This is a genomic window from Shewanella sp. Iso12, assembly GCF_012030025.1.
GTDB lineage: Bacteria > Pseudomonadota > Gammaproteobacteria > Enterobacterales > Shewanellaceae > Shewanella > Shewanella algae.
In genome coordinates this window covers 1-45,873 of the sequence record NZ_JAAUHW010000020.1, presented here as the reverse complement: position 1 = coordinate 45,873, position 45,873 = coordinate 1, and the positions used below count along the sequence as shown (strand labels likewise).

56 protein-coding genes and 4 tRNA genes are annotated in these 45,873 nt (G+C 50.1%); 52 read left to right on the top strand and 8 right to left on the bottom strand.

Annotation, left to right across the window (positions count from 1 at the left end; genetic code table 11):
• The first annotated feature begins 276 nt into the window (after positions 1 to 276).
• Entirely contained in the window at positions 277 to 1,302 is a 1,026-nt protein-coding gene (gene murB / locus HCX89_RS21930) for a UDP-N-acetylmuramate dehydrogenase (protein WP_167717460.1), read from the top strand.
• 2 nt (positions 1,303 to 1,304) lie between these two features.
• Entirely contained in the window at positions 1,305 to 2,264 is a 960-nt protein-coding gene (gene birA, locus HCX89_RS21925; RefSeq protein ID WP_167717458.1) for a bifunctional biotin--[acetyl-CoA-carboxylase] ligase/biotin operon repressor BirA, read from the top strand.
• On the opposite strand, the gene coaA is transcribed toward birA, so the two are convergent.
• Positions 2,265 to 3,212 (bottom strand): type I pantothenate kinase, encoded by a 948-nt coding sequence (coaA, locus tag HCX89_RS21920; RefSeq protein ID WP_025012139.1) that lies wholly within the window; start codon positions 3,210 to 3,212, stop codon positions 2,265 to 2,267.
• 233 nt (positions 3,213 to 3,445) lie between these two features.
• Between coaA and HCX89_RS21915 the strand changes: the two genes are divergently transcribed.
• From HCX89_RS21915 to rplQ, 45 genes are all read left to right on the top strand, one after another.
• A tRNA-Thr gene (locus tag HCX89_RS21915) sits at positions 3,446 to 3,521 on the top strand.
• Positions 3,522 to 3,529: 8 nt separating this feature from the next.
• A tRNA-Tyr gene (locus HCX89_RS21910) sits at positions 3,530 to 3,614 on the top strand.
• A gap of 35 nt (positions 3,615 to 3,649) precedes the next feature.
• Positions 3,650 to 3,723: transfer RNA gene (locus HCX89_RS21905), tRNA-Gly, on the top strand.
• A gap of 9 nt (positions 3,724 to 3,732) precedes the next feature.
• Positions 3,733 to 3,808: transfer RNA gene (locus tag HCX89_RS21900), tRNA-Thr, on the top strand.
• A 116-nt stretch (positions 3,809 to 3,924) separates the two neighbouring features.
• Positions 3,925 to 5,109 carry an elongation factor Tu gene (gene tuf / locus HCX89_RS21895; protein WP_071239068.1) on the top strand — a complete coding sequence of 395 codons (1,185 nt, stop codon included), beginning with the start codon at positions 3,925 to 3,927 and terminating at the stop codon, positions 5,107 to 5,109.
• Between the two features lie 263 nt (positions 5,110 to 5,372).
• Positions 5,373 to 5,753 (top strand): preprotein translocase subunit SecE, encoded by a 381-nt coding sequence (gene secE, locus HCX89_RS21890; RefSeq protein ID WP_025012048.1) that lies wholly within the window; start codon positions 5,373 to 5,375, stop codon positions 5,751 to 5,753.
• An 8-nt stretch (positions 5,754 to 5,761) separates the two neighbouring features.
• Positions 5,762 to 6,313 carry a transcription termination/antitermination protein NusG gene (nusG, locus tag HCX89_RS21885; RefSeq protein ID WP_025012047.1) on the top strand — a complete coding sequence of 184 codons (552 nt, stop codon included), beginning with the start codon at positions 5,762 to 5,764 and terminating at the stop codon, positions 6,311 to 6,313.
• Positions 6,314 to 6,436: 123 nt separating this feature from the next.
• Positions 6,437 to 6,865, top strand: a complete 429-nt coding sequence (gene rplK, locus HCX89_RS21880; protein ID WP_025012046.1) for a 50S ribosomal protein L11 — start codon at positions 6,437 to 6,439, stop codon at positions 6,863 to 6,865.
• A gap of 4 nt (positions 6,866 to 6,869) precedes the next feature.
• Positions 6,870 to 7,571, top strand: a complete 702-nt coding sequence (rplA, locus tag HCX89_RS21875) for a 50S ribosomal protein L1 (RefSeq protein ID WP_025012045.1) — start codon at positions 6,870 to 6,872, stop codon at positions 7,569 to 7,571.
• A gap of 262 nt (positions 7,572 to 7,833) precedes the next feature.
• Entirely contained in the window at positions 7,834 to 8,334 is a 501-nt protein-coding gene (rplJ, locus tag HCX89_RS21870) for a 50S ribosomal protein L10 (RefSeq protein WP_025012044.1), read from the top strand.
• 54 nt (positions 8,335 to 8,388) lie between these two features.
• Positions 8,389 to 8,757: a 50S ribosomal protein L7/L12 gene (rplL, locus tag HCX89_RS21865; protein WP_025890054.1), complete on the top strand. Its 369-nt coding sequence runs from the start codon at positions 8,389 to 8,391 to the stop codon at positions 8,755 to 8,757.
• A 233-nt stretch (positions 8,758 to 8,990) separates the two neighbouring features.
• Complete coding sequence (gene rpoB, locus HCX89_RS21860; RefSeq protein ID WP_025012043.1) at positions 8,991 to 13,022, top strand: DNA-directed RNA polymerase subunit beta; 4,032 nt, start codon at positions 8,991 to 8,993, stop codon at positions 13,020 to 13,022.
• Between the two features lie 84 nt (positions 13,023 to 13,106).
• Positions 13,107 to 17,318 carry a DNA-directed RNA polymerase subunit beta' gene (rpoC, locus tag HCX89_RS21855; protein WP_044733357.1) on the top strand — a complete coding sequence of 1,404 codons (4,212 nt, stop codon included), beginning with the start codon at positions 13,107 to 13,109 and terminating at the stop codon, positions 17,316 to 17,318.
• Between the two features lie 178 nt (positions 17,319 to 17,496).
• Entirely contained in the window at positions 17,497 to 17,871 is a 375-nt protein-coding gene (gene rpsL, locus HCX89_RS21850) for a 30S ribosomal protein S12 (protein WP_025012042.1), read from the top strand.
• A gap of 76 nt (positions 17,872 to 17,947) precedes the next feature.
• Complete coding sequence (gene rpsG, locus HCX89_RS21845) at positions 17,948 to 18,418, top strand: 30S ribosomal protein S7 (protein ID WP_025012041.1); 471 nt, start codon at positions 17,948 to 17,950, stop codon at positions 18,416 to 18,418.
• Positions 18,419 to 18,490: 72 nt separating this feature from the next.
• A complete protein-coding gene (gene fusA / locus HCX89_RS21840; protein ID WP_025890055.1) occupies positions 18,491 to 20,587 on the top strand; it encodes an elongation factor G in 2,097 nt (698 codons plus the stop codon).
• A gap of 80 nt (positions 20,588 to 20,667) precedes the next feature.
• The gene (gene tuf / locus HCX89_RS21835) at positions 20,668 to 21,852 is read left to right on the top strand and encodes an elongation factor Tu (RefSeq protein ID WP_071239068.1); all 1,185 of its coding nucleotides are present in this window, start codon (positions 20,668 to 20,670) and stop codon (positions 21,850 to 21,852) included.
• Between the two features lie 360 nt (positions 21,853 to 22,212).
• Positions 22,213 to 22,524: a 30S ribosomal protein S10 gene (rpsJ, locus tag HCX89_RS21830; RefSeq protein WP_011635639.1), complete on the top strand. Its 312-nt coding sequence runs from the start codon at positions 22,213 to 22,215 to the stop codon at positions 22,522 to 22,524.
• A 27-nt stretch (positions 22,525 to 22,551) separates the two neighbouring features.
• Positions 22,552 to 23,190 carry a 50S ribosomal protein L3 gene (gene rplC / locus HCX89_RS21825; protein ID WP_167717456.1) on the top strand — a complete coding sequence of 213 codons (639 nt, stop codon included), beginning with the start codon at positions 22,552 to 22,554 and terminating at the stop codon, positions 23,188 to 23,190.
• A 17-nt stretch (positions 23,191 to 23,207) separates the two neighbouring features.
• Positions 23,208 to 23,813: a 50S ribosomal protein L4 gene (gene rplD / locus HCX89_RS21820; RefSeq protein ID WP_025011959.1), complete on the top strand. Its 606-nt coding sequence runs from the start codon at positions 23,208 to 23,210 to the stop codon at positions 23,811 to 23,813.
• Positions 23,810 to 24,112, top strand: a complete 303-nt coding sequence (gene rplW / locus HCX89_RS21815) for a 50S ribosomal protein L23 (RefSeq protein ID WP_025011960.1) — start codon at positions 23,810 to 23,812, stop codon at positions 24,110 to 24,112. The genes rplD and rplW overlap by 4 nt, the downstream gene beginning before the upstream one ends.
• Before the next feature lie 11 nt (positions 24,113 to 24,123).
• Complete coding sequence (gene rplB, locus HCX89_RS21810; protein WP_025011961.1) at positions 24,124 to 24,948, top strand: 50S ribosomal protein L2; 825 nt, start codon at positions 24,124 to 24,126, stop codon at positions 24,946 to 24,948.
• A 14-nt stretch (positions 24,949 to 24,962) separates the two neighbouring features.
• Positions 24,963 to 25,241 carry a 30S ribosomal protein S19 gene (rpsS, locus tag HCX89_RS21805; RefSeq protein WP_025011962.1) on the top strand — a complete coding sequence of 93 codons (279 nt, stop codon included), beginning with the start codon at positions 24,963 to 24,965 and terminating at the stop codon, positions 25,239 to 25,241.
• Positions 25,242 to 25,256: 15 nt separating this feature from the next.
• Positions 25,257 to 25,589, top strand: a complete 333-nt coding sequence (gene rplV, locus HCX89_RS21800) for a 50S ribosomal protein L22 (RefSeq protein ID WP_025011963.1) — start codon at positions 25,257 to 25,259, stop codon at positions 25,587 to 25,589.
• A gap of 9 nt (positions 25,590 to 25,598) precedes the next feature.
• Positions 25,599 to 26,288 carry a 30S ribosomal protein S3 gene (gene rpsC / locus HCX89_RS21795; protein WP_025011964.1) on the top strand — a complete coding sequence of 230 codons (690 nt, stop codon included), beginning with the start codon at positions 25,599 to 25,601 and terminating at the stop codon, positions 26,286 to 26,288.
• Positions 26,289 to 26,299: 11 nt separating this feature from the next.
• Positions 26,300 to 26,710, top strand: a complete 411-nt coding sequence (rplP, locus tag HCX89_RS21790; RefSeq protein ID WP_025011965.1) for a 50S ribosomal protein L16 — start codon at positions 26,300 to 26,302, stop codon at positions 26,708 to 26,710.
• Complete coding sequence (gene rpmC / locus HCX89_RS21785) at positions 26,710 to 26,901, top strand: 50S ribosomal protein L29 (protein WP_011758342.1); 192 nt, start codon at positions 26,710 to 26,712, stop codon at positions 26,899 to 26,901. The genes rplP and rpmC overlap by 1 nt, the downstream gene beginning before the upstream one ends.
• Positions 26,901 to 27,149, top strand: coding sequence for a 30S ribosomal protein S17 (gene rpsQ / locus HCX89_RS21780; protein ID WP_025011966.1), 249 nt, complete (start codon positions 26,901 to 26,903; stop codon positions 27,147 to 27,149). Before rpmC ends, rpsQ begins: the two co-directional genes overlap by 1 nt.
• A 180-nt stretch (positions 27,150 to 27,329) precedes the next feature.
• Complete coding sequence (rplN, locus tag HCX89_RS21775; RefSeq protein ID WP_011494644.1) at positions 27,330 to 27,698, top strand: 50S ribosomal protein L14; 369 nt, start codon at positions 27,330 to 27,332, stop codon at positions 27,696 to 27,698.
• Positions 27,699 to 27,709: 11 nt separating this feature from the next.
• Entirely contained in the window at positions 27,710 to 28,024 is a 315-nt protein-coding gene (rplX, locus tag HCX89_RS21770) for a 50S ribosomal protein L24 (RefSeq protein WP_025011967.1), read from the top strand.
• 12 nt (positions 28,025 to 28,036) lie between these two features.
• Positions 28,037 to 28,576, top strand: a complete 540-nt coding sequence (gene rplE / locus HCX89_RS21765; RefSeq protein WP_025011968.1) for a 50S ribosomal protein L5 — start codon at positions 28,037 to 28,039, stop codon at positions 28,574 to 28,576.
• An 11-nt stretch (positions 28,577 to 28,587) separates the two neighbouring features.
• The gene (rpsN, locus tag HCX89_RS21760; protein ID WP_025011969.1) at positions 28,588 to 28,893 is read left to right on the top strand and encodes a 30S ribosomal protein S14; all 306 of its coding nucleotides are present in this window, start codon (positions 28,588 to 28,590) and stop codon (positions 28,891 to 28,893) included.
• Positions 28,894 to 28,917: 24 nt separating this feature from the next.
• A complete protein-coding gene (rpsH, locus tag HCX89_RS21755; protein WP_025011970.1) occupies positions 28,918 to 29,313 on the top strand; it encodes a 30S ribosomal protein S8 in 396 nt (131 codons plus the stop codon).
• 10 nt (positions 29,314 to 29,323) lie between these two features.
• The gene (gene rplF / locus HCX89_RS21750; RefSeq protein WP_025011971.1) at positions 29,324 to 29,857 is read left to right on the top strand and encodes a 50S ribosomal protein L6; all 534 of its coding nucleotides are present in this window, start codon (positions 29,324 to 29,326) and stop codon (positions 29,855 to 29,857) included.
• A 10-nt stretch (positions 29,858 to 29,867) separates the two neighbouring features.
• On the top strand, positions 29,868 to 30,218 hold the full coding sequence (rplR, locus tag HCX89_RS21745; RefSeq protein ID WP_025889969.1) for a 50S ribosomal protein L18: 351 nt from the start codon (positions 29,868 to 29,870) through the stop codon (positions 30,216 to 30,218).
• An 11-nt stretch (positions 30,219 to 30,229) separates the two neighbouring features.
• The gene (gene rpsE / locus HCX89_RS21740; RefSeq protein WP_025011973.1) at positions 30,230 to 30,733 is read left to right on the top strand and encodes a 30S ribosomal protein S5; all 504 of its coding nucleotides are present in this window, start codon (positions 30,230 to 30,232) and stop codon (positions 30,731 to 30,733) included.
• Positions 30,734 to 30,739: 6 nt separating this feature from the next.
• The gene (gene rpmD / locus HCX89_RS21735; RefSeq protein WP_025011974.1) at positions 30,740 to 30,922 is read left to right on the top strand and encodes a 50S ribosomal protein L30; all 183 of its coding nucleotides are present in this window, start codon (positions 30,740 to 30,742) and stop codon (positions 30,920 to 30,922) included.
• Positions 30,923 to 30,925: 3 nt separating this feature from the next.
• Positions 30,926 to 31,399 (top strand): 50S ribosomal protein L15, encoded by a 474-nt coding sequence (gene rplO / locus HCX89_RS21730; RefSeq protein ID WP_045284095.1) that lies wholly within the window; start codon positions 30,926 to 30,928, stop codon positions 31,397 to 31,399.
• A gap of 7 nt (positions 31,400 to 31,406) precedes the next feature.
• On the top strand, positions 31,407 to 32,747 hold the full coding sequence (secY, locus tag HCX89_RS21725) for a preprotein translocase subunit SecY (RefSeq protein ID WP_025011976.1): 1,341 nt from the start codon (positions 31,407 to 31,409) through the stop codon (positions 32,745 to 32,747).
• A 22-nt stretch (positions 32,748 to 32,769) separates the two neighbouring features.
• A complete protein-coding gene (gene rpmJ, locus HCX89_RS21720) occupies positions 32,770 to 32,883 on the top strand; it encodes a 50S ribosomal protein L36 (RefSeq protein WP_006083579.1) in 114 nt (37 codons plus the stop codon).
• A 114-nt stretch (positions 32,884 to 32,997) separates the two neighbouring features.
• Positions 32,998 to 33,354, top strand: a complete 357-nt coding sequence (gene rpsM / locus HCX89_RS21715) for a 30S ribosomal protein S13 (protein ID WP_025011977.1) — start codon at positions 32,998 to 33,000, stop codon at positions 33,352 to 33,354.
• A 14-nt stretch (positions 33,355 to 33,368) separates the two neighbouring features.
• Positions 33,369 to 33,761 carry a 30S ribosomal protein S11 gene (gene rpsK, locus HCX89_RS21710; RefSeq protein ID WP_025011978.1) on the top strand — a complete coding sequence of 131 codons (393 nt, stop codon included), beginning with the start codon at positions 33,369 to 33,371 and terminating at the stop codon, positions 33,759 to 33,761.
• A 34-nt stretch (positions 33,762 to 33,795) separates the two neighbouring features.
• Positions 33,796 to 34,416 carry a 30S ribosomal protein S4 gene (gene rpsD, locus HCX89_RS21705; protein WP_025011979.1) on the top strand — a complete coding sequence of 207 codons (621 nt, stop codon included), beginning with the start codon at positions 33,796 to 33,798 and terminating at the stop codon, positions 34,414 to 34,416.
• 24 nt (positions 34,417 to 34,440) lie between these two features.
• Entirely contained in the window at positions 34,441 to 35,430 is a 990-nt protein-coding gene (gene rpoA / locus HCX89_RS21700; protein WP_025011980.1) for a DNA-directed RNA polymerase subunit alpha, read from the top strand.
• 41 nt (positions 35,431 to 35,471) lie between these two features.
• On the top strand, positions 35,472 to 35,870 hold the full coding sequence (rplQ, locus tag HCX89_RS21695) for a 50S ribosomal protein L17 (RefSeq protein ID WP_028781249.1): 399 nt from the start codon (positions 35,472 to 35,474) through the stop codon (positions 35,868 to 35,870).
• Between the two features lie 64 nt (positions 35,871 to 35,934).
• On the opposite strand, the gene HCX89_RS21690 is transcribed toward rplQ, so the two are convergent.
• The 6 genes from HCX89_RS21690 to ccmA all read right to left on the bottom strand — a co-directional run bounded on the left by HCX89_RS21690 (position 35,935) and on the right by ccmA (position 39,792).
• Complete coding sequence (locus HCX89_RS21690) at positions 35,935 to 36,909, bottom strand: ABC transporter substrate-binding protein (protein ID WP_045284096.1); 975 nt, start codon at positions 36,907 to 36,909, stop codon at positions 35,935 to 35,937.
• A 103-nt stretch (positions 36,910 to 37,012) separates the two neighbouring features.
• Positions 37,013 to 37,501: a cytochrome c maturation protein CcmE gene (ccmE, locus tag HCX89_RS21685; RefSeq protein WP_025889966.1), complete on the bottom strand. Its 489-nt coding sequence runs from the start codon at positions 37,499 to 37,501 to the stop codon at positions 37,013 to 37,015.
• Entirely contained in the window at positions 37,498 to 37,698 is a 201-nt protein-coding gene (gene ccmD / locus HCX89_RS21680; RefSeq protein ID WP_025011982.1) for a heme exporter protein CcmD, read from the bottom strand. The genes ccmE and ccmD overlap by 4 nt, the downstream gene beginning before the upstream one ends.
• Positions 37,698 to 38,444 carry a heme ABC transporter permease gene (locus HCX89_RS21675; protein WP_025011983.1) on the bottom strand — a complete coding sequence of 249 codons (747 nt, stop codon included), beginning with the start codon at positions 38,442 to 38,444 and terminating at the stop codon, positions 37,698 to 37,700. The genes ccmD and HCX89_RS21675 overlap by 1 nt, the downstream gene beginning before the upstream one ends.
• Before the next feature lies 1 nt (position 38,445).
• Complete coding sequence (gene ccmB / locus HCX89_RS21670) at positions 38,446 to 39,132, bottom strand: heme exporter protein CcmB (RefSeq protein WP_025011984.1); 687 nt, start codon at positions 39,130 to 39,132, stop codon at positions 38,446 to 38,448.
• 12 nt (positions 39,133 to 39,144) lie between these two features.
• Positions 39,145 to 39,792, bottom strand: a complete 648-nt coding sequence (ccmA, locus tag HCX89_RS21665) for a cytochrome c biogenesis heme-transporting ATPase CcmA (RefSeq protein ID WP_028781247.1) — start codon at positions 39,790 to 39,792, stop codon at positions 39,145 to 39,147.
• A gap of 323 nt (positions 39,793 to 40,115) precedes the next feature.
• Here ccmA and HCX89_RS21660 point away from each other — a divergent pair, with 323 nt between their 5' ends.
• Positions 40,116 to 40,409 carry a cytochrome c5 family protein gene (locus HCX89_RS21660; RefSeq protein WP_025011985.1) on the top strand — a complete coding sequence of 98 codons (294 nt, stop codon included), beginning with the start codon at positions 40,116 to 40,118 and terminating at the stop codon, positions 40,407 to 40,409.
• Positions 40,410 to 40,469: 60 nt separating this feature from the next.
• On the opposite strand, the gene ccmI is transcribed toward HCX89_RS21660, so the two are convergent.
• The gene (gene ccmI / locus HCX89_RS21655) at positions 40,470 to 41,723 is read right to left on the bottom strand and encodes a c-type cytochrome biogenesis protein CcmI (RefSeq protein WP_025011986.1); all 1,254 of its coding nucleotides are present in this window, start codon (positions 41,721 to 41,723) and stop codon (positions 40,470 to 40,472) included.
• 454 nt (positions 41,724 to 42,177) lie between these two features.
• Here ccmI and HCX89_RS21650 point away from each other — a divergent pair, with 454 nt between their 5' ends.
• From HCX89_RS21650 to HCX89_RS21635, 4 genes are read left to right on the top strand one after another with little or no spacing between them, the layout of a single operon-like run.
• Positions 42,178 to 44,154 carry a heme lyase CcmF/NrfE family subunit gene (locus tag HCX89_RS21650; protein ID WP_025011987.1) on the top strand — a complete coding sequence of 659 codons (1,977 nt, stop codon included), beginning with the start codon at positions 42,178 to 42,180 and terminating at the stop codon, positions 44,152 to 44,154.
• A 16-nt stretch (positions 44,155 to 44,170) separates the two neighbouring features.
• Positions 44,171 to 44,725, top strand: a complete 555-nt coding sequence (locus tag HCX89_RS21645) for a DsbE family thiol:disulfide interchange protein (protein ID WP_025011988.1) — start codon at positions 44,171 to 44,173, stop codon at positions 44,723 to 44,725.
• Positions 44,722 to 45,201 (top strand): heme lyase NrfEFG subunit NrfF, encoded by a 480-nt coding sequence (gene nrfF, locus HCX89_RS21640; protein WP_025011989.1) that lies wholly within the window; start codon positions 44,722 to 44,724, stop codon positions 45,199 to 45,201. The genes HCX89_RS21645 and nrfF overlap by 4 nt, the downstream gene beginning before the upstream one ends.
• Complete coding sequence (locus HCX89_RS21635) at positions 45,201 to 45,785, top strand: TlpA disulfide reductase family protein (RefSeq protein WP_025889964.1); 585 nt, start codon at positions 45,201 to 45,203, stop codon at positions 45,783 to 45,785. Before nrfF ends, HCX89_RS21635 begins: the two co-directional genes overlap by 1 nt.
• Positions 45,786 to 45,873 lie beyond the last annotated feature (88 nt).

The window sequence follows — 45,873 nt, the reverse complement described above, 5'->3', positions numbered from 1 at the left end:
CCAGACGAACGCGGAGAGCTTGCTCGAAGCTGGCCATCGCCAGACGCCCAATTAAGTAGAGAAGCCACCTGCATAAGGTGGCTTTTTTGCGTTTAGGGCCTGTAAGATTTGCCTTAATCCAGCTTTGAGTCGGTAGCAGCCGAGTAGCTTGCCGCTGGATACATATAAACCCATACACGCCTTTAACTAACCGTTATTCGCTTATGGGTGTTTTACGGCTGAAATAGCAGGCTAATCCCGTTACAATGCTGCTTTTATTTGCAGTGAAAGCTTTAGATGCCAACTCTAGTCCACTCCCTTAAATTTTTGAACACTTTTGGAATCGACTGTTGCTGTCGGGAACTCATCAGAGTGAGTTCTACCGCGGAGCTTGTCCAGGCTTGCATGCAGCATAAGGACGATGAGATTCCTATGTTGATCCTCGGTGGTGGCAGTAATCTATTGCTGCTTGAGGATTATCAAGGGACTGTGATTCAAATCGCTACCAAGGGAATCGATGTCTGTGAGGATCAAGAGCATTTTTATCTAAAGGTTGCCGCCGGTGAAAACTGGCACGATTTGGTTTGTGAAACGCTTAAGCAGGGGATACCGGGGCTTGAGAATATGGCTCTGATCCCGGGGACAGTTGGTGCTGCGCCTATTCAAAACATAGGCGCCTATGGAATTGAGCTGTGCCAGTTGTGTGACTGGGTCAAGTATCTAGACCTGCAGACCGGCGCGCTAACTCGTCTCGAGGCCGCTGATTGTGATTTTGGCTATCGTGAGTCAATTTTCAAAAATCAGCTCAAGGGGAAGGCTGTGATCACCTCTGTCGGCTTGAAATTGCCTAAAGCCTGGCAGCCCAAACTGAGTTATGGGCCGTTGCAGTCGCTCGCTGAAGAGACTGAGGTGACCGCGACCATGATTTTTGAGCGGGTATGTCAGGTTCGTCAGGAAAAACTGCCGGATCCTGTAGTGCTTGGCAATGCTGGCAGCTTTTTCAAGAATCCTGTAGTTGCTCCTGCCGACTATCTTAAGTTGGCCGAACGCTTTCCTGATTTGGTGGGTTATGCTCAGCAGGATGGTACTGTTAAGTTGGCCGCAGGCTGGCTTATCGATAAGGCAGGTTTGAAAGGTTTCCAGATGGGAGCGGCAGCTGTCCATGATAAGCAAGCCCTGGTATTGGTGAATAAAGGTGGTGCCAGGGGTAAGGATGTGGCTAATTTGGCGCGGGAAATTATCCGGCAAGTGCAAGCGCGCTTCGGTGTCGAATTGCAGCCCGAACCGCGAATTTTTGCGGCAACAGGAGAGAGGAGTCTCTGACGATGACCGAACAGTGGAAGCGCAAGCGGGAAATATTACAGCTGTTGCAGCAGGGTGAGTTTGTCTCCGGCGAAAAGCTGGCCGAACAGCTCGGTGTCAGCCGTACGGCTGTCAGCAAACATATCAGTGCCTTGACTGCCTTTGGGATCGATATCTTCAGCGTGAAAGGTAAAGGCTATAAGTTGGCGAGAAGCCTGCATCTTATCGATAAGCCGCGTTTGCTTTCCGCTATAGATAACCGTTGTTTCTACTTTGATGAACTCGGTGGTACCAATACATTCCTGCTCAACCATGTCGATGAATTGAGTAATGGCGATCTCTGTATTGCCGAGTACCAATCTGCCGGACGAGGGCGTAGAGGACGTCAGTGGTTGTCGCCCTACGGTAGTCACCTCTATTTTTCTATGTACTGGCAGTTCTCTCAAGGTCTTTCCCAGGCGATGGGCTTGAGTCTGGTGGTTGCCTGTTCACTGGTTAGTGTGTTGGAGTCTTTCGGTATTGCCGGTTTGGGGGTGAAGTGGCCCAACGATATCTATCTCGATGGCCGTAAACTTGCTGGTGTACTGATTGAAATGACCGGGACTGCCGACAGCGAATGCGATCTGGTGATCGGGATAGGCTTGAATATGGCTATGCCTGCTGAACTGGGTGAACAACTGGATCAACCCTGGAGCGATCTCAGTGGCCTTGAATCTATGCCGAACAAGACTGAGTTGGCTATCAATCTTCACAAACAGCTATTGAAAGATCTCAAGCTGTTTGAAACCCAAGGGTTGGCGGCATTCAGCACCAGGTGGCAGAGTGCGGATATCTTTGCCGGTCAACAGGTCAAACTGCTGCTGGGTGAGCAGCAGATTAGCGGCCACTACCTGGGAGTGGATGAGCAAGGTGGCGTTATCCTACAGACAGAAACGGGTCCACAGCATTTTGTCGGCGGGGAAATCAGCTTACGCGGCGCTTGATTATTTTCGCAGCAGCACTTTATCCATCAGGTGGTCCTGACCCTTTTTCAGAATAAGATGTGCCCGCTCGCGGGTGGGCTCAATATTCAGATTCAGGTTCGGGCCATTGATAGTGTCCCAGATATTGGCGGCTATATGTTCGGCTTCGGCATCGCTCAGCTTGGCATAGTGGTGGAAGTAGGAGCGCTCATTGGCAAAAGCCGTATGCCGGAACTGCAGGAACCTATCTATATACCAATGTTTCAGCAGTGATTCGTCCGCATCTACATAGATAGAGAAGTCCACGAAATCAGAAACAAATGGCCGCTTGATACTCACGGGAGAATCCAGCTCTGTCTGCAGTACATTCAAGCCTTCAAGGATCAAAATGTCCGGCTGTCTGACCTGCTGCACTTCGGGGAGACGGTCGTAACTGATGTGGGAATATAGCGGAGCCTCGACCAATTCGGCGCCTGACTTGATGGCAGCGATAAACTCCACCAATAGTTTCATATCATAGCTTTCCGGAAAGCCTTTACGCTGCAACAACCCTTTTTGTTTCAGCTCGGCCAGCGGGTAGAGAAAACCATCCGTAGTAATCAGATCGACCTTAGGGTGTTCGGGCCAATGGCTCAAAAGTGCCTGCAGGATACGGGCTGTGGTACTTTTCCCAACGGCGACACTGCCGGCAATACTGATAATGTAAGGACTCTTGGCCGGGGTTTGCCCCAAAAACTCATTTAACACCAAACCTCTTTGCTGCTTGGCGCCAACGATCAAGTTAAGCAGACGACTGAGGGGCAAATAGATGTCGGTAACTTCAGTGAGGGAAACCTTTTCATTAATCCCCCGCAGCTTTTTCAATTCGGTTTCGCTCAAGGTCAAAGGCACCGACTCGCGAAGTTCGGCCCATTGCTGGCGGTGAAACGGCATATATAATGCCTGTTGAATTGAGTTGGCTGTTGTCATCTGATTTCCTCTGCTCAGGCAAGGCACAGTACACCATGAATTATTCATGAACAATAAAAAATCCCTATGCCAAGCCGAATTGTTTATCCCGTGTACAGAGGGTTAAGAAGGAGTTGAATACCTACGTAGTGTCAGAGTAAAAAAGCACCATTCAGGGCTTTTTTTCGAAAAAAAGCCAATTTCCTATTGCACTCGCCCCAACATTTACCTAATATCCGCTACCGAAATGAAGTGCCGGCATAGCTCAGTTGGTAGAGCAACTGACTTGTAATCAGTAGGTCCCGAGTTCGACTCTTGGTGCCGGCACCAATTTTATCGGAGGGGTTCCCGAGTGGCCAAAGGGATCAGACTGTAAATCTGACGGCTCCGCCTTCGAAGGTTCGAATCCTTCTCCCTCCACCATTTTCAAGGTAAGTAGGTAGCCTTAAGTAGGTTGCGCGGGCATCGTATAATGGTATTACTCCAGCCTTCCAAGCTGATAACGCGGGTTCGATTCCCGCTGCCCGCTCCAAATTTGCATGCTGATATGGCTCAGGTGGTAGAGCGCATCCTTGGTAAGGATGAGGTCGGCAGTTCGAATCTGCCTATCAGCACCAGCCTATCTTAAATTTTACCTCTGCCTTTTATAATCTGTTCGATGTCATTCATTTGCATCGGACTTTTTCACTATATATGGTTTCACCACCAGAAAATCTTAGATTGAGGCAATACCATGTCTAAAGCTAAATTTGAACGTAGTAAACCCCACGTTAACGTGGGTACCATTGGCCACGTGGACCATGGTAAAACCACTCTGACTGCTGCTATCTCAACTGTACTGTCTAAGACTTACGGTGGTGAGGCGCGTGACTTCGCAGCGATCGATAACGCTCCAGAAGAGCGTGAGCGCGGTATTACCATCAATACCTCTCACATCGAGTATGACACTCCAACTCGTCACTACGCCCACGTAGACTGCCCAGGTCACGCTGACTATGTTAAAAACATGATCACCGGTGCTGCCCAGATGGACGGCGCAATCCTGGTAGTAGCTTCTACTGACGGCCCAATGCCACAGACTCGTGAGCACATCCTGCTGTCTCGTCAGGTAGGTGTACCTTTCATCATCGTATTCATGAACAAGTGTGACATGGTAGACGATGAAGAGCTGCTGGAACTGGTAGAGATGGAAGTTCGTGAACTGCTGTCTGAGTACGATTTCCCAGGTGATGACCTGCCAGTAATTCAGGGTTCTGCTCTGAAAGCTCTGGAAGGCGATGCTCAGTGGGAAGCCAAGATCATCGAACTGGCTGAAGCACTGGATACCTACATCCCTGAGCCAGAGCGTGATATCGATAAGCCATTCCTGCTGCCTATCGAAGACGTATTCTCAATCTCTGGTCGCGGTACTGTAGTAACAGGTCGTGTAGAGCGCGGTATCATCAAAGTTGGTGACGAAGTAGAAATCGTGGGTATCCACGACACTACCAAGACTACCTGTACTGGTGTAGAAATGTTCCGTAAGCTGCTGGACGAAGGTCGTGCCGGTGAGAACTGCGGTATCCTGCTGCGTGGTACCAAGCGTGATGAAGTAGAGCGTGGTCAAGTACTGGCTAAGCCTGGTTCAATCACTCCACACACCAAGTTCGAATCAGAAGTTTACGTCCTGTCTAAAGAAGAAGGTGGTCGTCACACCCCATTCTTCAAAGGCTACCGTCCACAGTTCTACTTCCGTACAACTGACGTGACCGGTACTATCGAACTGCCAGAAGGCGTAGAGATGGTAATGCCAGGTGACAACATCAAGATGACAGTAACTCTGATCTGCCCAATCGCGATGGACGAAGGTCTGCGCTTCGCCATCCGTGAAGGTGGCCGTACAGTTGGTGCTGGTGTTGTAGCCAAGATCATCGCTTAATTGCGAGACAGGTTACTTTGAAAAAGGAAGCTTCGGCTTCCTTTTTTGCTTGCTGGCGTAAAGTGTCAGGCTTTCTCTTGGTTTCGCCCTGTGTATCCTTGATAACAAAGCTGATTAAGAATACAATCTATGGCCGATTTTTGTGCCCTGAGCCGGAGAATTCTCGTCAGGGGCGAGTTCGAAAGCGGGCTGGCGCTGATTTAAGCCTTAAACTTACTCAGCTGTCCCTTGGCTCAGGTCGTAATGAGTAACGGAATTAACCGATGACAACAAATACTGAAAACCAGGGCAACTCTCTGGATATCGTAAAGTGGGTAATAGCTATACTACTGGTGGTAGTGGCTATCGTTGGCAACCAGATGTACAACAACAGTGAAATCATCACTCTGCCAATCCGCGCTGCGGGTGTGGTTGTTGTATTTGCTATTGCTGGTTTTATTGCTCTGCAAACTGTTAAGGGTAAGCAAGCATTGGCCTTTGCCCGTGAGTCTCAAATTGAAGTACGCAAAGTCGTATGGCCGACTCGTCAAGAGGCGTTGAATACCACCTTTATCGTACTGGCTGCGACAGGTATCCTGGCCTTGATTCTCTGGGGACTGGATGCGGTATTGCTGCGCATTGTCAACTTTATTACTGGCGTATAGGCACTAGAATGACTGAAGCTAAAGAAGCTAAGAAAAGATGGTATGTGGTTCAGGCTTTTTCCGGTTATGAAGGCCGTGTATGTAAGTCTCTGCTTGAACACATCAAAATGCACGGTATGGAAGAGTTCTTCGGCGAAGTCCTGGTTCCGACCGAAGAAGTTGTGGAAATGCGTGCCGGCCAACGCCGCAAGAGCGAGCGCAAGTTCTTCCCCGGCTATGTGCTGGTACAGATGGAAATGAACGATCAAAGCTGGCACTTGGTGAAAAGCATCCCACGTGTGATGGGCTTTATCGGCGGCACTTCAGATCGTCCTGCTCCTATTTCCGATAAAGAAGCCGAGGCTATCCTGCGTCGTCTGCAGGAGACTACAGATTCTCCGACTCATCGCGTTATGTTCGAACCCGGCGAAGTGGTTCGAGTTACCGATGGTCCGTTTGCCGACTTCAATGGTACTGTTGAAGAAGTGGATTATGACAAGAACCGCGTCAAGGTGTCTGTGATGATCTTCGGTCGTTCGACTCCGGTTGAGTTGGACTTTAATCAGGTCGAGAAATCCTGATTAAATAAAATACAAAATCCGTTTGGCAACGGGTGCGGATTTCTATATAATCCGCACCCGTTGTTTTCGGGGAGCTCAAGGCATGTCGCCTGAGCGTTTGAACCCAAACTGAGGAAATGTCAGATGGCAAAGAAAATTGAAGCTTACATCAAGCTGCAAGTAGCAGCCGGTGCTGCAAACCCGTCTCCACCAGTTGGTCCAGCTCTGGGTCAAAAAGGTGTGAACATCATGGAATTCTGTAAAGCATTCAACGCTCGTACTGAAAAGTTCGAAAAAGGTATGCCAATTCCAGTAGTGATCACTGTTTACAACGATCGCTCATTCACTTTCGAAACCAAGACTCCACCTGCAGCCTTCTTGCTGAAGAAAGCCGCTGGTCTGAAGTCAGGTTCTGCTCGTCCTAACACTCAGAAAGTGGGTACTATCAAGCGTAGCCAGGTTCAGGAAATTGCTGAAACCAAGGCAACCGATATGACTGGTGCTGACATTGAAGCGATGACTCGCTCAATCGAAGGTACTGCGCGTTCCATGGGTTTGGTAGTAGAGGACTAATATAATGGCAAAGCTGACTAAGCGCATGCGCACCATCCGCGAGAAAGTGGACGTAACCAAAGCATACGACATCAACGAAGCTGTAGCTCTGCTGAAAGAACTGGCTACTGCCAAGTTCGTTGAGAGCGTAGACGTTGCCGTTAACCTGGGTGTTGATCCTCGTAAATCTGACCAAAACGTTCGTGGTGCCACTGTGCTGCCACATGGTACTGGTCGTGAAGTACGTGTTGCTGTATTCACTCAAGGTGCCAATGCCGAAGCTGCGAAAGAAGCTGGTGCTGAACTGGTAGGTATGGAAGATCTGGCTGAGCAGGTGAAAGCCGGCGAAATGAACTTCGACGTAGTTATCGCATCTCCTGATGCAATGCGCGTTGTTGGTATGCTGGGTCAAATCCTGGGCCCACGCGGCCTGATGCCTAACCCTAAAACCGGTACTGTAACTCCTAACGTTGCCGAAGCTGTTAAGAACGCCAAGGCTGGTCAGGTTCGTTACCGTAACGACAAGAACGGTATCATCCACACTACTATCGGTAAAGTGGACTTCGAAACCGCTCAACTGAAAGAAAACCTGGAAGCACTGCTGACTGCACTGAAGAAGGCCAAGCCTGCTGCAGCCAAAGGCCAGTACGTGAAGAAGGTAAGCATCTCCACCACTATGGGTGCAGGTGTAGCTGTTGACCAGAACACTCTGGACACTGCTAACTAATTTTACAAAATGCGCGCGTTAGCCTATAATGCGCGCACTTTTGTGGGTTGGAACCTATGACGAGTGTTTACACTCAGATGGGTTTCCGTCCAAGACCGCAGGTGTTGACCGTCTGGGATACTTAATTTCCTGCGTAGACGGTGTCAGGCCCCAGATAGATTTATTTCTGCTGGATTATCTGCACCGTAAGTAACTGAGTACGTTTGTATTCAGTATGGTAAACACTGGGGGATTCCCCAGGTAGAATCCAGGAGTAAAGCCAATGGCATTAAGACTCGAAGACAAAAAAGCGATTGTTGCTGAAGTCAACGAAGCTGCCAAAGGTGCGCTTTCTGCAGTTGTCGCCGATTCACGCGGTGTAACTGTAGGTGCTATGACAGTTCTGCGTAAGACTGCTCGCGCAAACGGTGTGTATGTACGTGTAGTACGTAACACTCTGGCTCGCCGCGCAGTTGAAGGCACTGCTTTTGAGTGTCTGACAGAGGTGTTCTCTGGCCCAACTTTGATCGCTTTCTCTAACGAGCACCCAGGTGCTGCAGCTCGTCTGTTAAAAGACTTTGCTAAAGAGCAAGCCGCTTTCGAAGTTAAAGGTGCAGCTTATGAAGGGGAATTCATCCCTGCAGCTGACATTGATCGTTTGGCAAAACTGCCAACTTACGAAGAAGCACTGGCACAGCTGATGATGACTATGAAAGAAGCATCTGCTGGCAAGTTCGTTCGTACTCTGGCCGCTCTGCGCGATCAAAAACAAGAAGCCGCTTAATTTCAAGCTGGCTGCTTAACAGAATTGAATTCAGAACAATAGGAAACATTTGTTATGTCTATCACTAAAGACCAAATCCTTGAAGCCTTTGCAGCTATGTCTGTAATGGAAGTTGTTGAACTGATCGAAGCTATGGAAGAGAAGTTCGGCGTATCTGCTGCTGCCGCAGTAGTTGCTGGCGGCGCTGGTGAAGCTGCTGCTGCTGAAGAGAAAACCGAGTTCGACGTAGTTATGACTTCTCACGGTGACAACAAAGTTGCTGTGATCAAGGCTGTACGTGGTGCCACAGGTCTGGGTCTGAAAGAAGCCAAAGCTATGGCTGAATCTGCTCCAGTAGCTGTTAAAGAAGCTGTCTCTAAAGAAGAAGCTGAAGCTCTGAAGAAAGAACTCGAAGAAGCTGGTGCTCAAGTAGAGATCAAGTAAGTCATACTGACTTACAATCACCCAAGCCAATTGGGTGGAGGCTGGCGGTTTTTTGACCGTCGGCCTTTTTTGCGCTGTAAGCGTTGGCGATTTTTTTCACCGTTTGTCGCCAGATTTTGCAGTCCCTAGCAGTGATTATTGGTTAGGTTCTTGCCATCAACGGTGATGGGCAAACGTGCTGGATTAACTGTGTTGATTCAGTCTTGGTCACATCTCGCAAGCAGAGGAAACCCATGGTTTACTCCTATTCTGAAAAGAAGCGTATTCGCAAAGACTTCGGTAAGCGTCCACAGGTGTTGGACATCCCTTATCTGTTGTCGATTCAGTTAGACTCTTTTAAGAAGTTCACCGATCAAGATCCTACCGGTGAGCGTGGCCTAGAGGCCGCCTTCCGTAGCGTTTTTCCCATCAAGAGCTTTTCTGGTAATTCAGAACTGCAGTACGTCAGCTATAAGCTGGGCGAGCCTGTTTTTGATGTGAAAGAGTGTCAAATCCGCGGTGTGACATACTCCGCTCCACTGCGCGTTAAGCTGCGCATGGTGCTGTATGATCGTGAAGCTGCCGCCGGCACTGTAAAAGATATTAAAGAACAAGAAGTCTACATGGGGGATATCCCTCTGATGACTGAAAACGGTACCTTTGTTATCAATGGTACTGAGCGTGTTATCGTATCTCAGTTGCACCGTAGCCCAGGTGTGTTCTTCGACCACGACCGTGGTAAGACACACTCTTCAGGTAAAGTGCTGTATAACGCGCGTATTATTCCTTACCGCGGTTCATGGCTCGACTTCGAGTTCGACCCTAAAGATGCGTTGTTTGTACGTATCGACCGTCGCCGTAAGCTGCCTGCCAGCATCATTCTGCGTGCCCTGGAATATTCTACTCAGGATATCCTCGACATCTTCTTTGAGCGTGTCGACTTCAAGATCAAGAAAGATTCTCTGGTCATGACACTGGTTCCTGAGCGTCTGCGTGGCGAAACTGCCAGCTATGACATCAAGGATTCAGAAGGCACTGTGCTGGTAGAGAAGGGCCGTCGTATCACTGCCCGTCATATCCGCCAACTGGAAAAAACCAACACCACTGAACTGGAAGTCCCGGTTGAGTACATAGTTGGTAAAGTGGCGGCTCAGGACTATATCGATCCTGACACAGGTGAAGTACTGGTTACCGCCAACAACGAGATCAGCCTGGAAGACCTGGCCAATCTGTCACTGGCCGGTATCAAAGAGGTCAGCACCCTGTACATCAACGAGCTGGATCACGGTGCTTACATCTCTGACACTCTGCGTATTGACTCAACCACCAACCGTTTGGAAGCGTTGGTTGAAATCTATCGCATGATGCGTCCTGGCGAGCCACCAACCAAGGATGCCGCCGAAGCTCTGTTCCAGAACCTGTTCTTCAGCGAAGAGCGCTATGACCTATCTAAAGTGGGCCGGATGAAGTTCAACCGTCGTCTCGAAATCGACGAGAACGAGGGTACCGGTGTACTGACCAAAGAAGACATAGTTGCCGTAATGAAGAAGATCATCGAAATCCGTAACGGTTTTGATGAAGTCGATGATATCGACCACCTGGGTAACCGTCGTATCCGTAGCGTTGGCGAAATGGCCGAGAACCAGTTCCGTGTCGGTCTGGTACGTGTTGAGCGCGCTGTACGTGAACGTCTGTCTCTAGGCGATCTGAACGAGCTGATGCCTCAGGATCTGATCAACGCCAAGCCAATCTCTGCTGCAGTGAAAGAGTTCTTCGGTTCTTCTCAGCTGTCGCAGTTTATGGATCAGAACAACCCACTGTCAGAAGTGACTCACAAGCGCCGTATTTCGGCTCTTGGTCCTGGCGGTCTGACCCGTGAGCGTGCCGGCTTCGAAGTTCGAGACGTGCACCCAACTCACTATGGTCGTCTGTGTCCAATTGAGACCCCTGAAGGTCCAAACATTGGTCTGATCAACTCACTGTCTACCTTTGCCCGTACCAACTCATACGGCTTCCTGGAAACACCTTATCGTAAGGTGATCGACAGTGTGGTTACCGATGAAGTGGAATATCTGTCAGCCATCGAAGAAGGCCGCTATGTGATTGCACAGGCCAACATCGAGCTCGACAACGAAGGTCGCATTGTGGAAGAGCAGGTTGCCTGTCGCCACAAGGGTGAATCTACCTTTATGCGCGCTTCCGATATCCAGTATATGGACGTATCTCCACAGCAGATCATCTCTGTGGCGGCATCTTTGATCCCATTCCTTGAGCACGACGACGCTAACCGTGCATTGATGGGTGCAAACATGCAACGTCAGGCAGTACCAACACTCAAGTCAGAGAAGCCTCTGGTGGGTACAGGTATTGAACGTACACTGGCCGTTGACTCAGGCGTGGTTGTGGCTGCCAAGCGTGGCGGTGTGATCGACTATGTTGATGCCAGCCGCATCGTGGTTAAGGTTAACGAAGATGAGCTGCGCCCAGGCGAAGCCGGTATCGATATCTACAACCTGACCAAGTACACCCGTTCCAACCAGAACACCTGCATCAACCAGCGTCCATGCTGTAGCGTAGGTGAGCCTGTGGTGCGTGGTGACGTGCTGGCCGATGGTCCGTCAACCGACTTGGGCGACTTGGCTCTGGGTCAGAACATGCGCGTGGCCTTCATGCCATGGAACGGTTACAACTTTGAGGATTCCATCCTTATTTCCGAGCGCGTAGCGCAGGAAGACCGTTTCACGACTATCCACATTCAGGAACTGTCCTGTATTGCCCGTGACACCAAGCTGGGTAGCGAAGAGATCACTGCTGACATCCCTAACGTAGGTGAGTCTGCACTGAGCAAGCTGGATGAATCCGGTATCGTTTACATCGGCGCCGAAGTAAAAGGCGGTGACATTCTGGTTGGTAAGGTAACGCCTAAGGGTGAAACTCAGCTGACTCCGGAAGAGAAACTGCTGCGGGCTATTTTCGGTGAGAAAGCGTCTGACGTTAAAGACAGCTCTCTGCGTGTACCTAACTCAGTGAAAGGTACAGTTATCGACGTGCAAGTCTTCACCCGTGACGGTGTTGAAAAAGACAAGCGCGCCATCGAAATCGAAGAGATGCACATTGCTCAAGCCCGTAAGGACTTGACTGAAGAGTTCAAGATCCTCGAAGAGGGTGTACTGAGCCGTGCCCGTAACCTGCTGCTGAGCGCCGGTTTCAGTGAAGCCAAACTGGCTGAACTGCCACGCAAAGACGTATTGGTTCAGGTTATCGACGATGAAGCCAAGCAAACCGAACTGGAACAGCTGGCGGAACAGCACGAAGAGCTGAAAGCCGACTTTGACAAGAAGTTCGAAGTCAAGCGTCGCAAGATCACCCAAGGTGATGATCTGGCTCCAGGCGTACTGAAGATCGTTAAGGTTTACCTGGCGGTTAAGCGTACCATCCAGCCTGGTGACAAGATGGCCGGTCGTCACGGTAACAAGGGTGTGATCTCCAAGATCTGTCCTATCGAAGATATGCCATACGACGAGCAGGGTAACCCTGTCGACATCGTACTGAACCCTCTGGGTGTACCTTCGCGGATGAACATAGGTCAGGTACTGGAAGTTCACTTGGGTGCTGCGGCTAAAGGTATTGGTAATCGCATCAATGCCATGCTGGAAGAACAGCGTGAGCTGGCCGAACTGCGTGGCTACATCAAACAGGTCTATGAACTGGGCGATGAAGTGAAGCAGCGCGTGGATATCGATTCATTTACCGATGATGAAGTTCTGCGTCTGGCCAAACACCTGAAGGATGGTCTGCCAACGGCAACCCCAGCCTTCGACGGTGCCAAAGAAAAAGAGATCAAGCAGATGCTTGAGCTCGCAGGTCTGCCGACTTCTGGTCAGCTGAATCTGTTTGATGGTCGTACCGGTAACCAGTTCGAGCGTCCTGTGACCGTAGGTTACATGTACATGCTCAAACTGAACCACTTGGTTGATGACAAGATGCACGCCCGTTCTACCGGTTCGTACAGCTTGGTTACTCAGCAACCTCTGGGCGGTAAAGCTCAGTTCGGTGGTCAGCGTTTCGGTGAGATGGAAGTGTGGGCCCTGGAGGCATACGGTGCTGCGTATACTCTGCAGGAAATGCTCACAGTGAAATCGGATGACGTTAACGGTCGTACTCAGATGTACAAGAACATCGTTGACGGTAACCATCAGATGCAGCCAGGAATGCCAGAGTCCTTCAACGTATTGCTGAAGGAGATCCGTTCTCTCGGTATCAACATCGAGTTGGATCAAGAGTAAGACGCGGTTTAAAGCCTGCGTTTGGCAACGAATTGGTGCTCCGCGAGAGCGGGGCACCGGGTTTAACTCCTTCAGGAGAGAAACGTGAAAGACTTATTAAAGTTTCTGAAACAGCAAAGCAAGACTGAAGAATTTGAAGGCATCAAGATCGGCCTGGCGTCGCCTGATCTGATCCGTTCTTGGTCATTTGGTGAAGTTAAGAAGCCTGAAACCATCAACTACCGTACATTCAAGCCTGAGCGTGAAGGCCTGTTCTGTGCCCGTATCTTTGGCCCGGTCAAAGATTACGAGTGTCTGTGCGGTAAGTACAAGCGTCTCAAGCACCGCGGTGTGATCTGTGAGAAGTGTGGCGTTGAAGTGACCCAGACCAAAGTACGTCGTGAGCGTATGGGCCACATCGAACTGGCCAGCCCAGTTGCCCACATCTGGTTCCTCAAGTCACTGCCATCCCGTATCGGTCTGATGCTGGACATGACTCTGCGTGATATTGAGCGGGTACTCTACTTCGAATCTTATGTGGTTATCGAGCCAGGCATGACCAGCCTGGAGCGCGGTCAAATGCTGACCGAAGAAACCTACCTGGATGCGCTGGAAGAGTATGGTGACGAGTTTGAAGCCAAGATGGGTGCCGAAGCGGTTCTGGAACTGCTGCGCGCTATCGATCTGGAGAAAGAAGTTGAGCAGATGCGCGAAGAGCTGCCATCTATCAACTCTGAGACCCGTCGCAAGAAAGTCACCAAGCGGTTGAAGCTGGTTGAGGCCTTCTACCATTCAGGCAACAAGCCAGAGTGGATGATCCTCAAGGTGCTGCCGGTTCTGCCACCTGATTTGCGTCCTCTGGTTCCTCTGGATGGCGGTCGTTTCGCGACTTCAGATCTGAACGATCTGTATCGCCGCGTGATCAACCGTAACAACCGTTTGAAGCGTCTGCTGGATCTGGCTGCTCCGGATATCATAGTTCGCAACGAAAAGCGTATGCTGCAGGAATCTGTTGATGCCCTGCTGGATAACGGTCGTCGCGGTCGTGCCATTACCGGTTCCAACAAGCGTCCTCTAAAGTCCTTGGCCGACATGATTAAGGGTAAGCAAGGTCGTTTCCGTCAAAACCTGCTGGGTAAGCGTGTTGACTACTCAGGCCGTTCGGTAATTACCGTGGGCCCAACTCTGCGTCTGCACCAGTGTGGTCTGCCGAAGAAAATGGCGCTGGAACTGTTCAAACCATTTATCTACGGCAAGCTGGAAGGTCGTGGTCTGGCCACTACCATCAAAGCCGCCAAGAAGATGGTTGAGCGTGAAGTTGCCGAGGTTTGGGACGTACTGGATGAAGTGATCCGCGAACACCCTGTGATGCTGAACCGTGCACCAACACTGCACCGTTTGGGTATCCAGGCGTTCGAACCTGTACTGATCGAAGGTAAAGCGATTCAACTGCACCCACTGGTGTGTGCGGCCTATAACGCCGACTTCGACGGTGACCAAATGGCGGTACACGTGCCTCTGACGCTGGAAGCCCAGCTGGAAGCCCGTGCGTTGATGATGTCAACCAACAACATTTTGTCACCTGCCAACGGTGAGCCGGTTATCACTCCTTCTCAGGACGTGGTACTGGGTCTGTACTACATGAGCCGTGAACGCGTAAATGGCCGCGGTGAAGGTATGGCCTTTGAGTCTGTTGCCGAAGCCGAGAAAGCCTATCGCACTGGTGCCGCCGAGCTGCACGCCCGGGTTAAAGTTCGTATCACCGAAACTCATATCGATGAGAACGGTGAGCGCACCCAGCAGCGCCGCATTGTCGACACCACAGTAGGTCGTGCTCTGTTGTCACTGATCCTGCCAGCCGGTATGTCTTTTGATCTGGTTAACCAGAACATGGGCAAGAAGCAGATCTCCCGTTTGCTGAACACCTGCTACCGTCAGCTGGGTCTGAAAGATACTGTTATCTTTGCTGACCAACTGATGTACACAGGTTTCCAATACGCCACTATCTCTGGTGCCTCTGTCGGTATCAACGATATGGAAATCCCGGAAGCCAAGTACAAGCTGGTTGCCGACGCAGAAGCCGAAGTTCTGGAAATCCAGGAGCAGTTCCAGTCTGGTCTGGTTACTGCCGGTGAGCGTTACAACAAGGTTATCGATATCTGGGCCAGCGCCAACGAGAAAGTCTCCAAGGCGATGATGGAAAACCTGTCTTCCGAAGTGGTTATCAACCGCGACGGTGAAGAAGAGAAACAGGCTTCCTTCAACAGCATCTACATGATGGCCGACTCAGGCGCTCGTGGTAGTGCCGCTCAGATCCGTCAGTTGGCGGGTATGCGTGGCCTGATGGCCAAGCCAGACGGCTCTATCATCGAAACGCCCATCGTGGCGAACTTCCGTGAAGGTCTGAACGTACTGCAGTACTTTATTTCTACTCACGGTGCTCGTAAGGGTCTGGCGGATACCGCACTTAAGACAGCTAACTCAGGTTACCTGACTCGTCGTCTGGTGGATGTTGCCCAGGATCTGGTCGTTATCGAAGATGACTGTGGTACTCACGAAGGTCTGATCATGAAGCCGCTGATTGAAGGTGGTGACGTGGTTGAGCCGCTGCGTGAGCGGGTACTGGGTCGTGTTGTTGCCGAGGATGTTTACTATCCTGGTTCCGACGAAGTCCTGGCGCCACGTAACACTCTGCTGGATGAAGCATGGTGTGACAAGCTGGAAGAGTACAGCGTCGACGAAGTTAAAGTTCGCTCTGTGATCTCCTGTGATACCGACTTCGGTGTTTGTGCCAAGTGTTACGGTCGTGACCTGGCCCGTGGTCACCTGATTAACCAAGGTGAAGCAATCGGTGTTGTCGCTGCTCAGTCAATCGGTGAGCCTGGTACACAGCTGACGATGCGTACCTTCCACATCGGTGGTGCGGCATCCAGGGCTTCTGCAGAAAACAACGTTCAGGTGAAGAACGCCGGTAACCTGAAGCTGCATAACGCCAAGTTCGTTAAGAACAGCGATGGCAAGCTGGTTATCGTATCGCGCTCGTCCGAGCTGGCGATTATCGATGAACTGGGCCGTGAGAAAGAGCGCTACAAAGTGCCTTACGGTACTGTGCTGGAAACGCTGGAAGGCGCTGAAGTTACCGCTGGCCAGACTATCGCAAACTGGGATCCACATACTCACCCCATCATCACTGAAGTGGCGGGTTATGTGAAGTTTGAGCAGATGATTGACGGTGTCACCATCTCGCGTCAAACCGACGAGCTGACCGGTCTGTCTTCTATCGTGGTATTGGATGTGGCCCAGCGCCCAAGCGCCGGCAAAGAAATGCGTCCAATGATCCGTTTGGTTGACGAAAACGGTAATGACCTGACCATTCCTGGTACCGACGTACCTGCGCAGTACTTCCTGCCCAGCAATGCGATCGTAAACCTGGAAGATAATGCTCAGATCAGCGTCGGTGATGCACTGGCTCGTATTCCTCAGGAATCGTCCAAGACTCGCGATATTACTGGTGGTCTGCCAAGGGTTGCTGACCTGTTCGAAGCCCGTAAGCCAAAAGAGCCGGCGATTCTGGCTGAGATCAGCGGTACCATCTCCTTCGGTAAAGAGACCAAAGGTAAGCGTCGTCTGGTTATTACCCCTGCTGAAGGCGGTAACCCATACGAAGAGATGATCCCTAAGTGGCGTAACCTGAACGTGTTCGAAGGTGAAAAAGTCGAACGCGGTGAAGTGATCGCCGATGGTCCAGAGTCTGCTCACGATATTCTGCGTCTGCGCGGTATCCACAACGTAGCCAACTACATTGTGAATGAAGTACAGGACGTATATCGTCTGCAGGGTGTGAAGATTAACGACAAGCACATTGAGGTGATCATTCGCCAGATGCTGCGTAAGTGTCTGATCACTGAAGCCGGTGATTCTGAGTTCCTCGAAGGGGAGCAGGTTGAAGTGTCCCGCGTCAAGATCGCTAACCGCGAACTGGAAGAGCAGGGCAAGATTCCGGCCAAGTTCGAACGCGAACTGCTGGGTATCACCAAAGCCTCTCTGGCGACTGAGTCCTTCATCTCTGCGGCTTCGTTCCAGGAAACCACTCGCGTACTGACCGAAGCGGCAGTAGGCGGTAAGAGTGATAACCTGCGCGGTCTGAAAGAGAACGTGATCGTAGGTCGTCTGATCCCGGCCGGTACCGGTTATGCTTACCACAACAACCGTAACCAGGCTCGTGGTGAAGTAGCGACTGAAGCACCTAGCATCAGCGCCAGCGAAGCCGAACAGAACCTGGCCGATCTGTTGAACCTGGCAGGTAGTCAGGAATAAGTAGCATAGATGTTATAAAAGGCGCCGAAAGGCGCCTTTTTCATTGGAATACGCTGCAAAAGTTGGCTATTTCTTGACAGCCAAGCCTTACCTTTCTAAAATTCCGCGTCCCACTATTGTGGGATTAGATTTTTCACACCTTATTGTTGAGTTGAAATCAACTGATTCGGAGCTATACATGGCAACTGTAAACCAGTTGGTACGTAAGCCTCGCGCACCTAAAGTCGAAAAGACTAACGTGCCTGCGTTGAACGCGTGCCCACAAAAGCGTGGTGTTTGTACTCGTGTGTACACCACTACTCCAAAAAAACCTAACTCTGCACTACGTAAAGTAGCTCGTGTGCGTCTGACCAACGGTTTCGAAGTAACTTCGTACATCGGCGGTGAAGGCCACAACCTGCAGGAACACAGTGTAATCCTGATCCGTGGTGGTCGTGTTAAAGACTTACCTGGTGTGCGTTATCACACTGTTCGTGGCGCCCTGGACTGTGCTGGTGTGACTTCACGTCGCCAAGCTCGTTCTAAGTACGGTGCTAAGCGTCCTAAGTCTTAATGGTTTTCCGTTAAGTAAGGCCAAGCTAAATATAAATTCCAGTTTTGGAAATACCTGAAGCATACGGAGAATAGTTATGCCAAGACGTCGCGTAGTAGGACAACGTAAGATCCTACCTGATCCAAAGTTTCAAAGTGAGTTGCTGGCTAAGTTCATCAACGTCATTATGCAGGACGGCAAAAAGTCGACTGCTGAAAAAATTATCTACAAAGCACTGGATGTTGTCGCCGATAAGAAAGGCGAAGAGCATCTGGTTATCCTTGAAGCAGCCCTGGAAAACGTTCGCCCAGCGGTAGAGGTTAAGTCTCGCCGTGTTGGTGGTTCTACTTACCAGGTTCCATGTGAAGTTCGCCCAGTTCGTCGTAACGCACTGGCGATGCGCTGGTTGGTTGAAGCTGCTCGTAAGCGTGGTGAAAAATCTATGGCTCTGCGCCTGGCAGGTGAACTGCTGGACGCTTCCGAAAACAAAGGTACTGCCGTTAAGAAGCGCGAAGACGTGCATCGTATGGCAGAAGCCAACAAAGCGTTTGCTCATTACCGTTGGTAATATCGGGCGCGGGCTTGCCCGCGCTTTCTCTGACATTGCTAAGATTTTTATCTTAGTCAAGAGGGTATAATCGTGGCTCGTACAACTCCAATTGAGCGTTATCGCAACATAGGTATTTGTGCTCACGTTGACGCAGGTAAAACCACTACCACAGAGCGAGTCCTGTTCTATACAGGGGTAAACCACAAGATGGGTGAAACCCATGACGGTGCGTCTACCACTGACTGGATGGTTCAGGAGCAGGAGCGGGGTATTACTATTACCTCTGCGGCTGTTACCACGTTCTGGCGCGGTATGGATGCCCAGTTTACTGAGCATCGTATCAATATCATCGATACCCCAGGTCACGTCGATTTTACTATTGAGGTAGAGCGTTCTCTGCGCGTACTTGACGGTGCCGTAGTGGTCTTTTGTGGTTCTTCTGGTGTGGAACCTCAATCTGAGACCGTATGGCGTCAAGCCGACAAGTATCATGTCCCCCGTCTGGTGTTCGTCAATAAGATGGACCGTGCCGGTGCCGACTTTGATCGCGTAGTAGGACAGATCCGTAACCGTCTCGGTGCAACTTGTGTGCCTATTCAATTGAATATTGGTACAGAAGAAAACTTTAGCGGGGTTATCGATCTCATCAAGATGAAAGCCATCAACTGGAATGAAGAAGACCAGGGCCTGACTTTCACTCACGAAGAGATCCCAGAGCATTTGCTTGCCAAGGCAACCGAAATGCGCGAATACCTGGTAGAGAGTGCCGCAGAGGCTTCTGATGAGCTGATGGACAAATACCTTGAAGAAGGTGAGCTCACAGAAGAAGAGATCAAAAAAGCGCTTCGTCAACGTACTATCAACAACGAAATTGTGCTGGCTACCTGTGGTAGTGCCTTTAAAAATAAAGGCGTACAGGCAGTTCTCGATGCCGTTGTTGAATACCTTCCTGCTCCTGTTGATGTTCCTGCGATTAAGGGCATCGATGACAGAGAACAGGAAGTTGAGCGTGTTTCTGATGACAATGCACCTTTCTCTGCGTTGGCATTCAAAATCGCAACAGACCCATTTGTGGGTACTTTGACCTTTATCCGGGTTTACTCAGGTGTCCTGGAGTCGGGTTCAGCCGTTTACAACTCTGTAAAAGAGAAGCGTGAACGTATCGGTCGTATCGTGCAGATGCACGCCAACGACCGTAAAGAACTGAAAGAAGTGCGCGCAGGTGATATAGCTGCTGCTATCGGCCTGAAAGATGTGACAACCGGTGACACCCTGTGTGACCCAGACCATAAGGTAATTCTGGAGCGGATGGAATTCCCCGAGCCGGTTATTACCATTGCTGTGGAACCTCGTTCCAAAGCCGACCAGGAAAAGATGGGCATTGCGCTGCAGAAGCTGGCAATGGAAGATCCTTCTTTCCGGGTTGAGACTGATGAGGAGTCGGGTCAGACTCTGATTTCAGGTATGGGTGAGCTACACTTGGACATTATCATCGACCGTATGCGCCGTGAGTTCAGCGTTGAATGTAACGTTGGTAAACCTCAGGTGGCTTATCGTGAAACTATCCGCAGTGCCGTGGAAGTGGAAGGTAAGTTTGTGCGTCAGTCTGGTGGTCGTGGTCAATTCGGTCATGTCTGGCTGAAACTGGAGCCTCGTGAAGAGGGTGCCGGTTATGAGTTTGTCAACGAAATCGTTGGTGGTGTAGTTCCTAGAGAATACATTCCTGCGGTTGACAAAGGGATCCAAGAACAGATGAAGAACGGTGTTCTCGCCGGCTTCCCTGTATTGGACGTGAAGGTCACTCTGTTCGACGGTTCATATCATGATGTGGACTCGAACGAAATGGCGTTCAAAGTTGCAGGTTCTATGGGCTTCAAGAAGGGGGCGCTGCAAGCTAACCCTGTGTTGCTCGAGCCTTGCATGAAGGTTGAAGTGACAACCCCAGAAGACTACATGGGTGACGTAGTAGGTGATCTGAACCGTCGTCGTGGTCTAATCGAAGGTATGGATGACGGCGTCGCCGGTATCAAGATCATTCGAGCTGTGGTACCTTTGGCTGAAATGTTTGGTTATGCAACAGATTTGCGTTCAGCGACTCAGGGTCGGGCTTCATACTCCATGGAGTTTTTGAAGTACTCTGAAGCGCCGCAAAACGTTGCTAAAGCAGTTATCGAAGCTCGTACCTGATTTAGGTAACGGCATTAACTGTTATTTTGATTGATGGTGTCCGGCAGCGCCGGACTCTTCTGAAAAGAAAGGAATATATCGTGTCTAAAGCTAAATTTGAACGTTCCAAGCCCCACGTTAACGTGGGCACCATTGGTCACGTTGACCATGGTAAAACCACTCTGACTGCTGCTATCTCAACTGTACTGTCTAAGACTTACGGTGGTGAGGCGCGTGACTTCGCAGCGATCGATAACGCTCCAGAAGAGCGTGAGCGCGGTATTACCATCAATACCTCTCACATCGAGTATGACACTCCAACTCGTCACTACGCCCACGTAGACTGCCCAGGTCACGCTGACTATGTTAAAAACATGATCACCGGTGCTGCCCAGATGGACGGCGCAATCCTGGTAGTAGCTTCTACTGACGGCCCAATGCCACAGACTCGTGAGCACATCCTGCTGTCTCGTCAGGTAGGTGTACCTTTCATCATCGTATTCATGAACAAGTGTGACATGGTAGACGATGAAGAGCTGTTGGAACTGGTAGAGATGGAAGTTCGTGAACTGCTGTCTGAGTACGATTTCCCAGGTGATGACCTGCCAGTAATTCAGGGTTCAGCTCTGAAAGCTCTGGAAGGCGACGCTCAGTGGGAAGCCAAGATCATCGAACTGGCCGAAGCACTGGATACCTACATCCCTGAGCCAGAGCGTGATATCGATAAGCCATTCCTGCTGCCTATCGAAGACGTATTCTCAATCTCTGGTCGCGGTACTGTAGTAACAGGTCGTGTAGAGCGCGGTATCATCAAAGTCGGTGACGAAGTAGAAATCGTGGGTATCCACGACACTACCAAGACCACCTGTACTGGTGTAGAAATGTTCCGTAAGCTGCTGGACGAAGGTCGTGCCGGTGAGAACTGCGGTATCCTGCTGCGTGGTACCAAGCGTGATGAAGTAGAGCGTGGTCAAGTACTGGCTAAGCCTGGTTCAATCACTCCACACACCAAGTTCGAATCAGAAGTTTACGTCCTGTCTAAAGAAGAAGGTGGTCGTCACACTCCATTCTTCAAAGGCTACCGTCCACAGTTCTACTTCCGTACAACTGACGTGACCGGTACTATCGAACTGCCAGAAGGCGTAGAGATGGTAATGCCAGGTGACAACATCAAGATGACAGTAACTCTGATCTGCCCAATCGCGATGGATGAAGGTCTGCGCTTCGCCATCCGTGAAGGTGGCCGTACAGTTGGTGCTGGTGTTGTAGCCAAGATCATCGCTTAATTGCTGATCTAAGCTATCGTAAAAAGGCGACCCCAGGGTCGCCTTTTTATTGGCCGTTTGTCAGTCGTTCAAAAACGGTTGGCAATGAGTGCTAAAGTCAGTATAATCTGCGCCACTTTTTGACAGCGTTAATGCTGTTGATAATTCCGACAGTAGGCTTGTAATCCGTAACTGGATGAGTATAATAGCCTCCTCGCTTAACTTGAGTAAGCGACAAAGTTGATTTAGCCCTAGGGGCTAAACACAAATACAGCGACTCCGATTGGGAGTCGAACGGTTAAATCATCTCGCTCTGTCTTTCCAAGAAAGGAAATGGCTAGAGGGTGATTTTTTATGTGTCCATTTTAGGAGCTCTGGTCAATGCAGAACCAAAGAATCCGTATCCGCTTGAAAGGATTTGATCATCGTTTGATTGATCAGTCTACTGCGGAAATCGTTGAAACTGCTAAGCGTACTGGCGCCCAGGTACGTGGTCCTATCCCACTGCCTACGCGCAAAGAGCGTTATACCGTTTTGATCTCTCCGCACGTTAATAAAGATGCTCGTGACCAATACGAAATCCGTACTCACAAGCGTTTGGTTGACATCGTAGAGCCAACTGAGAAGACAGTCGACGCGCTGATGCGTCTGGATCTTGCGGCTGGTGTCGACGTACAGATTAGCTTGGGTTAATTGAGATCCTTAGAAGAGGTTTGAGAGATGGCTATCGGTCTTATTGGTCGTAAAGTGGGTATGACCCGCATCTTCACCGAAGATGGCGTGTCTATCCCTGTTACTGTAATTGAAGTAAATGCAAACCGCGTTACTCAGGTGAAAACTCTGGAAAACGACGGCTACCGTGCACTTCAAGTTACTACTGGTGCCAAAAAAGCCAACCGCATCACTAAACCAGAAGCAGGTCACTTTGCCAAAGCGGGCGTTGACGCCGGCCGTGGTTTGTGGGAAATGCGTCTGGCAGACGGTGAATGCGAAGGCATTGAAGTTGGTGCTGAGCTGAACGTAGATATCTTCGCTGACGTAGCGAAAGTAGATGTTACCGGTCAATCAAAAGGTAAAGGTTTCCAAGGTGGCGTTAAGCGCTGGAACTTCCGTACCCAGGATATGACTCACGGTAACTCATTGGCGCACCGTGCTAACGGTTCTATCGGTCAGAACCAGACGCCAGGTCGCGTATTCAAAGGCAAAAAAATGTCAGGCCACATGGGTGCTGAGCGTGTTACCACTCAAAATCTGGACGTAGTACGTGTAGATGCTGAGCGTAACCTGCTGCTGGTTAAAGGTGCTGTTCCAGGCGCTACCAATGGCGACCTGATCATCAAGCCTGCCGTTAAAGCCTAAGGTCTGAGGAGATAGTAATGGAATTGGTATTGAAAGACGCGCAAAGCGCTCTTGAAGTTTCCGAAACTACCTTCGGCCGTGACTTTAATGAAGCACTGGTTCATCAGGTAGTTGTAGCTTACGCTGCAAACGCGCGTCAGGGCACTCGTGCTCAGAAAACTCGCGCTGAAGTGACTGGCTCTGGCAAAAAGCCATGGCGCCAAAAAGGTACTGGCCGCGCTCGTGCGGGTGGTGTCAAGGGCCCAATCTGGCGTGGCGGTGGCGTAACTTTCGCTGCTAAAACCCAGGATCACAGCCAGAAAGTCAACAAGAAAATGTACCGCGGCGCTCTGAAGAGCATTCTGTCCGAGCTGGTACGTCAAGAACGTCTGATCGTTGTTGAAAAGTTTGCTGTTGAAGCTCCTAAAACTAAAGAGCTGAAGGCCAAGCTGAAAGACATGGGTCTGGAAGACGTATTGATTGTGACTTCCGAAGTTGACGAGAACCTGTTCTTGGCAGCTCGCAACCTGTACAAGGTTGATGTTCGTGATGTTGCTGGTATCGACCCAGTAAGCCTGATCGCGTTCGACAAAGTGCTGGTAACTGCTGATGCTGTTAAGCAAATCGAGGAGATGCTGGCATGATCCGCGAAGAACGTTTACTGAAAGTTATTCTGGCGCCTCACATCTCTGAAAAGAGCACTGTGGTTGCTGAGAAGAACAACACTGTAGTTTTCCGTGTAGCTATCGACGCCACTAAAGCAGAGATCAAAGCTGCAGTTGAAAAACTGTTTGAAGTTGAAGTTGATTCAGTTCGCACTCTGGTGAACAAAGGCAAAACCAAGCGTCACGGTGCCCGTGCTGGTCGTCGCAGCGATTGGAAAAAAGCCTATGTTACTCTGGCTGAGGGTGCTGACATCGATTTCGTCGGCGCTGAAGCGTAAGGAGATTACTCATGGCAGTTATTAAGTGTAAGCCAACCTCTCCAGGTCGTCGCCACGTCGTTAAAGTGGTGAACACTGACCTGCACAAGGGTAAACCTTTTGCTGGCCTGTTGGCGAAAAAATCTAAGAGTGGCGGCCGTAACAACACTGGTCGTATCACTGTTCGTCACGTTGGTGGTGGTCATAAGCAACACTACCGTCTTATTGACTTCAAACGTGATAAAGATGGTATCCCAGCGAAGATTGAGCGTCTGGAATACGATCCAAACCGTACTGCGCACATCGCGCTGGTACTGTACGCAGACGGTGAGCGTCGCTATATCCTGGCAGCCAAAGGCATGCAGGCTGGTGACAAAATCGTTTCTGGCGTAGAAGCTGAAATCAAGACAGGTAACGCCCTGCCACTGCGTAACATCCCAGTTGGTAGCGTAGTTCACGCTGTTGAAATGAAACCTGGCAAAGGTGCTCAAATTGCACGTTCTGCCGGTGCTTATGTACAAGTTGTAGCTCGTGATGGCGCTTATGCCACTCTGCGTCTTCGCTCTGGCGAAATGCGCAAAGTGCCAGTTGATTGCCGCGCGACTCTGGGTGAAGTTGGTAACGCCGAGCATATGCTGCGTCAGCTGGGTAAAGCTGGTGCCAAGCGCTGGAGAGGCGTACGCCCAACAGTTCGTGGTGTTGCAATGAACCCAGTAGACCATCCACATGGTGGTGGTGAAGGCCGTACTTCTGGTGGTCGTCACCCAGTGACTCCATGGGGTGTGCCAACTAAGGGTTACAAGACCCGTAGTAACAAGCGCACTGACAAGTACATCGTACGTCGTCGTAATAAATAGTAAGAGGATTCGCCATGCCACGTTCTCTCAAGAAAGGTCCATTCATTGACCTGCACTTGCTGAAGAAGGTAGAGAAAGCGGTGGAAGCAGGTGACAAGAAGCCTATTAAGACTTGGTCACGTCGCTCTATGATCATTCCAAACATGATTGGTTTGACCATCGCTGTCCATAATGGTCGTCAGCACGTTCCTGTGTTCGTAACTGACGAAATGATCGGCCACAAGCTTGGTGAATTCTCACCAACTCGCACTTATCGCGGCCATGCTGCTGATAAGAAAGCGAAGAAGCGCTAATACGGGAGGAGTAAGATGGAAGTTTTAGCTAAACATCGTTTTGCCCGTACGTCGCCTCAAAAGGCTCGTCTGGTAGCTGATCAGATCCGCGGTCTGCCTGTTTCCAAGGCCCTCGAGATCCTGACCTTTAGCCCCAAGAAAGCCGCCGTACTGGTCAAAAAAGTACTGGATTCAGCCATTGCCAATGCTGAGCACAATCAAGGTGCCGACATTGATGAACTGAAAGTTGGAAAAGTCTTCGTTGATGAAGGCCCAACCATGAAGCGCATCATGCCACGTGCTAAAGGCCGCGCCGACCGTATCATGAAGCGTACCAGCCACATTACTGTGGTTGTATCAGATCGCTAGGAGAGAGCAATGGGACAGAAAGTACATCCTAATGGTATCCGTTTGGGTATCACTAAGCCTTGGATCTCTACCTGGTACGCTGATAAAGCAGACTACGCTGCTAATCTGCACGGCGACTGGGAAGTGCGTAAGTTTCTCGAAGAGAAGCTGAAAGCCGCATCAGTATCTAAGATCGTTATCGAACGCCCAGCGAAAAGCATCCGCGTTACCATTCACACTGCCCGTCCAGGTGTTGTGATCGGTAAGAAAGGTGAAGACGTTGAGGTTCTGCGTGCTGAAGTTGCCAAAATTACTGGCACTCCTGCGCAAATTAACATCGCTGAGATCCGCAAGCCTGAGTTGGACGCCAAGCTGGTAGCCGATTCAATCGCTCAACAGCTGGAACGTCGTGTTATGTTCCGTCGCGCTATGAAGCGTGCGGTACAGAACGCTATGCGTCTGGGCGCTAAAGGTATCAAAGTTGAAGTTAGTGGCCGTTTAGGCGGCGCTGAGATTGCGCGCACCGAGTGGTATCGCGAAGGCCGTGTGCCTCTGCATACACTGCGTGCTGACATCGACTATTCAACCTCTGAAAGTCACACTCAATACGGTGTGATCGGCATTAAAGTTTGGGTCTTCAAAGGTGAAGTTCTGGACGGTATCATGCCTCAGATCGAAGAGCCGAAGCAGCAACCTAAGCGCAAGCCTCGTGGTAAATAGGAGAGCCGGCAATGCTGCAACCTAAACGTATGAAGTTTCGCAAAATGTTCAAAGGCCGCAACCGCGGTCTGGCGAACGGTACTGAAGTTAGCTTCGGTACATTTGGTCTGAAAGCAGTTGGCCGCGGCCGTTTGACTGCACGTCAGATCGAATCTGCCCGTCGTGCAATGACACGTCACGTTAAGCGTCAAGGAAAAATCTGGATCCGGGTTTTCCCTGACAAGCCAATTACCTCTAAGCCTCTTGAAGTGCGTATGGGTAAAGGTAAAGGTAACGTTGAATACTGGGTATGTCAGATTCAACCAGGTAAGGTACTCTATGAAATGAATGGTGTTTCAGAAGAGCTGGCCCGCGAAGCTTTCGCACTGGCCGCTGCTAAACTGCCTATCAAGACTACCTTCGTAACTAAGACGGTGATGTAATGAAAGCGAGCGAACTGAGAGAAAAGAGCGTTGAGGAATTGAACGCTGAACTGCTTGGTCTGCTGCGTGAGCAGTTTAACCTGCGTATGCAACACGCCACTGGTCAGCTGGCACAAACTCACCAGCTGAAACAAGTGCGCCGTAACATTGCGCGCGTTAAGACCATTATTACTTCTAAGGCAGGTGCATAATGTCTGAGAAAATCCGTACTTTGCAGGGTAAAGTCATCAGCGACAAGATGGACAAGTCCATCACTGTAGCTGTTGAGCGTCAAGTTAAGCACCCAATCTACGGTAAGTACATCAAACGTACTACTAAGATCCATGCACATGACGAACAAAACCAGTGTAAAGAAGGTGATTTCGTGTCTATTCGCGAATGTCGCCCTCTGTCCAAGACCAAGTCATGGACCCTGGTTGAAGTAGTAAGCAAGGCCTAATTTTTAATTAGGTTAACTGGTAAACGGCTCCTTTTCGGGGCCGTTTGTTTTTTAATACTATCCATCCTCTATTTATGGTGTTATACTTGCGCGCCATTTTTGACCGATTTGAACGGCAAAAGTGGTGTTTATTTAGCCCCATGGTGGGGATTGTGTAGTAACGATAGCGGAGCACTTAAAATGATCCAAATGCAATCGACTCTCGATGTCGCATGTAACAGCGGCGCGCGCAGAGTTCAGTGTATTAAGGTCTTGGGTGGCTCTCATCGTCGTTATGCCGGTATCGGCGACATCATCAAGGTTTCTGTTAAAGAAGCCATTCCTCGCGCTAAAGCGAAGAAAGGTGATGTGTATAACGCGGTGGTAGTCCGTACTAAGAAAGGCGTACGTCGTCCAGACGGTTCTGTCATTCGCTTCGATCGGAATGCAGCGGTATTGCTTAACGCAAACCTTGCCCCGATTGGTACTCGTATCTTTGGACCTGTGACACGTGAACTGCGTACTGAGCAATTCATGAAGATTGTGTCGCTGGCACCAGAAGTACTGTAAGGAGCTTCAAAATGGCAGCAAAAATCCGTCGTGAAGACGAAGTAATTGTACTGGCCGGTAAGGATAAGGGTAAGCGCGGTAAGGTTACTCGTGTACTTACTACCGGTAAGTTAATTGTTGAAGGCATCAATCTCGTTAAGAAGCACCAGAAGCCTAACCCACAACTGGGTGTGACTGGTGGTATCGTTGAGAAAGAAGCACCGATTCAAGCATCTAATGTTGCGATCTTTAACCCTGTCACTGGCAAGGCGGATCGTGTTGGTTTCCGATTCGAAGACGGTAAGAAAGTCCGTTTCTTCAAATCGAACAGTGAACTCGTTAAGTAACTGGAGTAAACGATGGCGAAACTGCATGATAGATACAAAGAGACTGTTGTTGCTGAACTGACTAAAAAGTTCGGTTATACCAGTGTCATGCAAGTCCCTCGGATTGAGAAAATCACCCTGAACATGGGTGTTGGCGAAGCCGTAGCTGACAAGAAAATCATGGAAAATGCTGTCCGTGATATGACTGCTATTGCCGGCCAAAAACCAGTTGTGACTGTAGCTCGTAAGTCAGTTGCTGGTTTTAAAATCCGTGAAGGCTACCCTATTGGCTGTAAAGTAACCCTGCGCGGTGAGCGTATGTGGGAATTCTTTGAGCGTTTAGTTGACATCGCAATCCCTCGTATCCGTGACTTCCGTGGTCTGAGCGCTAAGTCGTTCGACGGCCGTGGTAACTACGCGATGGGCGTGCGCGAGCAGATCATCTTCCCAGAAATCGACTACGATAAAGTCGATAAGATTCGTGGTATGGATATTGTTATCACTACCTCTGCGAATACTGACGAAGAAGGTCGCGCTTTGCTTGATGCTTTCAACTTCCCATTCAAGAAATAAGGGGTAGCGAAATGGCAAAACTGTCAATGAAGGCACGTGAAGCAAAACGTGCAAAGCTCGTGGCCAAGTATGCTGAAAAGCGTGCAGCTCTTAAGGCTATCATCAGCAGCCCTGAGTCTTCTGACGAAGCTCGTTGGGATGCGGTTCTTAAGCTGCAAGCTCTACCACGTGATTCAAGCGCATCGCGTCAACGCAATCGCTGTAATCAAACTGGCCGCCCTCATGGTTTCCTGCGCAAATTCGGCCTGAGCCGTATCAAGCTGCGTGAAGCAACCATGCGTGGTGAAGTTCCTGGTCTGCGTAAGGCCAGCTGGTAAGCACTTGTCACGGAGTAAGCTAATATGAGCATGCAAGATCCTATTGCGGATATGTTGACCCGTATTCGTAACGGCCAAGCTGCTAACAAAGTATCTGTGAAGATGCCTTCTGCCAAACTGAAAGTTGCTATCGCAAAGCTGCTGAAAGATGAAGGTTACATCACTGACTACGCCGTAGCAGAAGAAGGCGCTAAGCCTGAACTGGAAATCACTCTGAAGTATTTCCAGGGCCAACCTGTTGTTGAGACTATCCAGCGCGTAAGCCGTCCCGGTCTTCGTATTTACAAAGGTAAAGACGAGCTGCCAAAGGTTATGGGCGGACTGGGTGTCGCAATTGTGTCCACTTCTAAAGGCCTGATGACTGATCGTGCCGCCCGCCTTGCAGGCATGGGTGGTGAGGTTATCTGCTACGTAGCGTAAGGAGCTAGGAATGTCTCGTGTAGCAAAAGCACCAGTATCTATTCCAGCCGGCGTAGAGGTGACTTTAAACGACCAAACTATTACCGTTAAAGGCGGTAAAGGTAGTCTGACTCGAGTAATCAACAGCGCAGTTAACGTTGTTGTTGAAGGTGCAGAAATCAAGTTCTCTCCTGTCGAAGGCGTTGCTAACGCTTGGGCACAGGCTGGTACTGCTCGTGCACTGATCAACAACATGGTTGTTGGTGTTTCTCAGGGTTTCGAAAAGAAGCTGAAGCTGGTTGGTGTGGGTTACCGTGCCAAAGTTAGCGGCAGCGCTCTTGACCTGACCTTAGGTTTCTCTCACCCTCTGGTTCATCAATTGCCAGCAGGCGTTACAGCTGAATGCCCAAGCCAAACAGACATCGTACTGAAAAGTATCGATAAAGAGCTGGTTGGTCAGGTTGCGGCTGAAATTCGTGGCTATCGTCCACCAGAGCCTTATAAGGGCAAGGGTGTTCGCTATGATGACGAACAAGTACGCCGTAAAGAGGCTAAGAAGAAGTAGGTAACGCGATATGGATAAGAAAACATCTCGCTTGCGCCGCGCGACTCGCGCTCGCAAGAAGATCCAAGAGCTGGGCGTCAACCGTCTGGTTGTACATCGTACACCGCGTCACATTTACGCTCAGGTAATCAACCCTGAAGCTCAGGTGTTGGCTGTTGCCTCTACTGCCGAGAAAGCAGTAAAGGAACAACTGAAGTACACCGGTAACGTAGATGCGGCCAAAGCAGTAGGTAAAGCTATTGCTGAGCGCGCGATCGAAAAAGGCGTAACTGTTGTTGCTTTCGATCGTTCTGGGTTCAAGTATCACGGTCGTGTTGCTGCTCTTGCAGAAGCCGCTCGTGAAGCTGGCCTCCAGTTCTAAGGGGTAAAACAATGGCTAAATTAGAAGCTCAGCAAAAAGACGATCTGCAAGAAAAGCTGATTGCAGTTAATCGTGTTTCTAAAGTAGTTAAAGGTGGTCGTATCTTTAGCTTCACCGCTCTGACTGTAGTGGGTGATGGTAACGGTAAGATCGGCTACGGCTATGGTAAAGCGCGTGAAGTTCCAGCTGCTATTCAAAAAGCAATGGAAAAAGCCCGTCGCAACATGGTTACTGTAAACCTGAACGAAGGCACTCTGCACCATCCAGTGAAGGGTCGCCACTCTGGTTCACGCGTTTACATGCAACCTGCTTCAGAGGGTACCGGTATTATCGCCGGTGGCGCAATGCGTGCCGTATTGGAAGTAGCAGGCGTTCACAACGTTCTGTCGAAAGCATACGGTTCTACTAACCCGATCAACATCGTTCGTGCAACTGTTGACGCTCTGGTACACATGAAGTCACCAGCGCAGATTGCAGCCAAGCGTGGCCTGAATGTTGATGAAATTCGGGGGTAATGCACCATGGCTACTAAAACTATCAAAGTAACCCAGACCAAAAGTGCTATCGGCCGTCTGCCTAAGCACAAGGCCACTCTGACTGGTCTTGGTCTGCGTCGTATTGGTCACACCGTTGAGCTGGAAGATACTCCTGCTGTTCGCGGTATGATCAATAAGGTCTACTACATGGTAAAGGTGGAGGACTAATCAATGCGTCTCAATACTTTATCTCCAGCAGCAGGCGCTAAGTCTGCACCTAAGCGTGTAGGCCGTGGTATTGGTTCTGGCTTGGGTAAGACCGCTGGTCGCGGTCACAAGGGTCAAAAATCTCGTAGCGGTGGCGGTGTACGTCCTGGCTTCGAGGGTGGTCAAATGCCACTTAAGATCCGTCTGCCTAAGTTCGGCTTTACCTCGCGTATCGCTATGGTAACTGCTGAAGTTCGCTTGAGTGAACTGGCAAAAGTTACTGGTGACGTTATCGACCTGAACGCACTGAAAGATGCGAACGTAATAACTCGCAACATCCAGTTTGCGAAAATCGTTCTTTCAGGTACCATTGAGCGCCCAGTGACCATAAAAGGTCTGAAAGTCAAGGGTGCACGCTCAGTAGATCTGAAGGTGACCAAGGGCGCTCGCGTAGTTATTGAAGCTGCCGGCGGTAAGATCGAGAATATCGAGGAATAATAGGTCGATGGCAAAACCAGGACTTGATTTAAAAAGCGCGAAAGGTGGACTTTCTGAATTGAAAGCTCGCCTCCTGTTCGTGATTGGCGCAATTATCGTGTTTCGTGCCGGTTCATTTGTGCCAATTCCTGGTATTGACGCTGCTGTATTGGCAGAGCTGTTTGCTCAGCAAAAGAGCACCATCCTGGGCATGTTTAACATGTTCTCGGGTGGTGCCCTTGAGCGCGCCTCTATTTTTGCATTGGGGATCATGCCGTATATTTCGGCCTCGATCATCATGCAGTTACTGACTGTTGTGCATCCCGCACTCGCTGAACTGAAGAAGGAAGGTGAGTCAGGACGCAAGAAAATTAGCCAGTATACAAGATGGGGTACGCTGGTGTTGGGTACATTCCAGTCGATCGGTATTGCAACAGGATTGCCAAATCTGGTGAACGGCCTGGTGGTCGATCCTGGTTTTGAGTTCTATTTTGTTGCAGTCGTCAGTTTAGTCACCGGAACCATGTTCCTGATGTGGCTTGGCGAGCAAATTACCGAGCGTGGTATAGGTAACGGTATTTCGATCCTGATTTTCGCAGGTATCGTAGCCGGTCTGCCTTCTGCTATCGGTCAAACGGCCGAGCAAGCGCGTCAAGGCGACTTGAACGTACTGGTATTGTTGTTGATTGCGGTGATTGTGTTTGCCGTAACCTATTTCGTGGTATTTGTGGAGCGTGGTCAGCGTCGTATCGTCGTTAACTATGCCAAGCGTCAGCAGGGCCGTAAGGTGTTTGCCGCGCAGTCAACCCACCTGCCGCTGAAGGTTAATATGGCCGGCGTAATTCCGCCAATTTTTGCGTCCAGCATTATTCTGTTCCCAGGCACACTGGCTCAGTGGTTTGGTAAGAATCCGTCTATGGAATGGCTGTCTGAGGTTTCTCTCGCAGTTTCTCCTGGACAGCCGCTGTACTCTCTGTTGTATGCAGCAGCAATTATTTTCTTCTGTTTCTTCTATACCGCGTTGGTATTTAACCCACGCGAGACAGCAGATAACCTGAAGAAGAGCGGTGCGTTTATTCCCGGGATCCGTCCCGGCGAACAGACTTCGCGTTACATTGATAAAGTGATGACCCGTTTGACTCTGGCAGGCGCGTTGTATATTACTTTTATCTGTTTAATTCCGGAGTTCATGTTAATCGCATGGAAAGTACAGTTCTATTTTGGCGGTACTTCACTACTGATTATGGTAGTTGTGATCATGGACTTCATGGCTCAGGTTCAGACCCATATGATGTCTCATCAATATGAGTCTGTGATGAAGAAAGCTAATCTGGTGAACAAAGCGAATCTCGATCGCTTTGGTCGATAAGATAGCTTTACGGAGTGATGAAATGAAAGTTCGAGCTTCCGTGAAGAAGATCTGCCGTAACTGCAAGATCGTCAAGCGTAGTGGCGTTGTACGCGTTATCTGTGTTGAACCAAAACACAAACAGCGTCAAGGCTGAAAAATCTTGGCCAGCTCTTAACTGGGCTGGCCAAAAATATTGTTTGCAAACTAGTCATCTGTCGAGTATCCTTTCGGGCTTTTCACAGATGGCCTTTAACTTAAGGAGTGCATAGTGGCCCGTATCGCTGGCATTAACATTCCTGATCAAAAGCACACAGTCATTGCACTGACTGCTATCTACGGTATCGGTCGTACTCGCGCTAAAGCTATCTGCGCGGCTACAGCCATTGCCGAAGACGCTAAGATCAAGGAATTGAGCGAAGCTCAAATCGATACTCTACGCGAAGAAGTTGCCAAATACTCAGTAGAAGGTGACTTACGCCGTGAGGTTTCAATGAACATCAAGCGTCTTATGGACCTTGGTTGTTATCGTGGCCTCCGCCATCGCCGTAGCCTGCCTCTCCGTGGGCAACGTACTAAGACCAATGCGCGTACTCGCAAAGGTCCACGTAAACCAATCAAGAAGTAACGGGAAGGTAGACAATGGCTAAAGTTCCGTCACGTTCTCCGCGTAAGCGCGTACGTAAACAGGTTGCTGATGGCATGGCTCATATCCATGCGTCTTTCAACAATACAATTGTTACTATCACAGATCGTCAAGGTAACGCTCTGTCATGGGCGACTGCAGGTGGTTCAGGTTTCCGTGGTTCACGTAAATCTACCCCATTTGCTGCGCAGGTGGCAGCTGAGCGCGCAGGTACTGCCGCTCAGGATTATGGTGTTAAAAACCTTGAAGTTTTCGTGAAGGGTCCAGGTCCAGGTCGTGAGTCAGCCATTCGTGCGCTGAACGCTGTTGGTTACAAAATTACCAACATCACTGATGTGACGCCGATCCCTCATAACGGTTGTCGTCCTCCTAAAAAACGCCGCGTGTAATTGGCAGTTTCGTTAGGATAGTTGGAGAAAGATCATGGCAAGATACTTGGGTCCCAAGCTCAAGCTCAGCCGCCGGGAAGGTACTGACCTTTTCCTGAAAAGCGGTGTGAGAGCAATCGATTCGAAGTGTAAGCTGGAAGCAGCACCTGGACAGCATGGCGCTCGTAAGCCACGTCTGTCTGATTATGGCTTGCAGTTACGCGAGAAACAAAAAGTTCGTCGTATTTACGGTGTGCTGGAAAAGCAATTCCGTAACTACTACAAAGAGGCTGCACGTCTGAAAGGCAACACAGGTGAAAACCTGCTGCAACTTTTGGAAACCCGTCTGGATAACGTAGTTTATCGTATGGGCTTTGGTGCGACTCGTGCAGAAGCACGTCAGCTGGTTAGCCATAAGTCAATTATGGTCAACGGTCGTGTTGTTAACATTCCGTCATTCAAAGTGTCTGCGAATGATGTTGTAAGCATTCGCGAGAAGTCACAGAAGCAAGCCCGTATCAAGGCTGCTCTGGAAGTGGCTGCTCAACGCGAGAAGCCTACATGGGTTGAAGTCGACAGCGCAAAAATGGAAGGTGCTTTCAAGCGTCTGCCAGAACGTAGCGATTTGTCTGCGGAAATTAACGAACAGCTGATCGTCGAGCTTTACTCTAAGTAAGGCTAACAAACAAGAGAGGACACAATGCAGGGTTCTGTTACAGAATTTCTTAAACCGCGTCTCGTTGATATCGAGCAGGTTAACCCAACTCGTGCCAAGGTGACTCTGGAGCCACTCGAGCGTGGTTTCGGTCATACTTTGGGTAACGCGTTGCGTCGCATCCTATTGTCGTCTATGCCCGGCTGCGCGGTTACCGAAGTCGAGATCGACGGCGTACTGCATGAATACAGCAGTAAGGAAGGCGTACAAGAAGATATCCTTGAAATATTGCTGAACCTGAAAGGGCTGGCAGTCATTATCGAGGGTAAAGACGAGGCTATGCTCACTCTGAGCAAGTCCGGCGCAGGCCCTGTTACCGCAGCCGACATCACCCACGACGGCGATGTCACAATCGTGAACCCGGATCATGTTATCTGTCATCTGACTGGTAACAATGACATCAGCATGCGTATCCGTGTTGAGCGTGGTCGTGGTTATGTACCGGCTTCTGCCCGTGCACAAACCGAAGACGATGATCGCCCAATCGGTCGTTTGCTGGTTGATGCTTCATTCTCACCTGTTGCTCGCATTGCCTACAATGTAGAAGCAGCTCGTGTGGAACAGCGTACTGACTTGGACAAGCTGATCATCGATATGACCACTAACGGTACTATCGATCCTGAAGAAGCTATCCGTCGTTCTGCGACTATCCTGGCTGAACAGCTGGATGCCTTCGTTGAATTGCGTGATGTGACCGAGCCAGAGCAGAAGGAAGAGAAACCGGAGTTCGATCCGATTCTGTTGCGTCCTGTCGACGATTTAGAGCTAACTGTACGTTCGGCTAACTGTTTGAAAGCCGAAGCGATTCATTACATCGGAGATCTGGTACAACGCACTGAAGTTGAGCTGCTCAAAACACCTAACCTGGGTAAGAAATCTCTTACCGAGATCAAGGATGTGTTGGCATCTCGCGGACTGTCGCTAGGTATGCGTCTGGAAAACTGGCCACCGGCTAGTTTGGCAGACGACCTGTAAGTCCCAGGTTTTGTACAGATTTAGGTTATAAGGATTAGGTCATGCGCCATCGTAAGAGTGGTCGTCAACTTAACCGCAACAGCAGTCACCGCCAAGCCATGTTCCGTAACATGGCAAGTTCACTGGTTCGTCATGAAATCATCAAGACAACCGTAGTGAAGGCCAAAGAACTGCGTCGCGTAGTTGAGCCTCTGATAACACTTGCTAAAAGTGACAGCGTAGCAAACCGTCGTCTGGCGTTTGCTCGTACTCGCGACCAAGAAGTCGTAGGTAAACTGTTTAACGAACTGGGTCCACGCTATCAGGAACGTCCTGGTGGTTACACCCGTATCCTGAAGTGCGGTCTGCGTGCCGGTGATAAAGCCCCTATGGCTTACATCGAGCTGGTTGGTCGCCCAGAAGCTGCTGAAGCTGTAGAAGTTGAAGCTGCTGCTGAGTAATCTCAGGTAAGTTCTGAAAAAGCCCCGCTAACCGCGGGGCTTTTTATTTGTTCGTCGCCGAAGGTCAATCCACGAGTTCGGCCTGCTCCCTGACCCTTTCCGGCAAACTCAGTTGCCATCGCTTTAAACCACTCTCACTGAATAGATAAGCACCACTGGTATCCATCTTGGGGAATATCTCTGCCGGCATTTTGCCCGCCAGGATCTGTTTCGCTATGGTACCCGCTATGCGTCCATGTTTGTTGCCATCCAGAATATAGCCCCCAATATTGCCCTCAGGGCCGACACTGAAATGCCAAAAACCAAAATGAGGCACAGTGGCGTTGTCGTGGGTCCAACGCGCTACCTGCAGCTCATCTACCGTTTGTTGCTTATCGTCTTGCAGCGTTTGATACAGGGCCACAAACACGGCGTCATAGCCACGTTCTCTGGCACTCGAAACAGACGACTGCCAACTGCTGAACTTCTGATGTTGTTCTATATCGATTTGGTTGTTGCCTATCATCAAATTTTGGTTGAGCTTTTTGATGGAGGCTACCGCTGTATCCGAGGTATAGCCTGAGTCAAACAGTAACAAAAACTTGTGTGGTGGTTGAGTTGGCAGCATGGCCTGTGCCATCAAGAGGGAACGTTTGAACAGGGGGCGCTCCAGCACACCGGTAATGTTACCTGTATGCTTTATTCCGTAGTCACGAGGATTGCCGTTGATCCCTAGATAAACCACAGGAGTCTGGGTTTGGCTGAAGCGCTCATGTAGCAGCATCAAGGCATTGTCATCGGCGAGAAATACCAAATCGGGTTTAAGTTCCAGGTATCTTTGCCAAGCACTATCGGCCTGGATTTTAAATTGCGCTTTGGGTAGTCGCTTGGTATCGAGAGCGAAGGTGTGAAATTGGTGCTTATCACCGAGGATAGCTCTTATGCCGGCTTTATAACTTTGATCCCAGGGATATTCAGCATGGTAGGACTCAATCAGCAAGAGATTGGCGGCACCGGTTGGCAGTGAAAGCAGTAACCCCAGAAAAACCAATGCGCGCATGCTAAGTCCTTGTATCCAGTCTATAGAATTTTAGCGTGGCAGAAATTTCAGACTCTGCAAGTAATAAAAAAGCCTCCGAAGAGGCTTTTTTATCTATGGGCATTTACTTGGCGCCGCCGACCTGTTGCGTGTTGTACTCAAGCTTTTCATGGGTCTGGCCCATGGCTTCGGCAACTTCAGGTGGCATATAGTTTTCATCATGCTTGGCCAGCACTTCAGAGGCTTCTAACTTACCACCTTCAATCAATACGCCCTGAGCGACGATACCCTGGCCTTCACGGAAGAGGTCAGGCAAGAGGTCATCATAAGTCACAATGATTTCGCCGCCGGCGGCATCATGTACGGCAAACTCAACATGCAGGCTTTCAGGGTCACGCACCATAGAGCCTACAGTAACCATGCCGCCCACGCGGATCCGCTGGCCCACTTCCGGCTTGATGCCAGTATCCTTTTTACCATTGACTATCTCGGTGGGAGTATAGAAGAGGTTAAGGTTGGAGTTGAGGGCATATAACAGCAAGGAAGCCACGGCAGCAACACCTGCAATCAAGGCTACAGCCAATACCAGTCTCTTTTTGCGTCTTGGGTTCACGATCTGTTACTCCGGTTTTGAGCGAGGCGTTCCTCACGTTGCACTTTGGATGCTATTTCCTGCAGTACCCGACGCTTCTTCATCGAACTGACCAGGATAAGCAGGCTAAGGGACACGAAAGTGACACCGTAGGCCAACCACACATAGAAGGCATAGCCGCCCATGTTGAAAAACTCTGCTAAAGATTGAAACTGCATTATTTGACTCCTTCGGCCTTGGCCAGTTCCCTAACCCAAGGGCGCATTCCGTTACGGGCCAGAATTTCGGCACGGAAACGCACTAGAGTGATGGCACCTATCATCAAACCAAACCCAAATATGTTGATCAATAAAGGGTAGAGCATGTCGGTAGACATGGTCGACTTTTCGGTGATTCGGATAGTGGATGGCTGGTGCAGTGAGTTCCACCATTCAACCGAATACTTAATGATAGGGATATTGATCACTCCAACTATGGCCAGAATGCCGGCGGCTCTGGCGGCCAGAACCTTGTCTTCGAATGAGGCATAAAGAGAGATAACCCCTAGATACAGGAACAACAGCACAAGTTCAGAGGTCAGGCGTGCATCCCAAACCCACCAAGTGCCCCACATGGGTTTACCCCAGGTGGCACCAGTGAACAGAGCGATAAAGGTGACCACGGCACCAATTGGTGCGATAGAAGCGGCGGCCCAATCGGCCAGCTTGATCTGCCACACCAGGCCTATGAAGGCTGCGGTTGCCATACCCATGTAAGCAGCCATCGACATGGATGCCGCTGGTACGTGGATAAAGATAATACGGTAGCTGTCACCTTGTTGGTAATCTGTGGGAGCAAATGCCAAACCCCACACGGTTCCGGTTGCGATAAGTGCCAGGGCAAGCAGTGCAAACCAAGGCAGTAGTTTTCCTGACAGTTGATACGCCCTTTGAGGGTCGGCGTAGGGATGTAACCATTTCCACATTTCAGTTAGTACTCACTCGCAATGAGGCACCAATAGCAAAAGGTGCCAAGACTAAAGAACCGACCAGCATGGCGCCTAGAATCGCCAGCTGACCATCATAGGGTTGTTTGGATGCTGCAAAGTCGATCGCGCCGGTCGCAAAGATCAACACTGGTATATACAGTGGCAAAATCAGCAAGCTAAGCAGCACGCCGCCTTTGCGTAAGCCCACTGTAAGAGCAACACCTATGGCGCCAAGCAGACTCAATACAGGTGTCCCCAGCATCAAGGTGGCTATCAAGGCGCCGTAACTGTTGTCGTCCAGATGCAGCAGCACAGCCAACAGCGGTGCAATTATAATTAAAGGTACGCCAGTCAGTAACCAGTGAGCAAACACTTTGGCCAGTACCAACAGCGCCAGTGGCTGCGGGCTAAGCAACATCTGCTCCAGACTTCCGTCACTGAAGTCTGCCTTGAACAGCCGCTCCAGTGACAACATGGCTGCCAGCAAGGCCGCAACCCAGATAATCCCGGGAGCAATCCGGGTCAACACCTGTGGCTCAGGACCTATACCCAGCGGAAACAGGGTAACCACTATGATAAAAAACAGCAGTGGGTTAAAAATATCACCACGATGACGCACGGCAATCTGTAGATCCCGTTTCAGCAGGGTGAAAAATGCCTTGGTAAAACTAATGCCTCTGTTCATCTCTGCTAAGCCTTATACGAAGCGATAATCCAAGCGGATTTTCCGCAACCTTTCATCTGTAATGATGCCCATATCCTGGTGGGTCGTCAGAATGACGCAACCACCGGCATCGGCATGGCGAATATAGAGTTGCTCCAATTCAGCGACCCCTTTCTTGTCGATCGCGGTAAAGGGCTCATCCAGAATCCAGATTTTACAGGCGGTATGCCAGAGCCTGGCGAGTGCGGTTCGTCTGTGTTGGCCAGCAGAAAGGTGGCCTGCAAGCGCTTCTTCAAACCCGGTCAGGTTGACTTTGGCAAGGATTTCCCGTGCATCAAAGTCATCATACCCACTGATTCTTAAATTGAAGTTAAGGTTTTCCTCGGCGGTGAGTTCGCTTTTCACGCCGGCGAGATGGCCCAGATAAAGCAGGTTTTCATTGAACTCATCGCGGCAACGAGTGATAGCTTCTCCCTGAAACAGGACTTCCCCCCCGTATGGGCGCGACAGACCTGCGAGGATCCGCAGCAGGCTGGTTTTACCGGCGCCGTTGGGACCTTCAATTTGGACTATATCGCCAGGGTTGATATCGAAGCTGAGTTCATCGAACAGTATCCGCTCTTCACGAATACAAGTGAGGCTGCTTGCCGACAGCAGTGATGTAGGTTTTGGTTCTGCCACTGAGCCCTCTATAACAAGCGGTAAGGAAACACAAGAGATACTAACACATGCTCTGGCTGGGGTTTACCACTGCATCGCACTAAGTTTCAGCAATTTGATATGCTTCCAATAAAAGTGAATTTTTGGGAACTTTTTAATCTGTTACTAATATATTAATGAATTCGCGACCTTTGTCCTTATTTACAGGACAAGCTGCGATTTTAATCACAAAAAGATGAGATTTGTTGAAGTTTGTTGTACTCTTAGCGAGCTAAAATGAGTCTGCCTACTTTAACCAAGGGCAGCGTTGAGCTTTGTAAGTATTTGCATTAGGAACATTGAACATGAAAAAACTGTTAGCAATGACCGCAGTAGCTGCATTGACTATGTCTGCGAACGTGTCAGCCCAAGAAGGTGAGGCCGTTTTCAATAAAGCCTGCCAAGTCTGCCATAGCATGGGTGTTGCCGGTGCACCTAAAGCACACGATGCTGCTGCTTGGGAGCCTCGCCTGGCCAAAGGTATCGACACCCTGCTTAACAGCGTTAAGTCTGGTTTGAACGCTATGCCTCCTGGTGGCATGTGCACAGATTGTACTGATGAAGATTACAAGAACGCTATCGAGTTCATGTCCAAGTAATCAGGTATCATCATAAAAAAACCGGCATCAGCCGGTTTTTTTATGTCTGTTTACCAAGGATTACTGGACTTCGGTATCCAGCACCAGTTCGCCGCTGGCACCAACTTTAATGCTGGCCAGCTTACCTTGCAGATCGCCAGGCTGAGGCTTAACGCTGCCATGCTTGGACAATACCGCAATCACTTCAACGTCGGTTGCATCACTGAGTTTGACGTTGCCGCCCATGTTGGTGGAGTCATCCAGAGTCACAGTCACAGGTAATGACTTGGCACTCACCTTGGTGGCCGCCAGTGGAACTTTGGGGCCTTCCGTCGCTCTGGCAAAGATGAACAGCATATCAGTATTGCTGACCTTGGCTGCCAGTTCAGGAGCGATAGAAACATTCAGTGTCACTGTCTTGGCTGTGGCTGCCTTCAGGCCTTTATGGGCTTCGTCATTCGGCATGGTGGCACCACCTTCTGCCTGCATACGCATCTTGGCGCTGTCAATGGCATTGATCAGTGCGGCACGATCCACGTCGGCTCTATCGCTGTCGAGAATAGTCTGCCAAGCGCCGATGGCCTTGTTGTAGTCTGCGGTAAAGAAAGCATCCATACCAACCAGCAGTAAAGTGGAAGGGTCTTGTGGATCCAGCTTCAGTGCCTGATCGATCAGCGACTGAACCACAGGGATCATCTGCTGGCCAGCCTTATAGTAGAGGGCGGTGGCTTTAGGACCCAGCAGCTCGGCATGTACACCCACAAGTTCGATCACTTTATCGAAGGCCGCGACTGCCTGATCATATTGTCCGGCAGAGATATAGGCGTGACCCAGGCTGAACCAAGCCTGGCTGTTTTCAGGCTCCTGTTGCACAGCTGACTCCATCATCTGCACTCGCTGCATCATGATCTGCTCAGTGCTCATACCGGCATGGGGATTCTCTGGTTGAGGCGAATCGATATTTTGATAGGCACCCAACTGCTGATAGGAGTAGCCGGCAACAACCAGTAATACAACCGACATCAGACTTGGCCAGAGTAGCCCTTTAGGCTTAGCCTGAGAGTCGAGTGATTCGTCGGCTCCTTGTTTGATGTCCTGCAGTAAGCTGACTTCCAGTTCTTTTTTCAGGGATTCAAATTCGTCTTGATCCAGCAGTTCTTCCTGGTGTTCCTTCTCCAGAATGGCTAGACGTTCATTAAACAGTTCCAGGTTGGTCTGTTTGCGGACACCGGACTCTTCAGCCTTGAGCAGCTTCTGTTGCCGGAAGTGAGGAAGCCAGATCAGCCCCAGGCTGACTAACACAACAATCGCAATAAAAATCCAAAAAGTGGTCATTATGTTTATTTCACGTTGGTTTGTGACAAAGCGGGGTTACCGCACGGCCTGACTGCAAGATTATACGGAAAGATGATTCATTGAACAGTAATATAAGCCCCCCATCTGGGTTAATGGTCATAGTTGGGCACTGGTTCACAGTTCCAAATTTCAGCAAAAAATTCAATGAAACTTCTCTAGTTAACGCCTGTCACAGCCTTGAGTCTTGCCGCCTTTTCCCTACCGATATTGGCCTCTCGGAGAATGAGAGCCGCGACCCATAATTGGTGGAAAGTGGCAGACAGGAACAAAAGCAAATACTAAAATGAGCAAAAATTCGTAATATATACCTGTTAACCGTTACGGCTTTTAAGCCGTGATTAAGTTAATAAGGTAATGGTGTGTGCCCCGTAGTTGTGCGTCTGCCCAGAATAAGAAGCTTGGCAGACATTGACCTGGAAACTGAGGAAAACCCATGATCCCAGAACTTGGACATTTCTCATTGATCATAGGGATGGCGTTCGCTGTACTGCTGATGACCGTCCCCCTGATCGGTGTTGCCCGCAAAGACCAATACTTAGTGCGCTATGCCTGGCCTCTGAGTTACGGTATGTTTTTATTCATCTTTTTATCGGTAATCGCGCTGGGTTACAGCTTCGCAACCGATGACTTCTCAGTCGCCTATGTGGCCCATCATTCCAATTCTCAATTGCCTATCTTCTTTAAGATTGCAGCAGTTTGGGGTGGTCATGAAGGTTCGCTGTTGTTCTGGGTCTTCTCACTTTCTGTATGGGCTGCAGCTGTAGCCTTCTTCAGTAAGGGGTTGGAAGAGGTGTTCACCGCTCGGGTATTGGCCGTGTTGGCGATGATCACCATAGGCTTTACCCTGTTCATGCTACTCACTTCCAGTCCATTCGAACGTTTATTCCCGATCCCGGCGGAAGGGCGCGACCTTAATCCCATGCTGCAGGATGTGGGTCTGATCTTCCACCCGCCTATGCTGTATCTGGGTTATGTGGGTTTCTCTGTCAGCTTTGCTTTCGCCATCGCCGCACTGATGAGCGGTCGACTCGATTCTGCCTGGGCTCGTTGGAGCCGCCCTTGGACTCTGGCCGCCTGGATTTTCCTAACAGGTGGTATCGCACTGGGCTCCTGGTGGGCATATTACGAGCTCGGCTGGGGTGGTTGGTGGTTCTGGGATCCGGTTGAAAACGCATCCTTTATGCCATGGCTGGTCGGTACAGCGCTGGTTCACTCCTTGATAGTGACAGAGAAACGCGGTGCCTTCCGTAACTGGACAGTACTCTTGTCTATCTTTGCCTTCTCCCTGAGCTTATTGGGTACCTTTATCGTTCGTTCTGGTGTGCTGACCTCAGTGCACTCCTTTGCGGCAGACCCAAGCCGGGGTATGTTCATTCTACTGCTGCTTGGCTTGGCCATAGGCGGTTCGCTGACACTGTTTGCTTTCCGTGCCAGTGAAATGAGCAGCCCTGCCCGTTTCGAGCTGAAATCCAAAGAAACCATGCTGCTGGTCTGTAACGTATTGCTGACCGTAGCGGCAGGTACCGTATTGCTTGGTACCCTTTACCCGCTGCTGATCGATGCTTTGGGCATGGGTAAGATTTCCGTTGGCCCACCATACTTCAATGCAGTATTTGTTCCCATCGTGCTGGTACTGTTCGGCTTTATGGGGATTGGCCCCATCATTCGCTGGAAAAAATCCAAGCAGGGTGAGCTCAAGCGCCAGCTGTTGTTGCCTGCGATCATTTCAGCTGTACTGGGCGTGATAGCGCCATTTATTGCCGGTGGTGAGTTCAACATCTGGGTTGCACTGGGTATAGGTGCGGCTGTCTGGATTGTGCTGGCGACTCTGCGTGCCGGTTACAACGTGATTAAAGCGAAAGACGGCAGTGTCAGTTTGGCGCGTATGGGCCGCAGTGAACTGGGGATGATCATCGCCCACCTGGGTATTGCTGTCTCTGTAGTGGGGGCCACCATGGTGTCCAACTACTCTATTGAGAAGAGTGTGCGCATGGGCCCAGGCGTCAGCCATGAGTTGGCCGGTTACACCTTTAAGTATCTGGAAACCCGTAACGTTGTTGGCCCTAACTACACGGCACAGCAAGGGCAGGTTGAAATACTGAAAGATGGCGAAAAGATTGCTCTGTTGCAGCCGGATCGTCGTCAATACAATGTTCGCACCATGGATATGACAGAGGCCGGTATCGACTGGGGTCTGTTCCGGGATCTCTATGTCACTATGGGCGACCCTGTAAGCCGTACTGAGTTTGCAGTGCGACTGAACTACAAACCTTTTGTTCGTTGGTTGTGGTTTGGCGGTATCTTTATGATGGTTGGTGGTTTCTTTGCGGCTTCAGATAAGCGCTATCGTGCCAAAGCCCGCGCTGAAGAAGCGGCTGCAGCCAAGAAAGCCAAACTGGCAACAGCCTGAAACAGGTAAGAAGAAGATGAAGAAGCTAATACTTTTTATTCCACTGATATTGTTTCTTTTGATGGGGATCTTCCTTTACAAGGGACTGTTCTTGAATCCACAGCAGTTGGATTCTGCGTTGGAAGGTAAGCCTGTGCCTGCCTTCCAGCTGGAGAAACTGGAAACGCCGGGAGAGATGATCACCAACGAAGATCTTAAAGGTAAGGTATCCATGCTGAACGTATGGGCGACTTGGTGCCCATCCTGTAAGTATGAACATCCCTACCTGATGCAGTTGGCTCGACAAAACTTGGTGCCCATCTATGGCATCAACTACCGTGACGAGCGGGCGCTGGCGGTAAGAGAACTCTCTCGCCAAGGCGACCCCTACACGTTGAATATCTATGACAAGGACGGTCGTCTCGGTCTGGATCTCGGGGTATATGGTGCGCCGGAGAGTTTCATCGTGGATCACAACGGTGTCATTCGTTATCGCTATGCCGGGCCGGTAGATATGCGGGTTTGGAAAGAAACCTTGTATCCCATGATCCAACAGTTGCAGGCCGAGGCCGCTAAGGATAAAGCGTCATGAGAAAGTTGTTGCTGAAAACCTTTGCTATTGCGGCGCTCCTGCTCGGTTATGCCGCTCAGGTGGCGGCAACGCCGGTGGATACCTTCGAGTTCAGTTCTCCTGATAAGCAGAAGCGGGCATTGTCGCTGGCTCATGAGCTGCGCTGCCCCCAGTGTCAGAATCAAAACCTGATCGATTCCAACTCACCGGTTGCCCGCGATCTGCGTCTTGAAGTGTACAAGATGGTGGAAGAGGGCAAGGCTGATGATGAAATCGTCCAGTTCATGACCAGTCGCTACGGCGAATTCGTTCTCTATAAGCCAAGGCTTGAGACCAAGACCTACGTCCTTTGGCTGGGCCCTGTGGCGTTGCTGTTGTTCGGTGGTTTGATTGGCTTTATTTTCATCCGCAAACAGCGTACTACCGGTGGTAAAGCGCTCGAACTGTCTGCCGAAGAACAACGCCAGTTGGATGAGCTATTGAAGCGAGACAAGTAATGAGCAAACTCAGATACTCATTACTCTTGCTGGCGTCCCTGTCTCTGGGGGCGCAGGCTTATCCCGGTATGCAGCCGAAGGATCACAATCAGATCCAATCCAGTGTCGACAAGATCAATGTACTCCCTCACAGCTTCCCTCTGGAAGTGGTTCCCTTCCAGGATAAGACCGGTAGCCAATTGGATTTCAGTCAACACAAGGGAAAAGTGGTGTTGGTCAACATTTGGGCTACTTGGTGTCCTCCTTGTGTCAGGGAGTTGCCTGCTCTGGAGCGGCTTGAAGGGCAGTTCAGTGATAAGGAGTTTGCCCTGCTGCCGATTTCCATCGATCAGGGTGGCCAGGAGCAAGTGGCCAGTTTTCTACAATCCCTGGGGATGGCAAATTTCCGCAGTTACTACGACCCACAAATGCAGTTGGGGCAGATATTCCCACTCGATACTATCCCGGCGACCTTTATTCTTAATGGTAAAGGGGAGCTGATTGCCTTTGTCCGCAGTTTCGTCGACTGGGGTGACCCAAAGGCGATAGCCTTACTCAAAGGCTTTATTGAACAGGAAAATGCACCCAAGTCGGCCGCAAACTGAGTAAATTAGGGCGTAAAATAGCCATAATTGCAGAAAAAGATCGTTTTTGCCTAAAAGATCGGCAAGCGATCTTTTTTCTTATAAAAAG

Bases quoted from the DNA above. Each gene is read 5' to 3' on its own strand.
- murB (WP_167717460.1), top strand. From the start codon at position 277: ATGCCAACTCTAGTCCACTCCCTTAAATTTTTGAACACTTTTGGAATC.
- birA (WP_167717458.1), top strand. From the start codon at position 1,305: ATGACCGAACAGTGGAAGCGCAAGCGGGAAATATTACAGCTGTTGCAG.
- coaA (WP_025012139.1), bottom strand. From the start codon at position 3,212: ATGACAACAGCCAACTCAATTCAACAGGCATTATATATGCCGTTTCAC.
- tuf (WP_071239068.1), top strand. From the start codon at position 3,925: ATGTCTAAAGCTAAATTTGAACGTAGTAAACCCCACGTTAACGTGGGT.
- secE (WP_025012048.1), top strand. From the start codon at position 5,373: ATGACAACAAATACTGAAAACCAGGGCAACTCTCTGGATATCGTAAAG.
- nusG (WP_025012047.1), top strand. From the start codon at position 5,762: ATGACTGAAGCTAAAGAAGCTAAGAAAAGATGGTATGTGGTTCAGGCT.
- rplK (WP_025012046.1), top strand. From the start codon at position 6,437: ATGGCAAAGAAAATTGAAGCTTACATCAAGCTGCAAGTAGCAGCCGGT.
- rplA (WP_025012045.1), top strand. From the start codon at position 6,870: ATGGCAAAGCTGACTAAGCGCATGCGCACCATCCGCGAGAAAGTGGAC.
- rplJ (WP_025012044.1), top strand. From the start codon at position 7,834: ATGGCATTAAGACTCGAAGACAAAAAAGCGATTGTTGCTGAAGTCAAC.
- rplL (WP_025890054.1), top strand. From the start codon at position 8,389: ATGTCTATCACTAAAGACCAAATCCTTGAAGCCTTTGCAGCTATGTCT.
- rpoB (WP_025012043.1), top strand. From the start codon at position 8,991: ATGGTTTACTCCTATTCTGAAAAGAAGCGTATTCGCAAAGACTTCGGT.
- rpsL (WP_025012042.1), top strand. From the start codon at position 17,497: ATGGCAACTGTAAACCAGTTGGTACGTAAGCCTCGCGCACCTAAAGTC.
- rpsG (WP_025012041.1), top strand. From the start codon at position 17,948: ATGCCAAGACGTCGCGTAGTAGGACAACGTAAGATCCTACCTGATCCA.
- rpsJ (WP_011635639.1), top strand. From the start codon at position 22,213: ATGCAGAACCAAAGAATCCGTATCCGCTTGAAAGGATTTGATCATCGT.
- rplC (WP_167717456.1), top strand. From the start codon at position 22,552: ATGGCTATCGGTCTTATTGGTCGTAAAGTGGGTATGACCCGCATCTTC.
- rplD (WP_025011959.1), top strand. From the start codon at position 23,208: ATGGAATTGGTATTGAAAGACGCGCAAAGCGCTCTTGAAGTTTCCGAA.
- rplW (WP_025011960.1), top strand. From the start codon at position 23,810: ATGATCCGCGAAGAACGTTTACTGAAAGTTATTCTGGCGCCTCACATC.
- rplB (WP_025011961.1), top strand. From the start codon at position 24,124: ATGGCAGTTATTAAGTGTAAGCCAACCTCTCCAGGTCGTCGCCACGTC.
- rpsS (WP_025011962.1), top strand. From the start codon at position 24,963: ATGCCACGTTCTCTCAAGAAAGGTCCATTCATTGACCTGCACTTGCTG.
- rplV (WP_025011963.1), top strand. From the start codon at position 25,257: ATGGAAGTTTTAGCTAAACATCGTTTTGCCCGTACGTCGCCTCAAAAG.
- rpsC (WP_025011964.1), top strand. From the start codon at position 25,599: ATGGGACAGAAAGTACATCCTAATGGTATCCGTTTGGGTATCACTAAG.
- rplP (WP_025011965.1), top strand. From the start codon at position 26,300: ATGCTGCAACCTAAACGTATGAAGTTTCGCAAAATGTTCAAAGGCCGC.
- rpmC (WP_011758342.1), top strand. From the start codon at position 26,710: ATGAAAGCGAGCGAACTGAGAGAAAAGAGCGTTGAGGAATTGAACGCT.
- rpsQ (WP_025011966.1), top strand. From the start codon at position 26,901: ATGTCTGAGAAAATCCGTACTTTGCAGGGTAAAGTCATCAGCGACAAG.
- rplN (WP_011494644.1), top strand. From the start codon at position 27,330: ATGATCCAAATGCAATCGACTCTCGATGTCGCATGTAACAGCGGCGCG.
- rplX (WP_025011967.1), top strand. From the start codon at position 27,710: ATGGCAGCAAAAATCCGTCGTGAAGACGAAGTAATTGTACTGGCCGGT.
- rplE (WP_025011968.1), top strand. From the start codon at position 28,037: ATGGCGAAACTGCATGATAGATACAAAGAGACTGTTGTTGCTGAACTG.
- rpsN (WP_025011969.1), top strand. From the start codon at position 28,588: ATGGCAAAACTGTCAATGAAGGCACGTGAAGCAAAACGTGCAAAGCTC.
- rpsH (WP_025011970.1), top strand. From the start codon at position 28,918: ATGAGCATGCAAGATCCTATTGCGGATATGTTGACCCGTATTCGTAAC.
- rplF (WP_025011971.1), top strand. From the start codon at position 29,324: ATGTCTCGTGTAGCAAAAGCACCAGTATCTATTCCAGCCGGCGTAGAG.
- rplR (WP_025889969.1), top strand. From the start codon at position 29,868: ATGGATAAGAAAACATCTCGCTTGCGCCGCGCGACTCGCGCTCGCAAG.
- rpsE (WP_025011973.1), top strand. From the start codon at position 30,230: ATGGCTAAATTAGAAGCTCAGCAAAAAGACGATCTGCAAGAAAAGCTG.
- rpmD (WP_025011974.1), top strand. From the start codon at position 30,740: ATGGCTACTAAAACTATCAAAGTAACCCAGACCAAAAGTGCTATCGGC.
- rplO (WP_045284095.1), top strand. From the start codon at position 30,926: ATGCGTCTCAATACTTTATCTCCAGCAGCAGGCGCTAAGTCTGCACCT.
- secY (WP_025011976.1), top strand. From the start codon at position 31,407: ATGGCAAAACCAGGACTTGATTTAAAAAGCGCGAAAGGTGGACTTTCT.
- rpmJ (WP_006083579.1), top strand. From the start codon at position 32,770: ATGAAAGTTCGAGCTTCCGTGAAGAAGATCTGCCGTAACTGCAAGATC.
- rpsK (WP_025011978.1), top strand. From the start codon at position 33,369: ATGGCTAAAGTTCCGTCACGTTCTCCGCGTAAGCGCGTACGTAAACAG.
- rpsD (WP_025011979.1), top strand. From the start codon at position 33,796: ATGGCAAGATACTTGGGTCCCAAGCTCAAGCTCAGCCGCCGGGAAGGT.
- rpoA (WP_025011980.1), top strand. From the start codon at position 34,441: ATGCAGGGTTCTGTTACAGAATTTCTTAAACCGCGTCTCGTTGATATC.
- rplQ (WP_028781249.1), top strand. From the start codon at position 35,472: ATGCGCCATCGTAAGAGTGGTCGTCAACTTAACCGCAACAGCAGTCAC.
- HCX89_RS21690 (WP_045284096.1), bottom strand. From the start codon at position 36,909: ATGCGCGCATTGGTTTTTCTGGGGTTACTGCTTTCACTGCCAACCGGT.
- ccmD (WP_025011982.1), bottom strand. From the start codon at position 37,698: ATGCAGTTTCAATCTTTAGCAGAGTTTTTCAACATGGGCGGCTATGCC.
- HCX89_RS21675 (WP_025011983.1), bottom strand. From the start codon at position 38,444: ATGTGGAAATGGTTACATCCCTACGCCGACCCTCAAAGGGCGTATCAA.
- ccmB (WP_025011984.1), bottom strand. From the start codon at position 39,132: ATGAACAGAGGCATTAGTTTTACCAAGGCATTTTTCACCCTGCTGAAA.
- HCX89_RS21660 (WP_025011985.1), top strand. From the start codon at position 40,116: ATGAAAAAACTGTTAGCAATGACCGCAGTAGCTGCATTGACTATGTCT.
- ccmI (WP_025011986.1), bottom strand. From the start codon at position 41,723: ATGACCACTTTTTGGATTTTTATTGCGATTGTTGTGTTAGTCAGCCTG.
- HCX89_RS21650 (WP_025011987.1), top strand. From the start codon at position 42,178: ATGATCCCAGAACTTGGACATTTCTCATTGATCATAGGGATGGCGTTC.
- HCX89_RS21645 (WP_025011988.1), top strand. From the start codon at position 44,171: ATGAAGAAGCTAATACTTTTTATTCCACTGATATTGTTTCTTTTGATG.
- nrfF (WP_025011989.1), top strand. From the start codon at position 44,722: ATGAGAAAGTTGTTGCTGAAAACCTTTGCTATTGCGGCGCTCCTGCTC.
- HCX89_RS21635 (WP_025889964.1), top strand. From the start codon at position 45,201: ATGAGCAAACTCAGATACTCATTACTCTTGCTGGCGTCCCTGTCTCTG.